The sequence below is a fragment of the Arenimonas oryziterrae DSM 21050 = YC6267 genome (assembly GCF_000420545.1).
Classification (GTDB): domain Bacteria; phylum Pseudomonadota; class Gammaproteobacteria; order Xanthomonadales; family Xanthomonadaceae; genus Arenimonas; species Arenimonas oryziterrae.
Window position 1 is genome coordinate 453,740 of the sequence record NZ_ATVD01000003.1, and the last position, 57,671, is coordinate 511,410.

Here is a 57,671-nt window from a genome sequence, read left to right on the forward strand (position 1 = left end):
TTTTTCTGGGTCGTCGCGCTGCGCCGCGTCGTGCCGGTCAACGAAGTGCATATCGTGCAGAGCCGGAAAACTACGATCTCCTACGGCAAGGGATTCGAAAGCAATACCTATTACGAGTGGCCCTCGTGGATTCCACTGATCGGCCTGACCAAGATCATGCTGCCGGTGTCGAACTTCGCGATCGACCTGCCCGACTACGCCGCCTACGACAAGGAGCGCGTGCCTTTCCTCGTGCACGTGATGGCGTTCTTCCGCATCAGCGATTCCAACACCGCCGCGCAGCGCGTGGCGTCCTTCGACGAACTCCAGCACCAGCTGACCTCGATCGTGCAAGGCGCCGTGCGTACCGTGCTGGCTGGCCACGAGATCGACCAGATCATGCTCGACCGCAGCCGCTTCGGCGAAGCCTTCACCAAGGAAGTGCAGCCGCAGCTCGGCAGCTGGGGCGTGGAAGCGATCAAGAACATCGAGCTGATGGACATCCGCGACTCGAAAGAGAGCGAGGTCATCCACAACATCATGGCCAAGCGCACGTCCGGCATCGAGCGCGAATCGCGCCTGGTCGTCGCCGACAACACCCGCCAGGCCGAGATGGCGGAAATCGCCGCCAAGCGTGAAATCGAAATGGCGCGCCAGCTCGCGGCCGAGCAGGTCGGTCTGCGCACCGCGGAAAAGGACAAGAACGTCGGTGTCGCCAACGAACAGGCCTCGCAGCAGGTGAAAGTGCAGCAGCGCGAGACTGCGGCCAAGGAAATGGACGTGGTGCAGGTCAAGAACGTGCGCGGCGCGGAAATCAGCAAGGAGGTCGCGGTCATCGCGGCCGGCCAGGCGAAGGAAGTCGCGATCGTCGACGCCGAAGCGACCAAGCAGGTCGCGATCGTCGAGGCCGAGGGCAACAAGCAGCAGACCGTGCTGACCGCCGAAGGCAAGCTCGAAGCGGCCAAGCGCAATGCCGAGGGCATCGCGGTCGAAGGTACGGCGCGCGGTTCGGCGGAAACGGCGATCCTGATGGCGCCGGTCGATGCGCAGATCAAGCTCGCGGAAAAGATCGGCAGCGACAAGGGCTACCAGGATTACCTGCTGGGCATCCGCAACATCGAGGCGACGCAGGCCGTCGGCCAGGCGCAGGCGGAAGCGTTGAAGACCGCGCAGGTCAAAGTCATCGCGAACGCAGGCACGCCCGGCAAGGGCCTGGCCAATGTCATGGACCTGTTCTCGGCCGGCGGCGGGACTGCCGTCGCGAGCATGCTCGAAGGCCTCGCCCAGTCCGAAGAAGGCCGCCGCCTGCTCGACAAATTCACCAACAAACCCGACAACACCCCGTAGGAGCCAGCTTGCTGGCGACCCGTCCCCGCCCTGCCATGGTGCCCCCCGAAAAACGGGAGTAATCTCCGGCCCAGTCTCTCCCTAGGAGGCGGCCATGAAGACCCCGGAACCGGGTTGGCGTGTCAGGGCGGTGATCGGCGCGATGCTGATCCTCACCGGCGGATTCGCCGGGGCCGCGCAAGCACAGAATTTCGACTACACCGCGCAACTGCGCGGTACGTCGCGGGTGCAGGGCGCGGTCGTCGCCTCCGGAATCACCTGGCAATGCAGCGGTGCGCAATGCCGCACCCGCGGTCCCTGGCCGATACCTGGCCTGGGTGCGTGCAAGGCCCTCGCCGCGAAAGTCGGCGCCGTCACCAGTTACGGCCATCCCGGCGCGGGGCTCGCGCCGAAAATGATCGAGCAATGCAATGTCGGCGTGGCCGGCAGTCTGACCGCGGCCCCTGGCGCGTCGGTCATGAAGCCCGCCGTCGTGCCGATGCGTCCGGTCGTTCCCGTGACCACGCCCGCGCTCGATTCCGCGCGCCTGCGCACGCGGATTTCCCTGTTCGACAACCTGCAACGCGAGCGCGACCAGGCCGGCAAGACCGCGCAGGCCGCCTTGCCGCCCGCCATCGGCGCACTGGCGACCCAGCGCCCCGGCACCGCCGGCCTGCGCCTGCGCACGCCGCAGCGCGTGGTCGCCTCGCGCGGTGACGACTGCGACGATCGCGAGGCCACCGCGCATCCGGACGCCGCGGAAATCTGCGACAACCGCGACAACAATTGCGACGGCCGCGTCGACGAAGGTCAGACGCTGCGCTTCTATCTCGATGCCGACGGCGACGGTCACGGCGATCCGGGTCGCATCGTCGATGCCTGCCCGGCCGACCAGCGCAGTTATGCCGACAGCGGCCAGTGGCTGGTGCTGACCGGCAACGACTGCAACGACGCCAATCCCGACCAGTGGCACGACTGCCCCTAGTCGCGCGAGCGATCCCGTGAGGAGGATTTCGCCATGACCCGTGTCCATCACCCCCGCTGGCTGCTCGCGCTGTTGGTGCTGGTGCTCATCGTGCTGTTCCCGGCGAACTCGCGCGCGCAGGTGTGCACCTCGGACGTGCAATGCCAGGACGCGTCGTTCTGCAACGGCCACGAGACCTGCGATCCGCGCAATCGCGCGGCGGATGCGCGCGGCTGCCTGGCCGCGTACAGCACGGCCTGCGCGGTGGAAGAGGGGTTTGTCTGCGATGAAGCGTCCCGTAGTTGTTCGGGCGGTCCGGTCGATGCCGACCACGACGGCGAAGCCAGCATCGGCACCGGCGGCCTGGACTGCGACGACAACGATCCGCAACGCGCGCCCGGTCACCCGGAAATCTGCGACGCGGACGGCGTCGACGAAGACTGCAACACCGAAACGCCCGGCCATCGCGACGCCGACGGCGACGGCCACGACGACGTGGCCTGCGTGAACTACATCGAGCGCTGACCGCCGGCGCTAGTGCCAGGTCCCGTCGGGGTAGACGAGGATTTCCCGTTCGCGGCCGGCCACGGGTTCGCGGTCCGGGCCGTTATTGGCGCAGTTCTCGCGCTGGACACGCGCCATCTCGCGCGCGAGCTCCAGCGCATTGGCCTGGGTGTCGCGGTCCTTGTCGCCCGTGTCGGCCGCGAGCGCCAGTTGGATCGTGCCGCAGGCACCGTAATTGTCCACGCGCATCTGCGGCACCAGGCGGGTCACGGCGGCGTCGACCTGGGCGTTGAAGTCCTCCGCGTCCATCGCCGCGACGGGCACCGACGCGCGCACCTTGATCAGGAACAGCTGGCTGTAGAACACGTACGCCAGCGATCGCGCCGGCACCGTCTTGCGCGTGAGGCTGAGCAGGCATCGGCGACCGTCCAGGGTCGGCGAAACCGTGGTCAGGCGGATCAGTTCGTTGTCGAAGTCGCTGCCGGGCGGCGCCTCGTGCGGGTCGTCGAGCCGACTGCCGATGGGCGCAGGCACGCTGAACGAGGTGATGTCGCCGAACTGCACGCCGGCATACTCGCCGCTCTTCTCGAAATGTCGGATCGCCTGTTCGACCTCGTTCATCGCCGCCGACAGCGCGTCGGCCGCGGGACTGCGGCCTTTCGGATACACATAGATATTGAACTGCAGGGCCGCCGGTGCCTGGGCCAGTGCGTAGTCCAGCGAGACGCCGTTTTCCCATTGCGCCGGATCGTAGTGCGCCTCGCGCAGGCGATGTCCGGCGTGCTCTTCGGGAAAACTCACCACGCTGCGGTCGATGAACTGCCGGCCCTGGTCGGCGGCGGCAGGTTTTTCGGCGCAGGCCAAGGGCGACAGCACCAGCAGCATCAGCGCAACAAGAGAACGCATGCGACCTCCGGGGTCTTTCGACTCCGGAATACTACGCGCCGATCCGTGCGTCCTGCACGATCGGCGAAGAAAGTGTGACGACGTTATCGGGCATGCTGCCTTGCCCCGTGAGCCGCGGTAGACATTGCTGAACCGCATCCGCAAAAACGGGCCGCAGACCCTGCTTTTTGCGTTGGATATGGAGGATATTCCGAGCACCCCCCGAGCGGACATCGGTATTTTGGACGCTGGCTTCCTCACTGCCGTGCTGCAGCATTCCACGCGTCGTGCGCTGATCGCGTTCGACCGGGACGGCGAGCTCATGGCCTGCAACGACCGTGCGACGGAATTGTGGACGCCGACCCTGCGCGCCTTGTTGCAACCGACGCTGCAAAGTTCTTTTGCGCAGTTGCGCGAGCATCCCGAGCGCAGCATCACTTGCGCACACGAGGATCTGGAGTTCCGCCTGCTGCCCGTGGTCCATGCCGGGCGGACCGAGGGCTTTATTCTCAGCCTGCTGCCGGTGCAGGAGATCGAGCCGGCCGACGACACCTCCGAGCGCGTGCGCTGGCGCTACGCGCTGGAGAACGCCGAGGATGGCCTGTGGGACTGGAGCGCCGACGACACCAGCGCCGAAGGCGGTCGCGTGTACCGCTCGCCGCGCTGCCTGACGATGTTCGGCTATCCGCCCGACTACCTGCACGACACCGTCCACGCCTGGAGCGAGCTCGTGCATCCGGCCGATCTGGAGATGCAGAAGAACGCGATCGGCCAGCATCTGGCCGGCAACCGTTCGACCTACAAGGTCGAATACCGCATCCGCGATTTCCATGGGCAATGGCGCTGGGTGCTCGATCGCGGCAAGGTCATCGAATGGGCGACCGACGGCCGACCCAAGCGCGTGGTCGGCACGCATACCGACATCACCGACTACAAGGATCTGGAGCTGCGCCTGCGCGAGCGCGAGCTGCTGCTCGACGAGGCGCAGCGCATCGGCAAGATCGGCAGCTGGGTGTGGGATGCGGCGAGCGACATCTTCACCTGGTCCGACGAGCTTTACCGCATCTGCGGCTGGCCGATGGATCAGCGTCCGCCGCGCTGGGCCGAACACGCCGCGCTGTTTACGCCCGAGTCGTACACGCGCCTGACCACGATGGTCGAGGCCGCGATCAAGAGCAACGGCTCGTATCAGCTGGACCTGGATCTCGTGCGGCCAAACGGCGACCGTCGGCATGTGGAAATCGCTGGCGAAGTCATGCCGCGGGTCGATGGCCACGGCCTGCGCCTGATCGGCGTGGTGCGCGATGTCACTGAAGAGCGCCGGGCGACGGAAACCGCACGCTGGCGCAGCAAGCTGCTCAACCGTATCGCGGCGATGGGCCGCATCGGCGGTTTCGATCTGGCTCTCGCCACGCGCGAATTCCAGTGGACCGACGAGAACTACCGCATCCACGGCATCGAACCGGGCACGCCGGTCACCCTGGATACGCAGTTCGAGCATTACGACGACGAGTCGCGCGAACGTCTGCGCCTCGCGCTCAAGCGCATGGTCGCCGGTGAGAGCACCGACGAAACGGCCGAAGTCAATTTCATCACGCCCGACCAGCAGCGCCTGACCCTACGCCTGACCGCGAGCGTGGAAATGCACGAGGGCCGGCCCTACCGCATCACGGGTCTGACCCAGGACATCACGCGCGAACGCGAAGCGGGCCAGCGCATCGAACAGCTCGCGCACTTCGACACGCTGACCGGCCTGCCGAACCGCTTCCTGTTCCGCCAGCGCGCGGACGAGGCGATCTCGGTGGCCAAACGCGCCAACCTGTCGCTGGCCCTGCTGTTCGTCGACCTCGACCGCTTCAAGGATGTCAACGACACGCACGGCCATGCCGCCGGCGATCAGTTGCTGCAGGAGATTTCCGGACGCATCAAGGCCTGCGTGCGCGGCAGCGATGTGGTCGGCCGTCTGGGCGGCGACGAATTCGTCGTGATGCTGTGCGAGGTGCGCAAACCCGAAGACGCCGCCCTGGTCGCGGACAAGATCATCGCCGCAGTCAACGAGCCGGTTGCCCTGCCCGATGGCGAGGTGACCGTCGGCGCGAGCATCGGCATCGCCCTGCTCAACGAGGGCACGGTCGATCTCGAGGCGCTGATGCGCGCCTCGGATGCGGCGATGTATGCGGCCAAGCAGTCGGGCCGCAACGGCTACCAGTACTACAACGACGCGTTCTACGAGCGCATCCAGCGGCGCGTGCAGCTGGACAAGGAACTGCGCCTGGCACTGACGCGCGACCAATTGTTCCTCGTCTACCAGCCGACCGTGGCGCTCGGCAGCGGCACCATCCAAAGCTTCGAGGCGCTGCTGCGCTGGCGGCGCGGCAATGGCGATCTGTGTTCGCCGGTGGAATTCATTCCGGTCGCCGAAGAAAGCGGCGAGATCGTGCCGATCGGCCGCTGGGTGCTACGTGAGGCCTGTCGCCAGGCGGTGGTCTGGCGGCATACCGGACTGCCGTTCGAGCGCATCGCGGTCAATGTCTCGGCCGTGCAACTGCGCGATCCCGAATACGCCACGCAGGTGCTCGCGATCTGCCAGGAAACCGGTTGGGCGCCCGAACACCTCGTGCTCGAACTCACCGAGTCGGCGCTGATGCGCGACAACGAGGCGCTGCGTCGCACCTTCACCCTGCTCGAAAGCTATGGCGTGCGCCTGGCGGTCGACGACTTCGGCACCGGCTTCTCGAACCTGCACTACCTGCACCGCTTCCCGGTGCAGCATCTGAAGATCGATCGCAGTTTCGTCAGCCAGATGCTCGGCGACCTGCAGGTCACGGTGCTCACGCAGGCAATCATCCATCTGGGTCACGCGCTGGGGCTGACGGTCGTCGCCGAAGGCGTGGAGACCGATCAGGCCCTGCAGGCCCTGCGCGCACAGGGCTGCGACGAAGTGCAGGGCTATCTGCTCACGCCGCCGCTGCCGCCACCGGAACTCGAGGCCTGGGTGCGCGCACGCGCGGGCGGCGACGGGTTGCAAGGCGCCGCGTAGGCGCCCCACACCTCAACGCAAGCGCGCGGCGAGGCCGCTCCAGCGCTGCGCGCGGCGCTGCAGGCCTTCGCGCAGGGCCGGTTCGCTCGCCCACAGCGTGACGTGTTCGCGGCAGCGGGTCAGTCCGGTGTAGAGCAGTTCGCGCGACAGCACGCGTGCGCTGCGTTCGGGCAGGGCCAGGAACACGCGCTCGAATTCCGAGCCCTGCGATTTGTGCACGGTCAGCGCGAACGCTGATTCGTGCGCGGGCAAGGCCGCCGGCAACCACGCGCGCGGTCCGCCGTCGGCATCGAACCACACGCGCAATGACGGCTCGCCGGATGCGTCGTCGTGCTCCTGCCATGCGATGCCGATGTCGCCGTTGAAAAGACCATGGCGATAGCTGTTCTCGGTGATGAGCACAAGGCGGCCGTGGAAAAAGCCGCTGCCGCGTCGCGCCGGATCCAGCGCAGCGGCGATCTGCCCATTCAGGGTCTGGCTGCCGGCGGCGCCTTCGCGCACGGCGGTAAGCACGCGGAACTGCCGCGCTTCGGCCAGCGCGCTGGCGACATCGGGCGCGTCGGCGACCCGCCGGAATGCCGGCACGGCGGCCGCAAGCACGGCATCGGCGACGGCGCGATCACTGCCGTTGCGCCAGCTCACGCCGCGAAACGCATCATTCGCCAAGCCGCTCATGACCGCCTCGACCTCGCCGTCGCGCACGCGCGCGGCGAGTGTTGCGACGTCCACGTCCGCGCGCTGCCGATGCGTCTGCGTCAGATGCACGCGGGTTGGTCGCCTCGCGGGTGGGAGATCTGCGATCTCCGAGGCATCGCAGAGCGCAGCAAGCACATCGCCGGTCTCCACCGACGGCAACTGGTCGCGATCGCCGATCAACAGCAAGGTCGCGGTCGGCGCGACGGCTTCCACGAGTTTGCACATCAGCGGCAGGTCGATCATCGAGGCTTCGTCGACGATGACCAGGTCCGCCGGCAGCGGATGCGCGGCATCGTGGCGAAAATCCGTGCTGTCCGGACGCCAGCCCAGCAGGCGATGCAGGGTTCGTGCCTCCGGCGCGAGTTGTCGCGCCGCGTCTTCGCTCACGCGACCCTCGGCGACCAGGCGCGCCAAGGACTCGCGCACCGACTCCGCGAGTCGCGCCGCCGCTTTACCGGTTGGCGCCGCCAACGCGATCGTGGGAGCGGCGCCCGGGAAATTCTCGGCGAACACGACCAGGGCGCGCGCGACCGTCGTGGTTTTGCCTGTGCCGGGACCCCCGGTCAGCAACAGGAAATGCTCGCCAAGCAAGGCACGCGCGGTTCGCGCCTGCGCCCCGGCGACGTCTTCGGGAAACAGTTGCGCGAGTCGCGCATCGACGGCCGCTGCCACCGGTGTCGCCGTCGTCGTCAGGCGATGCGCGATCGCCTCGGCCAGGCGCACTTCGTAGCGCCAATACCGCCGCAGCGACAGCGCCTCGTCTTCGAGTACCAGTGGCGTGACTGGACTGGCGCAGACGCCCGCGACAGCCAGGGACACCCACGGCGAGCCATGCAGCACCGCCAGCCATTCGTCGTGCGGCGGCAGCTCGGGCAATGCGCGCTCGGCGCCGATATCGAGCAGAAGTTCCGGCACCAGGGCCAGCGGCAACTGACTATGCCCCTGGGCGATCGCACGGCTGCACAATGCCGCGGCGGCGAGCACGAGGTCGGGCGTGTCCGGGCGCAGACGGCGCAGGCTCTCGCCGAGCGCATGATCGACCGTGCGCAACCAGCCGCCGCGATACAGCGCGAGCAAGAGGCTCATGCTTCGATCTCCGCGCGCTGCGAGAACAGGCGATCGAGTGCCTCGATCAGGGCCGCCGGCAGGTCCACCGCATGGATGCCGGGCGAGTCGGCGGCGAGCGCGTCGAGTCCGCGACAGAAGAGGTATCGCACGCCGCCCAGATGTCGCTCCGGCGCATAGTCCGTGCCTAGGCGGAACCGCAGCCAGCGATGCAGGGCCAGCGTGTAGATCACGTACTGCAGGTCGTACTCGCTGTCGCGCACGGCCTGGGCCAGCGTGGCCGGCGCGTAATCGCGCAACTGGTTCGATTTGTAGTCGAGCACGTGGTAGCGCCCGTCGAATTCATAGATCAGGTCGATGAAACCGGTCAGCAGACCTTCGAGCTTGCGGCGCGCGCCGAAGGTCTGACGCTCCGACACCAGCCCGTGGGCATGCAGCCGCGCGAGGAACGCAGGAATCGCGGTCGGGGCAAGCGCGAGATGAAATTCCATTTCCGCGCGCCGCGCACCGGCCGGCAGCCGCGCCAGGCGCGCGCCTTCGGGCAGGCGCACATTGAGGGTGTTCGCCACCAGGGACGTCAGCAGCGGCACGCCTTCGGCGAGATCGTTCTCGCCAGTGTAGCCCTGTTCGCGCAAGGCGCCTGCCAGCAGCTCGAACTGGCCTTCGGGCGGCAACGGCGCCTGCCAGTCGCGCCAGGCCACGACGTCCGCCAGCTCCAGGGCCGTATGCAAGGCATTGCCGAAACGCGCGCCGGCGAAACGCGAAGACGCGGGTAGCGCCGGCGCCTCGCTCTCGTCGCTCGCGCCGCGTTCTTCGGCGCCGCTGTCTTCGCGCGTGAGCTGCGAAAAGCTGTAGATCCACCAGTCGCGATCGAGCGTACGCCGGGCGATCGCGGCCGCGGGCACCGGCGCGCTCGGCCCGACTGGCGGCGCGACCGGCGATCGCGTCGCCGGTGCGGGTGCGATCGCGACGTGCAGCGCGTTCACATTGAGCGCCTCGGCGCGCGCGTGCCACGCCGCCAGACGCAGCGCGATGTTGTTGTCATCGATCTTGCCGACGGTCTCCGCGTCCGGCGCGCGATGCAGCAACCAGGCGAGCGCCGTCTTCTCCGCGTCTTTCGCCGGTCCCCAGGCGATCCAGGTCGCCAGGCGTGCGCGCGTCAAGCCGACGTAGAGCAGGCGCAGATCCTCGGCGCGCTCTTCCTCGGCATCGCGACGCAGCGCGTCGCCGCCCTTGTCCGGATACAGGAGGCTGATCCGTCGCGTGTCATCGTGGTAGCTGGCCATCGCGGGAGTGCGCGTGCGCCGGCTGTTGCCGCCCGTGGCGAGGAACGGCAGGAAGACGAGATCGAATTCCAGGCCTTTGCTCTTGTGCAGCGTGAGGATCTTCACGCGCTCGGCGTCGGACTCCAGGCGCAGCAGTTCGCCTTCATTCTCCGCATCGGCCTCGCGCAGGCGACGATCGAGCGCGTCGGCGAGACCAGCCAGCCCCAGCGCCGCCGCGTCGGCCTCCTGCAGGGCTTCGGCCAGCTGCAGATAGTTGGTGAGGCGACGCTCGCCATCGCGCAGGCCCAGCAGGCGCGGCGCGTTTTCCGCGCACAGATCGTTGATCAGGGCGAGCGGACCGTGCCGCTCGGTGCGCTCACGCCAGTGTTGCAACCGGTCCTGCCAACGCCGGTGCGCGGCTTCGTCGGTATCGAGCGCGGCGATCGCGAGTGCATCGAGTCCGAACAGCGGCGCGGCGAGCGCGGCCCGCAGGCGCGCCTCGTCGCCGGGTTCGTTCAAGGCCGCAAGCAGCCAGCGCAGATGCCGCGCCTCCTCGGTCTGGTACAGGCTGAGCTTGCCGGCCGCGACGCTGGGGATGCCCGCTGCCGCGAGCGCGCGGCGCATGCGCGCCGCATCGTCATGACGCTCGACGAGGATGGCGATGTCGCCGGGCCGCACGCCCTGGGTCGTGCCGTGTTTGCCGGTGCGCAGCAGGCGACCGGCGGCGCCGTCGACGAGCAGATCGCGGATCGTCGCGACGCAGGCCTGCGCGGCCGCCTCGCGCGCACCATCGATGCCGGAGCCGGTCGGCTCGAAGCGCAGCGCCGTGAGCGCGGGCACGATCGCGCCGTCGTGCAGGAGATGGCGGTCGTCGGCCTGGTCGCCGGCGAGCACCGGTTGGAAGCCGATGCCCGCCTGCGCGAACGCGCGCGGACCGGCGAGATCGAACAGCGCCTGCACCGCCGCGAGCATCGCCGGCCGCGAGCGATAGTTGTGCACAAGCGAATGTCGTTGTGCGGGTGTCGCTGCGCGCGCCGCCGCGAGATAGGTGAACACGTCGCCGCCGCGGAAGCGGTAGATCGCCTGCTTAGGATCGCCGATGAGGAACAGCGCGCGCATGCTGTCGTCGTCCGCATAGGGCGGAGCGAACAGACGCCGGAAAATCGCCCACTGGCGCGGATCGGTGTCCTGGAACTCGTCGAGCAGGGCGACGCGGTATTGCGTCTGCAGGCGGGCGGCGAAACCTGCGCCCTGTGGTCCGTCCAACGCGTCAGCGACACCGCGGATCATGTCGTCGAAACCAAGCAGGCCGCGCTGCTGCTTGAGCGTGTCCAGACGCGCGCGCGCGAAGGTCACGGCCTCATGCACCAGGGCGATGCGGCGATCGCGTTCGACTTCCTCGACGAAATCGCGCGCATCCGACCAGCGCTCGATCGCAACGAACACCGGCGACTCGGGCGTGACCTGCTTCTTGTTCGTGGCGTCGGCCAGTTTGCTCTGGCCAAACTTGCCGAGTTTGTCCGGATCGACAGGCGGATCGTCTTCGGACTCGGTCTGCGCCCAGGCCCGCAGGCTGCGCCAGACGGCTTCGAAGGTCGGTGCCTTGATCTTGACGCCGCTGAGTACACCGCTGGCGATCGCGTCACGCAGCCTGTCGCCGGCCTGCTCGCCCTCGCTGATCGCAGCGCGTTGCAAGGCCCGTCGCGCCAGCGCGAGCGCCTGTTCGGCGCCGTCATCGCGCGGCGTCGGTTCGGGCAGGAGCACGTCCACGGCCAGCAGGCCGCGCAGGCTGTCGGCCAGTGCCGCCGGCGCTTTCCAGATCGCACGCAGACGCCGTGCCGTCGCTTCCTCGCGTGAGCGCAGGCGCCAGAAGTCGGTCGCGACTTCCTCGCGCAGCGCGGCTTCATTTTCGATGAGCACGCGTTCGATCAGCGGCTGTCCGGCTTCGAGCGCATGGTCGGCGAGCGCGCGCCGGCAGAAGCCGTGGATCGTGTGGATCGGCGCGAGGTCCATGGCCGCGGCCGCGGTGCGCAAGCGCTGGCGCAGCGGCTCGCGGCCTTCGCGACCGATCGCCGCGTCGAGCAGCCATTGCGTCGACGCATGCGCCGGATCCGCGGCGGCTGCTTGGCCGTCGAGCAGGGCGAGCGCGAGCAGCAGGCGTGCACGCAGGCGTTCGCGCAATTCCTTGGTCGCAGCCTCGGTGAAGGTGACGGCGAGAATTTCCGAAACCGGCAGGCGCTGCTCGATGATCAGGCGCGCATGGATCGTCGCGAGTGTGAAGGTCTTGCCCGTGCCGGCGCTGGCTTCGATGAGCTGCAGGCCCTGCAGCGGCACCTGCAGGCCGAGGTCGGTCGCGACGGCGCTCATGGCGGCGCTCCCGGGTCGCCGGCCAGCGCGGCGAACACCTCGAGCGCAGCGCGGCGAAACGCCTCGGCCGCGGCGCCGGACGGATCGTCGAGCGCATCGTCAAAGGGATCGCGGCCGCGCAGGGCCAGGCGCACGGCATCGCTCTCGCCTTCGCCGTAGCCCTGACGAGAGAGCCACTGCTCTTTCGCCTGCGACCAGCCGTCGCGGCCCGCGCGCGCGGCTTCGTACAGCACATGCGCGGTGCGCGGCATGAACGGCAACACCTGCGTTTGCGCCAGTCTATGCAGGGCGACCAGTGCGCGCAGTCCGGCGATCGCAGCGGCCGCCGGCACCGGCGAAAGTTCTTCCGGTTCGCCGCCGCGCATCATCCGATGGATCGGTCGCGTTTCGCCGAGCGCGGCCCAGACGAGCGCATCAAATTGCAGGCCGAGCAGAGAATGGCCTTGCGCACGGCTGGCACTGAATTGCAGCAGGCCGGTGTCGTGGATGTCGGCGAGTTCACCGCGAAGGATCGTGTCGCCCAGATCGAGGGCATACGTGCGTACGCGTCCAGGCCCTTGTGCCCAGCCGCGCCAAGCGGCAGCGGCGGGCGCGAGTTCGGCGAGGATCTGTTTCAGTTCGACCTCGCCATCGGCGCCCGGCGCGAGCCGGCCTTCGGCGAGCAGGCGCGCGCGCAGACGATCGGCGTCGGGCGCGGCGTCGCGCGCGAGCTCGGTGAAGACGCGCTGCGCGAGCGCCTGCGTGCGTCGACCGTCGTCCTCGCCCAGCGGCTCGGCGTCGGGCAGAGCCTCTTCGGAAGCGTCCAAGCGTAGGCCCAGACCCTGGCGCAGATACGCGCGCGGCGGGTGTTTGAGCGTGCGCACGATGTCGTCGCGCGTGAGCTCGGTCGTCGTCGCTGCGAGCGCGGGCAAGGGCGCAGCGAATGCGGGCAGGTCGGTGAGCGTCGCGGTCGTCGCGTCCACCGACGGCCGCCAGTTCGCGCGGTAGCTCAGGCGGCGCGCATCGCCCTGGCCGAATGCGGCCGGCGAAAACGGCTGCAAGGGATGGTCGACGATCAGCTCCCGGCGCGCGTTCGCGGCATCGGCGAAATACTCCGAGGCCGCATCGGCGAGTTCGGCGACCACGACCGAGGGCGGCAGGGCTTCGCCGCTGCGCGGATCCTGGCCGAGATAGCTGACGTAGAACACGTCGCCGGCAGCCGCGAACAATTGCAGGAACAGGCTGCGGTCGTCGTCGCGGATCGAGCGGTCGCCGTGCTGACGCTGCGCGGTGCCAAGCACGGCAGCGAGCCGGTTGAGACTGCCGGCGGGATCGCGACGCGGGAATTCGCCGTCGTTCATGCCCAGCAGACAGATCACCCGGAACGGAATCAGGCGCATCGGCACCATCTTGCCGAAGGTGACGCCGCCGCTGAGCCAGGGCTGGCGCGTATCGTCGGCGGCCAGCGCCGACTGGAACCACGCGCGCATCACCGGCGCGGGAATTGGCGCGTCAAGCTGCGCCGCCTGCACTTGCGCCGCGAACGTCGAGATCAACCCGCGCAGCCACTCCAGCGTGCGCTGGTCGGCCGGCGCTGCCGGGCGTTCGGGGAAAATATCGAGCAGCATCTGCGACAGCCGCGTCTGCCAATCGCCGGCGCGGTGATCGCCCTGCAACTGCCGCTGCCAGCGCGCGAACGCGCGCAGACCTTGCAGCAGAGAATCGAGCGTCGCGACGGCGCCGCCTTCGAGCACGGGCAAGGGCGCGACGCCCGCGACGGTGTCCGCCTCGCCGACAGCGTGACCGAGCAGCAGACGATCGATCGCCCAGGCCCAGGTGTAGGCCGCGTCCTCGGGCGCATCGAGCGCGAGGCGATGCGCGGCATTCAGTCCCCAACGCGCGCCGGCCGCGTGCAGCCAATCGCGCAAGCGGTCGAAATCCGCGCCGTCCAGTCCGAAGCGCTGCGCGATCGCTGGTACCGCCAGCCACTCGAGGATCTCGGTGGCGGTGAAGCGTGCGTCGGGCAAGGCCAGCAGTGTCGCGAAGGCTTCCGCGAGTGCCTGCGTGGCGAGCACGCTGCGGTCGCCGATCGCGTACGGAATCGCTAGTGTGCCCTCAGCGCCGCCGAACACCGCGGCGATCGCTGGCGCGTACGCATCGATATCCGGCGTGAGCACCGCGATATCGCGCGGTTGCAGGCCGGGGTCCGCGTCCAGCAGCGCGCGCAGTTGGTCGTGCAGCACCTGCACTTCGCGCAGACGCGTGTGGCAGTTGTGAAACTGCAGGCTGCGCTGACCGGCCGCGAGCGGATCGAACACCGGACGCTGCACGTCGCCGCGTCGCGTCGGGGTCGGTCGGCGCGCGAGCAGATCGCGCTGCAGTTCGTGCAGCAGGCCGGGCCGGTCGCTGGCATCGGGCGGCACATAGATCGCCTGCTCCCAGCTCGGATGCGCGGCTTCGTAGGAAAACAGCAGCTGCACGAAATCGCGGCTGGCGGCACCGTTCGCGCGCAGCAGCGGGTTTTCGCGATCGGCAAAAACCGCATCGGCATCGTCGCGCAGGCGCTCGCGCGCACCGCGCAGATCGCCCCACCAGCCGGCGACCGGCGAGACGAAGAAAAAATGCAGGCTGCCCGCGCGCGCCGTCGACGCGATCACGCGCAATACGTCCGGCGACACGTTCTGGCAGGCGAACGCGAAAACGCGCGGCGGCAGACCGGCCGGCGCCGGCGAATCCTCGTCGCCGAAACGCGCGAGATAGGCCTGCAGACGCGCGGCGCGGTGACCGAGCCCGCGCGTCGCCCGCCGCCACAGTTCGGCCTGCCAGTCGTCGCGATCCGCGCCCGCATCCCAGCGCATCAACCACGCCCGTCGCCAGGCCTGGTATTTCTCGAACACGCCGGCGAGTTCGCCCGCGAGCGTCCACGCGGTCAGCCGGCGATCGCCGCCGGCCAGAACGGCCCGCAGCGGCGCGAACACCGGCGCGGCCATCGCGCTGGCATCGTCGAGCACGGCCCACAGCCGCCAACGCAGGGTCGCGGCATCGGCCACGGCCAGATCGTCGGTCTGCGGCAGATTGGCGTCGAGCGCGCGCGCGACCAGTTCGCCGGGCGTGAGGAATTCCAGGTTCGCGGCGATGCCGTGCCGTTCGGCGAGGGTCTTCTGCAGCCAGCGGCGCATCGCCGGCTGCGGAATCACGATCGTGTCGGGATCGAGCAGGGCGCGTCCGGGCACGGGCCGGGCGAGCTCGGCGGCGAGAATGCCGGCGAGCACGTCGAGATCGTTGCCGTGATACAGGCGAAAGTCGGAAGGGGCCGAAGGCATGCGCCCATGATGCCGGATGCCGGTCGCAACCGACGAGACGGCTGCGCCTAGGCCGTGCCGACCGGTTCTTCCTCGAACCGCACCAGATGCCGCACACCCGGCGACAGCGCTTCGACGACATAGCTGCCGCGTTGCGCGAGCACGCGGTCAGAAATCGCCGGCAGCGGATTGGCCTCGATCGGGAATTCGACGAAGGGCGAGGATTCGATCTCGATCAGCACTTCGACCTGCAGCCGGTGGATCTGCCCGGGCATCACATCGAGCTTGATGAACACGCGGTGCACCGACTCCATGCGCGTGGCCTCGCTGACCGCCGCCTGGCAGATACGGTAGACGGCGGTCTGGGCATCGTCATTGAGCGCTTCGAGGCGACCGTAGAACGCGCTCTCGAAATCGATGCCGGCATCCTCGAGCATTTCCCGCAGCGGGCCGGCACCGATCGCTTCGCGCAGGCCGTGCGTGTCCAGTGCCTGCGGACGCAGCTGGCGCAGCACGCGGCGCAGGCTGTCCTGCATTTCCCGTACCTGCTCGCGCACCGACTCGAGCAGGCGCAGGGTCTGTTCGTCGCGCACATCGCGGAACGCCAGGCTGATGCGCGTGCCGAGCGCGTGGATGGCCTGGCCCAGTTCGTAGTCCAGTTCGCCGGCGAGTTCGCGCTGGCCCTGTTCTTCCAGGCGCACGAGGCGCTGGCTGACGTTGCGCAGTTCGTTGGCGATGCGCCCGAGGTCCTGGTTGGCCTGGCCCAGCTCGCGATGGCGGCGGGCGAGGTGTTCGTGGCTGCGGCGCAGTTCGCTGCTCGCTGCGCCGAGCACCAGACCGCCGGTGCCGACGACGGCGATCGCCAGCTGCAGGGCGGTCATGTCCACGGGCAGGGCGCTCAGCCGCGCGAGCGCTTCGATGCCCAGGCCAGTCAGGGTCACCGCGATCGCCGCGCCCGCCCAGCCTTGCCGGAATGCGACGAAGAAGATCGGTGCGAAGCCGAGCATGAGCAGGTACGGCGCCAGGTCGCTGCGCTGCTGCAGGATCGCGAACACCGACAGCGAGAACAGGCACTGCAGCACGATGTCGCGCCACAGCGCCCGCCCCATCGGCGGCCGCAGCGCCGGGCGCAGGGCGAGGATCAGGGTGGGCGTGAGCACCAGCTGCCCGGTGAAATCGCCATACAGAAACGCGAAGGTACCGGCGAGCGAGCCGCGCGCCAGGCCCATGCCGCCGGGCAGGTAGTGCGAGAGCAGGGGCGAGACCAGGGCCGCGCAGCCCAGGCCCGTGCCGACCAGCAGCAGCATGCGCGTGGGGTCGTCGATGCGGGTTTCGTCCGGACTGCCGCGCACCATCATCACCAGGGCGGCATAGATCAGGAACGGGAAGATGTTGAGCGCGATGAACACCGGATCGAGCACGGCGTCGCCGCGCATCAGGGTCACCAGGGCCAGGCCGGACCATTCGCCCAGGGCGATCCAGCCCCAGCGCCGCGTCGGGGTCAGCCACAACGCGCCCAGGCGCAGGCCGGCCGGCAGGAACCACAGCACGTGCGAAATCGCCAACAGGAACTGCCAGCTCAGGCCGTAAAGCAGGGCCAGGCCCAGCCAAATCAGGGGCGTGCGCCAATCGCGCCGAGCGACCGCCGTGGCGGCATCGGGGCTCATGGGGCCCGGGGCGTGGCGCGTTCGACTGGCATGCGTCGATTAGCCCGCAACCCGCGATTGCGGTCAATAGCACGAGGGGCCGGACACGCCGCGCTTTTAAAGGCAGGGGCCCGGCCGATATAATCCCGCCCTTACGAATCTACGGGCCCCGGCCCGCACCGGAACCACTGTGCGCAACCACGACCTCGTATTCCTCAAGCATTTCTCGCAGGTGATCGGCGTGCTCGTCGCGATCACGATCGCCCTGATCCTGCTCGGCCGCCACTTCAACGGCTACAAGCCGCCGGAAGTGAACAAGACCGCCGAAGCCGCCACCGTGAACCGCATCAAGCCCGCCGGCGGCGTGTTTGCCGGTGCCACCGGCGCCGCCGCCCAGGCCGCTGCGGCCCAGGCCGCGCTCGACGCCGCCAAGGGCCAGGTCGCCTACGAAGGCACGCTCGACGGCGCCGTCATCTTCGGCAACCTGTGCACCGGCTGCCACACCGCCGGCGTCGCCAAGGCGCCCAAGCTCGTGAAGGCCGAGTGGGCCGCGCGCCTGGCCCAGGGCAAGGACACCCTGCACAAGCACGCGATCGAGGGCTACAACGGTCCCGATGGCGGCGTGATGCCGGCCCGCGGCGGCAACCCCGCCCTGAGCGACGAGCAGGTCATCGCGACCGTCGAATGGATGATCGGCCAGCTGAAGTAAGCTTCAGCCCCCGACCGTCGCAAACGCCGCCTCCGGGCGGCGTTTTTGTCTCTGGAGTTCGTGATGAAGTCTGTCCGCGCCTACACCCTTCCCTTGTTGCTGGCGCTGGCGCCGTTCGCGCAGGCCAGTCCGTCCACGGCACCAGTCGCGATCGGCGCGGTCCAGGGTAGTGGTGCGCAAAGCCCGATGCTCGGCCAGCCGGTGACCGTCGAAGGCGTGGTCGTTGGCGGTTTCGCCCAAGGCTTGGGCGGCATCTTCGTGCAGGACATGAAGGGCGATGGCGACGAGCGCACGTCCGACGGTCTGTTCGTCGCCTTGCCGGCGGACAGTGCCGCGCCGCGTACCGGCAGCCTCGTGCGTATTCGCGGCACTGTGACCGAACTGGGGCAGGGCAAGCAGACCTTGACCGCGCTGACCGACGCGCGCATCCAGATCCGCGCCGCTTCGGTGCGTTGGCAGGCGCAGGCGCTGGCCGCGCCGCCGGCGCATCGCGACGACTGGGAGCGCTTCGAAGGCATGGCCGTCGTCATCGCTGCACCGCTCACCGTCACCGGCAACGAACGTCTGCTTCGCTTCGGCGAAATCGATGCAAGCTTCGGCGGCCGCCTCTACCAAAGCACGGAAGTAGCCGCGCCCGGTCCGCTCGCGAAAACCCTGCGCGACGACAACGCACGGCGCCTGCTGATCATCGACGACGGCCGGACCAGCGAAAATCCGCGCGACCTGTGGTTCCTGCCCTCGGGTCTGGACGATGCGCACGCCTTGCGCGCCGGCAGCATTCTGCGCGGCGCTACTGGCGTGATCGACCAGCGTCCCGGCGATTATCGTCTGCAGTTGTCCGCGCCGCTCGACGCCATCGAATACAGCGCGCGTCCGGCCGCGCCAGAGGTGGCCGGTAATCTGCGCATCGCCAGCCTCAATGTCTTGAACCTGTTCAACGGCGATGGCAAGGGCGGTGGTTTTCCGACCGCGCGCGGTGCCGAGACCTTCGCGCAATATCAGATGCAGCAGCGCAAACTCGTCGCGTCGGTGCAGGCGCTCAAACCCGATGTCGCGGCCCTGATGGAAATCGAGAACGACGGCACCGGCCCCGAGTCGGCGCTGGCGCAATTCGTCGCCGCGCTCAACGCCGCCGGACCGAGCACCGACTACCGCTTCGTTGACTCGGGCAAAGGTCCGGGCACAAATCCCATCCGCGTGGCGCTGATCTATCGCAGCTCGCGCGTCACGCCGGTCGGCAAGCCGGCCGTGCTCGAAGGCGGGCCGTTCGCCGAACGCTCGCGTGTACCGCTGGCCCAGGCCTTCCGAGCCGGTCGCGGCAAACCGTTCGTGATCGTCGCCAATCACCTCAAATCCAAGGGCTGCGGTCGCGATGCCGACGCCGCGACCGGCGCCGATGCCGATCTGCACGATGGTCAGTCGTGCTGGAACGCGCTGCGTGTCGAATCGGCCCGTCGCGTGGACGCCTGGCTGCAGACGCACCCGACCGGCGTGCGTACCGATTTGCAGCTGCTCGTCGGCGACTTCAACGCCTATGCGCAAGAAGATCCGATCCGGACGCTGGAGCGTGCCGGCTGGCAGGACGCGTTCGTGCTCGCGAAAACCGTGCGACCGTACTCGTTCGTGTTCGACGGCAACTCGGGCCGTCTGGACCATGCGCTACTGAGCCCGGGACTTGCCACGCTTCTGCGTGGCGCGGCCGAGTGGCATAACAACGCCGACGAGAGCGACCGCTTCGACTATCACGACGATGTCGACGGCGATCCCTACCGTGCCTCGGATCACGATCCCTTCGTGCTGGGCTTCGATCTGTCGCGTTAATCGCTATGATCCGGCCATGACCACGACCCCGCCTCCCGCTCCCGCCTTCCCTGACGTGCTCGGCACCGTGCTGCTGCACGGGCCGGCCGGTGCGCTGGAAGTCGCGGTCGACTATCCCGAGCCGGCGGATGCGCGCCGCGGCGTCGCGATCGTCTGCCATCCCAATCCGCCCGACGGCGGCACGATGCACAACAAGGTCGTGACGATGACCGCGCGCGCGCTCAACGAGCTCGGCCTGGTCACGGTGCGTTTCAACTTCCGCGGGGTCGGGCAGTCGGAAGGCGAGTTCGACAATGGTCGCGGCGAAGTGCTCGACCTCATGGCGGTCGCCGACTGGGTGCGCAAGGCCCGGCCGGACGATGCGCTGTGGCTGGCGGGATTTTCCTTCGGCTCCTGGGTCGCGCTCATGGGCGCGCGGCAGTTGCCGGTGCAGCAGATGATTTCGATCGCGCCGCCGGTCGGCCTGCGTGATTTCGCCGGCGTGCTGCCGCCGACCTGTCCGTGGCTGGTTGTGCAGGGCGAAGCCGACGAGATCGTGTCGGCGCAGCAAGTTTTTGACTGGATGGCGCGCCAGCAACCGGCGCCGACGGTCGTGCGCATGCCCGAGACCGGGCACTTCTTCCACCGCCGCCTGCTCGATCTGCGCGGTGCGATCAAGAACGGCGTGCGCAAGAATCTTCCGCCGCCGCTGGCGTCGTAAGGCGCCGGTGATTTCGGCGCCCTGCAAAAACTCTCGCGACTTCCTTCTCCCCGCTTGCGGGGAGAAGGTGGCCGCAAGCCGGATGAGGGGAGCTTCTAGCTGCCGCAGCGACTGGACACGCCCCTCACCCTGGCCCTCTCCCCGGTGCGGAGAGGGAAATCGATGAGCATCGCGAACGAAACCCCCTCGCAGCGTTATGCCGCTGGCATCGCCGCCGGCCACTGGACCGCCGATCCCGCGCAGCAGGCCGCGCTGGTCGAACTCGACCGCATCCACGACGCGTTGCTTGCGGCGCAACCGGACGGTGTGCTGGAAAAGCTCGCCGCGCGTTTTCGCGATCCGGTCGCGGTGCCGGGGCTGTATCTGTGGGGAGGTGTTGGCCGCGGCAAGACCTTTCTGACCGATTTGCTGTTCGATTCGTTGCCGGATTTCCCGCGACGTCGCTGGCATTTCCACCGTTTCATGGGCGAGGTGCACGCCCGCCTGCGCGCGCTGCCCGATACCGCCGACACGCTCGCGGTGGTCGCGAAGGATCTGGCCGAAGACATGCGCCTGCTCGTGCTCGACGAGTTTTTCGTCGGCGACATCGGCGACGCGATGATCCTCGGGCGCCTGCTCGACCAGCTCATCGCACGCGGCGTGACCCTGGTGACGACCTCCAACACCGTGCCCGGCGAGCTGTACCGCGACGGCCTGCAGCGCACAAGTTTCCTGCCCGCGATCGCGCTGATCGAGGCGCATTGCGTCGTGCTCAAGCTCGAAAGCCAGCAGGACTACCGACTGCGCCATCTGCGCCACGCGGCGACGTATCACACGCCCGCCGATGCCGACAGCGAGGCCGCGCTCGCCGCGCAGTTCGAGCGCTTGGTCGCGCATTCGCCGCGCGAAGCCGGGCCCTTGCGCATCAACGACCGCGACATCCCGGTCAAGGCGCTCGCCGACGGCGTGGTCTGGTTCGAGTTCGCCGCGCTGTGCGACGGTCCGCGCTCGGCCGCCGACTACATCGAGATCGCGCGCGATTTCCATACCGTGTTCGTTTCGCACGTGCCGCGTTTCGACCGCGGCAATGAAGACCCCGCGCGTCGCTTTGTCTATTTCATCGACGAGATCTACGACCGCCATGTGAACCTGCTGCTGTCTGCCGCGGCCGATCCGCTCTCGCTGTACCAGGGCGAACGCGTGGAGCGCGAGTTCGAACGCACGTCCTCGCGCCTGATCGAAATGCAGAGCGCCGACTACCTCGCGCTGGAGCACCGGCCGTGAAGCGGCTCGCCGCGCTCGCGCCCTGGGGGGCGGCGCTGTGCGGCATCGTGTTCACCTTGATGGTTTTTTCGCCCGGCTACCTGAGCTGGGATTCGGCCTATCAATGGTGGCAGGCGCGGCACGGCCAGTTCGACGGCACGCATCCGCCGCTGCTGGCGATGATCTGGCGCGCGGTCGAAGTTGTCTGGCCCGGACCGGGCGGGATGTTCGCGTTGCAGATCGTGCTGATCTGGAGTGCGCTCGCCGCGTTTGCCGCGGCACTGCCGTGGCCGGCATGGGCGCGCATCGGCCTGGTGCTCGTGTTCGGATTCTGGCCGCCGCTGTTCGGCCTGTCGCTGCATGTGTGGAAGGATCTGTGGACCTTGCTCGCGTTCGCCTGGGCGCTGGTGTTCCTGACCCGCGAACTGCGTCGTCCTTCGCGCGCGCTGCGCCTGGGCGCGTGGTTCGCACTCGTCGCGGCCTGTGCCTTCCGCCACAACGCGATCACCGGCGCCTTGCCCTTGTTGTTGTGGCTCGCATGGCGCGAAGGCCTGGCCTTCCATGGCGCCCGCGTGGGCCGGGGCTGGGTGCTGACCGTCGCCGGTGTGCTCACGGTCGCGGCCGTGTTTGCCGCCAAACTTCCGACCCTGGATGCGCGCGTGCGTCCGGTCGACAGCGTCTGGTCGGCCGTGACCCTGTGGGACGCTGCCGCCGTGTCGCTCGCGGAAAACCGTCTGCTCATTCCCGCGCCGCTGCGCGCGCCGACGTTGACGCTGGCCGATGTACGCGCGCATTACACCGACTACAGCAATACGACCGTCTACGAATCGGGGCAGATCTTCCACAGCCTCGATGGGCCCTACACCGACGAACAGACCGCCGCGTTGCGCGATCTCGCCTGGCGTTTGCCCGTCGAGCATCCGCGCGCGTATTTCGCGCATCGCCTGCGCCTGGCCGTGCTGCTGTTCGGCGGGGATCGCGCCGGCCTGCCCGATGACCAGGTGTTCTCGCCGGGCCGCACGGTTTATGAGGACAATCCCACGCCGCCGCTCGTGCGTTCGCCGCTGCATGCGCGCGTGCTAGCGTCGCTTATGCGCCTGATCGACACGCCTTTATTCGCGGGTTGGATTTATTTGTGCCTCGCGGCGCTGGCGATGCTCGTCGGCTTCGCACGTCTGCACCGCGCGCCGGCTGCGGGTCTCGCCGCCGCGACGGCGGCGTCCTGTCTGGCTTATGCCCTGCCTTTGGCGCTGGTTTCTGGCAGCGCGGAATTCCGCTACCTCGCCTGGCCCCTGCTCGCGACGGGCATGGCCTGGGCGCTGCTGCTCCCGCGCAAGGAAAAGACACGCACGTTGTAGCGGCCAGCGTTCTTCCAATTCGCGAGCATGTAACATCGGCCCCGACCCCGAGGATTCCGCCATGCGTCTTGCCCTGCTCGCTCCGTTCCTGCTCATCGCCGCCTTGCCCGCCTTGGCGGAACAAACGCCGGATCGTGCGGCCGTCCTGTCGCAGGCCGTGAACGCGAAAGTCATCGCCTGGCGCCATGACTTCCACCAGAACCCTGAGCTCGGCAACCGCGAATTCCGCACCTCGAAACTCGTCGCCGAACACCTGCGCTCGCTCGGCCTCGAGGTGCGCACCGGTGTCGCGCATACCGGCGTCGTCGCGATTCTCAAAGGCGGCAAGCCCGGTCCGCGCATCGCCCTGCGCGCCGACATGGACGCGTTGCCGGTGACCGAACAGACCGGCCTGCCGTTCGCCTCCAAGGCCACCAGCACCTATCGCGGCGAAACCGTCGGCGTCATGCATGCCTGCGGTCACGATGCGCATACCGCGATGCTCATGGGCGTCGCCGAAGCCCTCGTCTCGATGAAGGCGGATCTGCCCGGCGAAGTCATGTTCATTTTCCAGCCCGCTGAGGAAGGTGCGCCCGATGCCGAAACCGGCGGCGCGCCGCAAATGCTCGCCGAAGGCCTGTTCCGCGATTTCAAACCCGAGGCGGTGTTCGGCCTGCACGTGATGAGTTCGCTCAACGCCGGCCAGATTGGCATTCGTCCGGGACCGACGATGGCCGCATCCGATCGTTTCCGCATCGTCGTCAAAGGCCGGCAAACGCACGGTTCGCGTCCGTGGAATGGCGTCGACCCGATCGTGACCGCCGCCGATCTCATCGGCAGCGCGCAGACCATCGTCAGCCGGCGCACCGACATTTCACGCCTGCCGGTCGTCGTGACCTTCGGGGCGATCAAGGGCGGTATCCGCTATAACATCATTCCCGACGAGGTCGAACTCATCGGCACCATCCGCACCTTCGACGAAGGCATGCGTCAGCGTACCTTCGCCGATCTGAAAAACGTGTCCGAACACATCGCCGCCGCGAACGGTGCGACCGTGCTCACGCAGATTCCCGACCAGCTCGGCAACCCGGTGCTCGTGAACAATCCCGGGCTCACCGCGCGCATGCGTCCGAGCCTGGAGCGCGCAGCGGGCGCAGACCATGTCATCGACGTGCCGCTGACGATGGGTGCCGAAGATTTTGCGTACTACGCCAAGGAAGTCCCGGCGATGTTCTTTTTCGTCGGCGCGACGCCGGCCGGCCAGGATGCGAGCCAGGCGGCCTCGAACCATTCGCCGAAATTCTTCCTCGACGAATCGGCGATGGGCCTGGGCACGCGCGCGATGCTGCAGGTGAGCCTGGACTATCTGAGCGCGCCGCGACCGTAAGTCAGCGCCGGCACGATCTCAGACCGACAATCCGGTATCACCTTCGACGACGGTCTGGCGCATCTGCGGCGGTTCGCCCGGCCGCCACAGCGGCACTTCGTGGCGAACGCGATACCGCAGTGGGCCGCCGTCCGGCGTGGCACTGCGCGTGATCGGCCGCGGGATGCAGACGAACTCGGTGACCATCGTGTTGGCGTCAACGCGCACCGTCGCGTAGCCGTGGCCGCCGTTGTCGACGAAGGTCAGGTGCGGGGCCAGCTCGGGATTGCGCACCGCGAGCGCCTTCTGTAGATCCTTGCTGCTGGCGTACTCCAGCGCCGAGCGCACGCCGTGGCGCAGCGTCAGGTTCTCGGTGCATTGGGGCTTTCCGTCTTTGTCCTCGGCGATGTACAAGCCGCGCGTCGGATTGTTTTCCTTCTTCTGGTTGTACTCGTTGGCCTCGGCGCTGCCGACGGAAATCATCGACCCCCCCACGAAGCTGACGCCCACCGGCTCGAAGGCGGCGGGCGGCAAGGCCTTGGCCGCGTAGCCCGCCCAGAAGCTGTGGCGGTCGCCGGCGACGATCGCGAATCCGGTGATGCCGGCATCGCGCACGGTGTCGTAGATCTCCGCGCGCTCGGAGAACATGCTGCCCCAGTCGTACACGGACATGAGGCCGTAGCCCTTGCCCTTCCACATGCCGATTCCGGGCGGCAGGTTCTGCGGGTCGACGCGCGTTTCCAGCGTGCCCAGTGAGTTGCCCCAGACCTTCCAGGTGGCCTGCGCATTGCGCAGCTTGTCGAGGAACCAGGCCTTCTGCTTGGCACCGAGCATCGTCTGCGGCGCCGCCTTGGCCACGTAGTTGTCCACGCTCTTGTCGCCGATGCTGAGCTTCGCGGGTGGATTGCCACCGTTGTACTCGCGACCGCCGTCGAGCTGCGCCCACAGTTCCTCGGGCACGAAGCCCAGCGTGTCGCCCTCGAACAGCGGATTGATCTCGTCGTGGTTGCCAGGATCGCGCGAGCGGAAGCTGCGGTTGTCGGTGAGCAGCAAGTCGATGTGCCGGCCCCAGCGCAAGGCGCGATAGATGATCAGGCTGTTGATGGCGGCGAGGTTGTTGGGCTCGGTGCCCAGGCCCGTGTCGTCGAAGTCAGTGACTTTCAACGGCACGTCCTGGACGGTCGGCGCGCTGAAGGTGTCGAGCTTGGAGCCCGGGGGCAACACGCGCGCCGGCTGGAATTCGAACCAGGCCTGGTTACCCGCGACCTTCAGCGTCTGCGCGGGCACCCAGCCCTCGGTGCCGGCGAATTCCTGGATGGACTGCCAGCCGTTCCAGGAGATCTCGTGGTTGTCCCAGATGCACACGAACGGCCAACGCGCGCGCGCATCCTGCAGATCCGGATCCTGCAGGTAAGCCTTGTAGGCGACGCGATAATCCTCCAGCGAGTCCGGCACCCAGAAGCGGTTCTTGGCGACGGTCTTGCCCTTCGGGTACTTGATCGGGAAAGTGAGCTGGCGGTCGTAGCGGCCGTTCTTGACCTGGTCGGGGTACTGCACCACTTCGTAGATGAAGTCGCCCAGGTGCAGCACGAAGCCGAGGCGCTCCTCGGGTTGGGCTTTTTCGTCCTCGTAGATCATCCGCCGATAGCCGTTGCCGTAGCCTTCGGGGAGGCACTGGCAGCTGACGAAGGCGAACTTCGTCGGGCGGTTGTCGTCGGGGCTGGGCGCGGTGAGCGTGCGTCCGATGCGGCTGCCGTTGCCTTCCTCGTCCACGAAGCGGTACCAGTATTCGCCGGCCGGCGGCAGGTGGCCGACCAGCACGCGGCACGTCCAGTCGGACTCGGCTTGCACCTTCGCTGCCGTGGTCGCTATCACCTGCGTGAACGCCGGATCGTCGGCAATTTCGACCAACAGCGTGGCGCTCGCGCGCCCGTCCGCATACGGGCGTCGCGTCCAGAGCAGGACGCTGTTGTCGTCGGGATCGCCCGAGGCGACGCCCTGCGGATACAGGTCGCGACGCTCGCGCCAGCCGCTCTTCGATCGGCGCCCGGACGCGGAGCCCCAGGCCAGGGTCGCGCCCAGCGCGGCGGCGAGTTTCAGGAAATGGCGGCGATCGATGGTCGGCATGTCGTCTCCTCCGCGCCAGCGGATCGCGATGATCGCTGCGTGGCCACGCTAGACCCGATCACGTCACCGGGAGCGTGCCGGAAGTAACGCGGGAGGAGAGCGCGACTATTCGTCGGGAGGCGTCTTCGCAGGCGCTGCGTCCACTCGGGTGAAGGTGTCGTCGCTCCAGCGCAGCGACCCGACATCGTCGGCATAGCGAAAGACCTCGGGCGCATCCAGGGCAGACTCGCTGATGCCGAACAGACCGGCGCTGGCCGGCGTCAAGCTCAGGCGCATCGCACCCAGTCGGGCTTCCAAGCCCGCAGCGCCCTGCAGGACAACGAGCGTGCCGAGACGATCGCTATGAAATGTTCCAACGTAGCGTTTCGTCTCCCTGCGGGACGGCGACCACGTCCAGCCACCCCACGCATCCTCGCTGCGGGCCTTTTGCACGGCCTCCCGTCGGCCGGCAACGAGACGTTCCAGGCGGCCGGGATAGTCGGCGACCGCCTTGCGCAGACGTTCGGTCTCGCTGCCTTGTCCCGTGGCCGTGCCAATGAAGGCCTTGATCAGTTCAAGCCCCAGGCCTTCGATGGCGCTATCGCTGTTGACCACCAGCGAAAAGCCCGACTCCGTCGCCGGCAGCAGGACAGTGAAAGACACCACACCCCGATAGCTGCCCGGATGCATGAGCACGGGCTGGTGCTTGTACGCGCATGAATACCAGCCGAGGCTGTAGCCGTCGCAGACGAACTCGCCGTCCGACAGGTTCGCCTTTGCCAGTGGGCGTTGCGCAAGCTCGAAGCTTTGTGCCGAAGGCAGGCCCGTGGGCGAGCGCCGACGCAGGTTGACTCGCATCCAAGCCGCCATGTCATTTGAAGATGCCAGCAAACCACCGGCCGCGTGCATGAGTTCGTCCGGCTTGGGCGGATACGCGATCCACGCTTGGCCATCCCAGCGGTGATTCCATGTCAGCCGGTGCGCGGGCACGGCCGAGGAATGGCTGTAGACCTCGTCGAGCCGCAAGGGCTGCAGCACTTCCTGTTGCAGCCACGCCTGCCACGGTCGGCCAGTCCGGGTCTCCAGCGCGGCGCCGTAGATCAGATCGCCAAGGTTGGAGTACCGAAAGCCCGCGCTGCGTCCTTCGGTATAGCGCGCGAGCAAGTCAGGATAGTCGGCGGCGGGCACGGCGCGCACGTACGCGGTCAGAAAATTAAGCGTGTCTGTCCGCAAGGATTCCTGGTGCGACAGCAAGTCCACCATCGTGATCCTGGTCGGATCCGCAGGCGCGGGCAGGATGAGTTGCGGCCAGATCTGCGCCAGCGTCGTATCGAGCGGCAGCACGCCGCTTTCATCGAGGCGGGCAGCGAGCAGCGCGACAAAAGATTTCGTCTGCGAGGCGATATAGAACTGCGAGGTGCGATCGACCCGGTCCGGCTGGCCCGCGTGGGCCAGTCCGTGGACGAACATCAGGGGTGTGTCGTCACCCTGCACGATCACCGCCGATACGGCGGGGAAAGACCCGGGGATCTTTTGTATGTCACTTAGCGCCACGCGGATTTCGTTGGCCGCGGTCTGCACCTGTTGCCTGGCGAGATCGCGTGCGCTTGCACCGGGTTCATCCGCGGCCGCCGCTGACGTCATGGCCGCTGCCAGCACGGTTCCACCGAGGCAATTCCGAACAGCGAACAGCCAAAACCTCCGAGAAATTCCTGTCCCCATGTCGATGCTCCCTGCGCATTGGTGAGGCTTCATGCGGCGCGTGAAGACAGTCACAGGGTTTTGGATACCGCGATGGTCGTCGCGGTTGCACGTCCACATGACACACTGCCGGCATGCGCACTCGCCCCGCCCCCATCGAAGGACTCGCGGCCAGCACGCTGCAATTGCCGCCGGGGCCCTGGTCTACCGTGCTGGAAGGCTTGTGCGCGCGCTTTCCCGCCGTGTCGCGCGAGCAATGGCAGGAGCGCATGGCACGCGGACGCGTCGTCGACGGCGATGGGCGAGGTCTGACGCCGGAAACACCGTATCGGGTCGGACTCGAGGTGCATTACTACCGCGAAGTGGCAGACGAAGCGCCGATTCCGTTCGAGGAAGTCGTGCTGCATGTCGATGGCGATCTGCTGGTCGCGGACAAACCGCACTACTTGCCGGTCACGCCGGCGGGCGCGCATGTCCATGAAACCCTGCTCGGCCGCTTGATCCGCCAAACCGGCAATCCGGCGCTCGTGCCCCTGCACCGGATCGATCGCGAGACGGCAGGCCTGGTGTTGTTCTCGACCAATCCGGACAGTCGCGCTCACTATCAGGCGCTGTTTCGCGAGCGACGCATCGAAAAAAACTACGAGGCGATCGCGCCGGCGCTGCCGGAGTTGGAATTTCCTTGCACCCGCATAAGCCGCATCGTCGCCGGCGATCCGTTCTTCCGCATGCAGGAGATCGACGGGCCGGCCAACAGCGAAACCCGGATCGACGTGATCGCGCGCGGCGAAGACTTCTGGCATTACGCCCTGGCACCCGTCACTGGTCGCAAGCATCAGTTGCGCGTGCACCTGTCCGCGCTGGGGGCGCCGATCTGCAATGACGGGATGTATCCGGTGCTGCGCCCGCGCGCCGCCGGCGATTTTTCGGCGCCCTTGCAGCTGCTGGCCCGGCAGCTGGCGTTCGTCGATCCGCTCACCGGCGTCGCGCGCCGGTTCACCAGCGGTTTCTCGCTGGAGGCGGCGCCGATGCACATCCCGACCCCAACATCCAGTATTGACCCACCGGGTTAGCCCCGATAACTTGTGTCTGTCGGTCCCGGCCTCACGGTCGGGTTAATAGGGAAGCCGGTGTGATTCCGGCGCTGCCCCGCAGCGGTATGTGGAAACGAACGCCGTCAAAACGCACTGGGGCAACGGTCCCCGGGAAGCGACGGTCACTAGGTCAGGCGCCTGCCTGGAGTCCACGAGTCCGAAGACCTGCCGACAGCCGCGCGATGCACACCGCGCGGTGACCGGCCCAGGAATCTCCGGGGGGAGATGGCCGGTGTCGCACCGCGCTTTCTCGGGCCCTGCGACACCCTGTCTCCATCCTCCTGATTCCGCACGCCCGCGGGGGTGTGGCCGCACCGACGTTCAGCGTCGCTGCGTTCCGTCTCCGTGCCGCCGCCTCCGAGGGAGAGGTCGCGATGTGCGTCACGCACGGGAGCCACACCATGAGCCACAGCAGCACCCCCACCGACACCTTGGTCGACCGCATCGCCGACGACACGAGCACGCAACACATCCCGCAATTCAATCTCACGCCGCCGCCGCATGCCGGCGTCATGGGCGTGACCAAGCGCAATGGCCGCAAGGAACCGGTCGACCTGAACAAGATCGTGCGCGCGGTGACGCGCAGCGCCGAGGGTCTGTACGCGATCGATCCGATGCGCGTGGCCACGCGCACCATTTCCGGCCTGTACGACGGCGCGACCACGCGCGAACTCGACGAGCTGTCGATCCGCACCGCCGCGCTGCTGACCGCCGAAGAACCCGAATACGGCCGTCTCGGTGCGCGCCTGCTCGCGCAGTTCATCGAGAAGGAAGTCACCGGCCAGGAAATCCACGCGTTCTCGCAGTCGATCGCGCGCGGCCACGAGGTCGGCCTGATCAATGACCGTCTGCTCGCGTTCGTGCAGGCCAATGCCCGCAAGCTCAACGATTCGCTCGATGCCAGCTACGACCTGCGCTTCGACTATTTCGGCCTGCGCACGCTGTACGACCGCTACCTGCTGCGCCATCCGACCGCGCGCACCGTCATCGAAACACCGCAGCAGTTCTTCCTGCGCATCGCCTGCGCGCTCAGCGAGGACGTGCCCGAGGCGCTGGCGCTGTACCGGCGAATGGCGCGCCTGGACTACCTGCCGAGTTCGCCGACCTTGTTCAACGCCGGCACCACGCACGAGCAGCTGTCGAGCTGCTTCCTGCTCGATTCGCCGGACGATTCGCTGGAATCGATCTATGCGCGCTACGGCGATGTGGCGATGCTGTCGAAATTCTCCGGCGGCATCGGCCTGTCGTATTCGCGCATCCGCTCGCGCGGCTCGCTGATCCGCTCGACGAATGGTCTGTCCAACGGCATCGTGCCCTGGCTCAAGACGCTCGACGCGTCCGTCGCCGCGGTCAACCAGGGCGGCAAGCGCAAGGGCGCGGCCTGCGTGTATCTCGAACCCTGGCATGCCGATGTCGAGGAGTTCCTCGAACTGCGCGACAACACTGGCGACGAGGCGCGGCGCACGCACAACCTCAATCTGGCCAACTGGATCCCGGACCTGTTCATGAAGCGCGTCGAGAGCGACGGCACCTGGTCGCTGTTCGATCCGCGCGTGGTGCCGCATTTCGTCGACCTGTGGGGCGCGGACTTCGAGCGCGCGTACGAGACCGCGGAAGTGTCGGGCCTGGCCGCCAAGCAGGTGAAGGCGCGCGAGCTGTACGCGAAGATGATGCGCACGCTCGCCCAGACCGGCAACGGCTGGATGACCTTCAAGGACAAGTGCAATCGTGCGAGCAACCAGACGGCGCACCCCAAGAACGTCATCCACCTGTCGAACCTGTGCACGGAAATCCTCGAAGTCACGACCTACGAGGAAACCGCCGTCTGCAACCTCGGCTCGATCAATCTCGGCCAGCATCTGAACGAGCACGCCGAGTTCGATTTCGACAAGCTCAGCGAAACCGTGCGCCTGGCCGTGCGTCAGCTCGACCGCGTGATCGACCTGAATTTCTATCCGATCGAATCCGCGCGCCGCGGCAATCTGCGCTGGCGCCCGGTCGGCCTGGGCGTGATGGGCCTGCAGGACGTGTTCTTCCAGCAGCGCCTGCCTTTCGACAGCGAGGCGGCGCGCGCGTTGTCGGCGAAGATCGCCGAAGAGATCTATTTCAATGCCCTCTCGGCGTCGGTGGAGCTGGCGCAGGAACGCGGCGTACATCCGGCCTTCAACGAGACGCGCGCAGCCAACGGTGAACTGCAGTTCGACGCCTGGGACGTGGTGCCGTCGAACGGCGAGCGTTGGGATGCGCTGCGTGCGCGCATTCGCGAGCACGGTCTGCGCAATTCCCTGCTCATCGCGATCGCCCCGACGGCGACGATCGCCTCGATCGCCGGCTGCTACGAATGCGTCGAACCGCAGGTCTCGAACCTGTTCAAGCGCGAAACCCTGTCGGGCGACTTCCTGCAGGTCAACCGCTATCTGGTCGAAGAGCTCAAGAAGCTCGGGCACTGGACGCCGGAAATGCGCGATCGCATCAAGCTCGCCGAAGGCTCGGTGCAGGGCATCGCCGAGATTCCCGAGTCGCTGCGGCAGATCTACCGCACCGTCTGGGAAGTGCCGATGCGCTCCCTGATCGACATGGCTGCCGACCGCGGCGCATTCATCGACCAGTCCGCGTCGCTGAACCTGTTCATGGAAAGTCCGAACATCGGCGCGCTCAGTTCGATGTACATGTACGCGTGGAAGCGCGGCATCAAGACCACGTATTACCTGCGCTCGCGTCCAGCCACGCGCATCGCCAAGACCACGGTGACCACGACCGAACAGGCGACCGATGCGGTGATCTGTTCGCTGGAAAATCCCGAAAGTTGCGAGGCCTGCCAGTAAGGCCAGAACTCCCTCTCCCGCTCGCGGGAGAGGGCCGGGGTGAGGGCGGCAAGTTGCGACGATCCTGCCCTGTTTTTGCTGCCCTCATCCGCCCCTTTGGGGCACCTTCTCCCGGGGGGAGAAGGGAGTCCATAAGAGAATCCAATGACCACGTCCCGCTTGCTCGACCCCGGCTTCAACCTCACGCTGCGTCCGATGCGCTACCCGCAGTTCTACGAGAAGTACCGCGACGCCGTGCGCAATACCTGGACGGTCGAAGAAGTTGACTTCGCGCCCGACATCAACGACCTGCGCAACAAGTTCGGGCCGGCCGAGCGGCATCTGATCGAGCGTCTGGTCGCGTTTTTCGCGACCGGCGACGCAATCGTGTCCAACAATCTCGTACTCAACCTGTACAAGCACATCAACGCGCCGGAAGCGCGCCTGTACTTGTCGCGCCAGCTGTACGAGGAAGCGCTGCATGTGCAGTTTTACCTGACCTTGCTCGACACCTACCTGCCCGAGCCCGAACAGCGTGCCAAGGCCTTCGACGCGATCGAGACCGTGCCGGCGATCCGGCACAAGGCCGAGTTCTGTTTCCGCTGGATGGATTCGATCAATACGCTCGACCGGTTGGAAACCCGCGAACAGCGTCGGCAGTTCCTGCTGAACCTGATCTGCTTCGCGACCTGCATCGAAGGCTTGTTCTTCTTCGGCGCGTTCGCCTACGTGTACTACCTGCGTTCGCGCGGTCTGCTGCACGGCCTGGCCTCGGGCACGAACTGGGTATTCCGCGACGAGAGCGGGCATATGGCCTTCGCCTTCGAGGTCATCCGTGTCGCGCGCGAAGAAGAGCCGGAGTTGTTCGACGAACAGATGAAGGCCGATGTCGCGATGATGCTGCGCGAGGCGGTCGACTGCGAGCTGCAGTTCGCCGAGGACGTGCTGTCCGGCGGCGTGGCCGGATTGTCGATCCGCGACATGCGCCAGTATCTGGAATACGTCGCCGACCAGCGCCTGGCGCAGTTGGGCCTGCCCAAGCAGTTCGGCGCGAGCAATCCGTTCCCGTTCATGGATCTGCAGGACGTGCAGGAGCTGACCAATTTCTTTGAGCGTCGCGTATCGGCGTATCAGGTCGGCGTGCAAGGTGAGGTCGCGTTCGACGCGGCGTTCTGATCCGGCGGCCGGACCCCGCCCCGGTAGGAGCCGGCTTGCCGGCGACCCGGGTGTTCGCCAGCAAGCCGGCTCCTGCTTGGTCTGCGGGAGCGAGGTAACATAGGGGCATGGACCCGCTCGACCAATCCAGCCTCGGCAAGCCCGTCGTTTACGCCGGCAGCTACGACCCCGGTCTGCTGTTTCCGATTGCGCGCGCCGACAAGCGTGCCGAACTCGGCATCGGCGCCGACCTGCCGTTCATCGGCATCGACATCTGGAATGCCTTCGAACTGAGCTGGCTTGATGCGCGCGGCAAACCGCGCGTGGCGATCGCCGAGTTCCGCGTGCCGGCCGAATCGCCGAACATCGTCGAGTCCAAGAGCTTCAAGCTCTATCTCAACAGCTACATGCAAACGCGCGTGCCCGACACCGACACGCTGCGCGCTCAACTGGCGCGCGATCTCGGCGCCGCCGCCGGTGCGCCGGTGTCGGTCGTGCTGACCACGCCGACCGCGAAACAGGCGGCCCCGGTTGGGCCGCTCGAGGGCGAGGTCATCGACGACCTGCCGATCGAGGTCACGCATTACGGCCCGCCGCGGCCGGATCTGCTGTACGTCAATCCCGAAGCGATGGTCGAGGAAACCCTGGTCTCGCACCTGCTCAAATCCAATTGCCCGGTGACCGGCCAGCCCGACTGGGCCAGCCTGCAGATCCACTACACCGGTGCGCGTCTGGGTCGCGACGGCCTGTTGCGCTACCTGGTGAGCTTTCGCGAACACAACGATTTCCACGAGCAATGCGTCGAACGCGTGTTCATGGATATCCTGCGCGAATGCGCGCCGAGCCGGCTGTCGGTGTATGCGCGCTACACACGACGCGGCGGCCTGGACATCAATCCGTTCCGTTGCACGCCCGGCTGGCTCATGCCGGAAAACATCCGCACTTCGCGCCAGTGAGAGGAATGCCCATGCCGCGTCTGAGTCTGATCGTCCTTGCCGTGCTCGCCCTGTCGCCGCTGGTGGCCTGCAAGAAGGCGGCTGCACCGATTCCGGCCACGACGCCCGCGGCCGCCACCGCACCGGCGCCTGCGCCGGAGAAGAAAGAAGGTGGTCTGTTCGGTTTTCTCGCCAGCGAAGAAAAGCCCGCGCCGGCCGCGCTCGATCTGGGCGAATTCGAGATCGTCTCGGTGCGCCTGGGCAGTGCCGTCGATGCCGAGAACAATGTCGATGTCGGCAAGGACGTGCTCGGCACCAAGGATGCGATCTACGCCGCCGTGCTCAGCCAGGGCAAGCATCAGGGCCTGAAGATGTCGGCCAAATGGACCACGGCCGACGGTCAGCTCATCGCCGATACCGAGCAGGTGCTGGTGCCGACCTCGGCGACGGTCACGACCTTCAGCGTGCGCAATCCCGAAGGCTGGCCGGTCGGCAAATACCGCGTGCAGATTTCCGTCGATGGCCAGCCGATGCAGACGCGCAATTTCGAAGTGCGCTGAATCCGCTCAGGGCGTGGCAGCGGGGCGGCGATACAGACCGTCGAAGCTGACGATCCAGGTCTTGCCATCGTCGTTGGAGGTTTCCCACAGCTGTCGCACGGTGCCGTCGGCATTCGGCGTCCAGGTGATGCGTTCGTGCTGGGTCAGTCCGGTCTTGGCATTGGGCTTGTCCTGGCGTCCGGAGAGCACCATTTTGCCCTCGGCCCAGCCACCGACCAGATGCAGACGGCTGCCGGTGGTGTCGACCCAGAACTGCTCCCAGTGACCGGTGTCGCGGTTGTAGAGATTGAAACTCTTGCCCGAGTAACCGCTACCGCCGCTCCAGTTTTCGAGGATCACGCAGCCCTCGAGGATCGATTCGATGCGGCTGTGGCCCATCGGCTGATTGCCTGGCGCGGGCACTTCCCACTCTCCCAGCCAGAAGTCGAACTGGCGATGCTCGGGTGCGCGGCAGTCGGGTGGCGGCGGCGAACTCTGCGCATCGGCCGCACCGGCGGCGGCAAGCAGGGGCAATACGGCGAGGCGGCGCAGGAACGGATGCATGGCGATCTCCCGATGAGAACCCGAGCCTAGGCGCATCGATCCGAACCGACAACACGCCAGAGGTCATGGCCTGGCCGATAATGCGCTTTACCCCTCGGCCGGGATTCCGCGTGACCCAGCGCTCCGCCATCGCCCATCCCTGTTTGAGCTGCGGCGCCTGCTGCGCGGCGTTTCGCGTCGCCTTCCACTGGAGCGAATCGGCGCCGGCCGATCCCGGCGGCGTGCCCGAAGCCCTGACCGCGCCGGTGCGTCCGCATGTGCTGGCGATGCGCGGCACCGATGCGCGCGATCCGCACTGCATCGCGCTCGAGGGCGTGGTCGGGCAGGCGGTGCATTGCCGCATCTATGCCGCGCGGCCGTCGCCGTGTCGCGAGCTCCAGGCCAGTTACGAAGACGGCACGCACAGTGCGCAATGCGATCGTGCGCGGGCGCGCTACGGCCTCGCGCCGCTCACGCCGGCCACGTGGACCCAACCCATGTAGGAGCGACCCAGGCCGATCCTACGTCAGTGTGGCGTCGACGCGTTGCATCAAGGCCTGCTCCGAGGCGCGCCAGGCGATGACGTCGTCGGTGAGCGGGCGCGCGAGCATGCGCGACAGTTCGTCGCGCACCGCTGCCGGAAACGTGTCCAGATAGCTCGCCGTCGGCCGCAGGCCTTCGCCGCTGACCGCGCCGCCTTTCATGATGCCGCTCGCATGCAGCTTGCCGTGGCGCACGAATTCGAAACCCATGTAGTTCCAGCGTTCGTCCGAACACAGCCAGCGGAAGCGCAGCTCATAGCGCTGAAAGGGATTGAGTCCGCGCCGGTAGCTGATCAGCACGCCGCCGGCCATCGGTCGCCAGCCCTGCGCGACAAGGGCCTTGAGGAAACCGGTGCGACTGAAGAACTCCACCAGGGCCAGGTCGACCATCGTCAGGTAGCGACCGTTGTTCATGTGGATATTGATGTCCAGGTCATTGGGCAGGACGCGCCAACGCTGGCTCAGGGTGTCGGTGAAGGCCAGCGGGCGCATGAAATGCGCGCGCAGCAGGGTCCAGAGCAGGCGCAGGTAGAGGTTCATGCCGGCATTCTCCGCCGCCCTGGCGGACCTCGCCAGAGCCGTTCCAGACGCGCTGGCGCTTTCGCCACGGCCGGCAAACCGCGACAATGCGCGTCCAGCGCCCGACGAGGCGTCGAAGCATTCCACGGGAGGAGTCATGGCAGAACCCATCATTACCGCGCCGGCCGGCGGCGCGAAGATCACCATCGCGGGCGGCAAGCTCACGGTGCCGAACAATCCGATCATTCCCTTCATCGAAGGCGACGGCACCGGTCCCGACATCTGGCGTGCCTCGGTGCGCGTGCTCGATGCGGCCGTGGCCAAGGCCTACGGTGGTACGCGCCAGATCCACTGGCTGGAAGTATTCGCCGGCGAAAAGTCGAACAACCAGTTCGGCACCTGGCTGCCCGATTCCACCGTGCAGGCCTGCCGCGACTATCTCGTCTCGATCAAGGGTCCGCTGACGACGCCGGTCGGCGGTGGTATTCGTTCGTTGAACGTCGCGCTGCGTCAGATGCTGGATCTTTACGTCTGCTTGAGGCCAGTACGATGGTTCAAAGGCGTGCCGAGCCCGGTGAAAGCGCCCGAGAAGGTCAACATGACGATCTTCCGCGAGAACACCGAGGACATCTACGCCGGCATCGAGTGGGCCGGCGGCAGCGCGGACGCGCAGAAAGTGTTGGACTTCGTGGCGAAGGAATTCCCGCAGATGTTCGGCAAGATCCGCTTCGGTACGAGCGAGAAGAATGCCGAGTGGCAGAAGGCGCTCGAAGGCGTCGGCGGTCCCAAGCGCGACCTGCCCGTGCAGGTCGGCATCGGTCTCAAGCCGGTGAGCTACCTGGGCACCGAGCGTCTGGTGCACAGCGCGATCCAGTACGCGATCGCGCACAAGTCCAAGTCGGTGACCCTGGTGCACAAGGGCAACATCATGAAGTTCAGCGAAGGCGGCTTCCGTGACTGGGGCTACCAGGTCGCCAAGGACTTCTACGGTGCGGTCGAGCTCGACGGCGGTCCGTGGATGGTGATCCCGGAAGGCAAGCCGGGTGCGGGCCTGATCATCAAGGACGCGATTGCCGATGCGTTCCTGCAGCAGATCCTGCTGCGTCCGGCCGAATACGACGTCGTCGCCACGCTCAATCTCAACGGCGATTATCTGTCGGACGCCTTGGCTGCGCAGGTCGGCGGTATCGGCATCGCGCCGGGTGCGAACATCAACTACGTGACCGGTCACGCGGTGTTCGAAGCCACGCACGGCACCGCGCCCAAGTACGCGGATCTGGACAAGGTGAACCCGGGCTCGGTGATCCTCTCGGGCGAGATGATGCTGCGTTACATGGGCTGGAACGAAGCGGCCGACGCGATCATCAAGGCGATGGACGCGGCGATCGCCGGCAAGCGCGTCACTTACGATTTCGCCCGCCTGATGGACGGCGCGACCGAGGTGAAGTGCTCGGAGTTCGCCGACGAGCTCATCAAGCATCTGTAAGAAAATGTAGGAGCCGGCTTGCCGGCGACCTGGTCGGGTCGCCAGCGAGCTGGCTCCTACAAGAACAAAAAAGGCGCCGCGAGGCGCCTTTTTCTTTGTGCGAGGGATCAGCGGTTCGCCGTGACCAGCTCCGCATGCGCCTGCGGCTGCGCACCGACGCGCGCGAGTTCGACCGAGGCCAGGACCTGCGTCGCTTCCTGCGCGGCCTTCTCGTAGCGCAGCCGGTCCGGGCACAGCACCTGCATGTAGTCGGCGTCGAAATTCAGGCGTTCGACCAGGAAATCGACGAACGCGCGCACTTTCGGCGACTGCACCTGCCCGCGTGGATAGACCGCGTTGAACTCCATTTCCGGGCCGGTCCAGCCAGCGAGCACACGCCGCACATGGCCAAGCTCGGCGAAGGCTTTGACGGTGACATCGCTGGCGAGCATCAGGCCTTCGCCGCAGAGCAGCGCGCCGCGCAACGCGGCGGGATCGTTGGCGACCAGCACCGGGTCGACGGCGTAGTCGGACAGACGCGTGCCGTCGCTCAGCTGCCAGATGTAGCCGTTGTTGCGCCGCGACTTGGTCATCGCCAGCGCGCGATGGTGCATGAGGTCGTCCGGATGCAGGGGCTCGCCGTGGCGCTCGAGGTACAGCGGACTGGCATAGACCTGCGTGCGGAACACCGACAGGCGACGCGCGACGAGATTGGAATCGGGCAGGCTGCCGATGCGCAGCGCGACATCGATTTCCTTGTCGATGATGTCCAGCGACTCGTTGGTCAGGATCATTTCCACGCGCACTTCCGGATGGCGTGCGTGGAATTCGCCGAGCAGGGGCGCGATCCAGGTGATGCCGACCGAATACGGCGCAGTGAAACGCAGCCAGCCGCGCGGACCGCCTTGCAACTGACCGACGGCGCTTTCGGCTTCATCGAGTTCGCGCGCGATGCGCTGGCAATGTTCGAAATACACATTGCCCGCTTCGGTCAGGCCGAGCTTGCGCGTCGTTCGATGCAACAGCTGCGCACCGAGTCGCGTTTCCAGATCCTGCACCTTGCGGCTGACCGTGGTCTTGGGCAGGCGCAGGGCTTTGGCGGCGGCGATGAAGCTGCCGGCTTCGACCACCTTGACGAAGATGATCGTGTCGTTGAGATCGCGGGTCATGGCCGGGCTCCGTAATGGGCAAATCTGGATTGGACCGATTTCGGGACAATTATTCCCTGAATTGCCGGCTAATCAAGGGCCAATCGGAGGACTAGAGTGCGTCCACTCTCCCACCGGACCCTCGCCATGTCGGTACTTCGACTCGCCGGACCCATCTTCCTGACCCTGCTGCTGGCGTCCCTGTCGGCGCTCGCGCCGGGCGCCAGCGCCCCGCAGGAAACCGCGTCACAGCGCGCTCTCCCGGCCCTTCCGGCCGTGCCGGTGCAGGCCGCGCCGAGCCGCGACCCAATGCACGAAAGCAATCTGATCGCCGCAGCCAGCCCGGCCTCGGGCCTTTCCCGCTGGGACATTATCGTCCCGAATGCGGGAGAAAATATCCCGGATATGGGACAGTGAAAGGCCCGGTCCTGGTTCTCGACGCCCTGAACGGTATCGGCCGCGGCCTGGTGCAGGCCGTCATCGACGACGGTCGCCCGGTCATCGCCGTGTCGCGCGACCGCGCCGGCCTGGCCGTGCTGCAGGCCGAGTACATCGATGCCGACTTTACCGCCGTGCGCGGCTCGGTCGACACCGAACGCGACAGCGCCGCGCTCGCCGAAACCCTGCGTGCGCTGCATCGTCCGATCGCCGGCATGATCATCAGCCGCTGCCGCGAACAGGCGCGCGGCCGCATGCTCGATCTGCCGGGCGAGGCGCTCAAGGAAAAACTCGACAGCGATCTCTTGCCGCAACTCGCGGCTGCGCGGCAACTGCTGCCGCTGCTCGCCGCGTCGGGACGCAATGGCAGCTACGTCGTCGTTGGCGGCCCGGGCAGCGAAAATCCCTGGGCCGGTTACGGTCACCACTCGGTCTGTTCGGCCGCGCTGAGCATGCTCGTGCGCGTGCTGCACGACGAAGCACGTGCGTTGTCGGTGCGCGTGCAGCTGCTCGCCGTCGACACGCCCGCGCGCACCGTCGAAAACGAGGCCTGCGCCTGCGAGCAATGGCCCAGCGCCGTCGCGATCGGCAAGCAGGCGCTCGCGCTGATCGACCAGACCGACCCCGGTCAGCCCGTGCAGGCAATCGTGCGCTACGCGACGCCGACGACGCGCACGCGCCGCAGCCCCGCGACCGCCAACCTGTCCGCGCGTGCGCTCACACAACAGGCGACGTCCGCCTATCTGTCGCCCACGCATGCCGAACCGCTGATCGACGATCCGACCAGCAAGGATCCGCAGCGCTATCTCGACGATACCTGGGCGTTGCTCAAGCCGCTGTTGTCGGCCTCGGCCGGCAAATGAGCAACGCCATCGCGAACCCTGAGACATCGAGGCTTGACCTTCCCCCCAGGGCAAGCCCGAGCCTGCCATCCCCAGTCCACCGAATCCGAGTCGCCCTTCACGAGGTCAACGCCATGAACCACGCATCCATCACCGCCAAGAATCCGCCCGCCCTGCGCCTGCTCGCGCTGGCCGGCACCATCGCGTTTGCCCTCGTGCTCGCCGGTTGCGGCAGCCAGGCCGCCGAGCCGGTGGGTGGTCCGCCGCCCGCCGAGGTCAGCATCGCCACGGTGCTGTCCAAGAACGTGCGTCAGTGGGACGACTTCACCGGCCGCGTGGCCGCCGTGGAAACCGTCGACCTGCGTCCGCGCGTGAGCGGTTACATCGAACGCGTCGCTTACCAGGAAGGCCAGGAAGTGCGCAAAGGCGATCTGCTGTTCGTGATCGACCAGCGTCCCTACCAGGCCGAACTCGCCCAGGCGCAGGCGCAGCTCGAACGCGCCCGCAGCGACGCGGCCCTGGCGAAAACCCAGGACGCGCGCGCGCAGACCCTGATCGCGGCGAAAGTGATTTCCCGCGAGGAGTTCGAAACCCGTCACGCCGCGACCGCCGAACGCAATGCCGCCGTGCGCGGCGCCGAAGCAGCCGTCGCCACGGCGCGCCTGAATCTGCAGTTCACCGAAGTGCGTTCGCCGATTTCCGGCCGCGCCGGCCGTGCGCTGGTGACCACGGGCAATCTCGCGCAGGCCGATGCCACCTTGCTGACGACCCTGGTCTCGCTCGATCCCGTGCACGTGTATTTCGAAGGCGACGAGCAGAGCTACCTGCGCTACAACCAGCTCGCGCGCGAAGGCCGTCGCGACGCCTCGCACAATCCGGTGCGCGTGGGCCTGGCCAATGAAGTCGGCTTCCCGCACACCGGCACGGTCGATTTCATCGACAACCAGGTCGATGCGCGCACCGGCACGATCCGCGCGCGCGCCGTGCTCGCCAATCCCGACCACATCTTCACGCCCGGCCTGTTCGCGCGCGTGCAGATCGAGGGCAGTGGCGAGTTCAAGGCCCTGCTGATCGACGACAAGGCCGTGCTCACCGACCAGGACCGCAAGTACGTCTATGTCGTCGGGCCGGAGAACACCGCGCAGCGCAAGGACGTGCAGCTCGGTCGCCTGGTCGATGGCCTGCGCGTGGTGCAAACCGGCCTGGTGGCTGGCGATCGCGTGGTCGTGGACGGCGTGCAGAAGATCTTCTTCCCCGGCATGCCGGTGAAGGCGACGGTGGTGGCGATGGGAAAACCTGCCGGCGGCGTTGCCGCGACGACGGCGGTCGCCAGCAAGTAAGCGCAAGCGAAAGAACGCGCGGTCGGCAACGACCGCGGCAACACGAAATCATCCGGGCGGCCGTCCTGACGGCCGCCGATACCCGCGGCTTCGCGTCGCCCAAGGATTCGTCATGGATTTCTCCAGATTCTTCATCGACCGGCCGATCTTCGCCGCGGTGTTGTCGATCGTCATTTTCGCCGCCGGCCTGATTGCGATTCCGCAATTGCCGATCAGCGAATACCCCGATGTGGTGCCGCCGACCGTGCAGGTGCGCGCGATCTATCCGGGTGCGAACCCGAAGGTCATCGCCGAAACCGTGGCTACGCCGCTGGAAGAAGCGATCAACGGCGTCGAGGACATGATGTACATGAAGTCGGTCGCTGGCTCCGACGGCGTGCTCGTGATCACCGTGACCTTCCGTCCCGGCACCGATCCCGACCAGGCCCAGGTGCAGGTGCAGAACCGCGTCAGCCAGGCGCAGGCGCGTCTGCCCGAAGACGTGCGCCGCCAGGGCGTGACCACGCAGAAGCAATCGCCGACGCTGACCATGGTCGTGCACCTGCTCTCGCCGAGCGGCAAGTACGACTCGCTGTACCTGCGCAACTACGCCACGCTCAAGATCAAGGACGAACTTGCGCGCCTGCCCGGCGTCGGCCAGGCCGCGCTGTTCGGCTCGGGCGACTATGCGATGCGTCTGTGGCTGGATCCGAACAAGGTCGCGGCCCGCGGTCTCACGGCCGGCGATGTCGTGCGCGCGGTGCGCGAACAGAACGTACAGGTCTCGGCCGGCCAGCTCGGCGCCGAACCCACGCCCAACGGCAGCGACTTCCTCGTCCAGATCAATGCCCAGGGTCGTCTGCAGTCGGAAGAGGAATTCGGTCGCATCGTCATCAAGGCCGGCACGGACGGTGAAATCGTCCGCCTGTCCGATGTCGCGCGCATCGAACTCGGCGCCGGCAATTACACCCTGCGCTCGCAGCTCGACAACAAGGACGCGGTCGCGATTCCGATCTTCCAGTCGCCGGGCGCGAACGCAATCGAGCTGTCCGATGCCGTGCGTGCGCGCATGGCCGAACTGTCCACGCGTTTCCCCGAAGGCATGAGTTACGAGGTCGTGTACGACCCGACCGTGTTCGTGCGCGATTCGATCAAGGCCGTCGTCACGACCTTGCTCGAAGCCGTGCTGCTGGTCGTACTGGTGGTGATCCTGTTCCTGCAGACCTGGCGCGCGTCGATCATTCCGCTGCTCGCCGTGCCGGTATCGGTCGTGGGCACGTTCGCGGCCTTGTACCTGCTCGGTTTCTCGATCAATACGCTGACCCTGTTCGGCCTGGTGCTGGCGATCGGCATCGTCGTCGACGATGCGATCGTCGTCGTGGAAAACGTCGAGCGCAACATCGAGCAGGGCATGAGCCCGCTCGCGGCGGCGCACCAGGCGATGAAGGAAGTGTCCGGCCCGATCATCGCCATCGCCCTGGTGCTGTGCGCGGTGTTCGTGCCGATGGCCTTCCTCAACGGCGTCACCGGCCAGTTCTACAAGCAGTTCGCCGTGACGATCGCGATCTCGACGGTGATTTCGGCGATCAATTCCCTGACCTTGTCGCCGGCGTTGGCCGCGGCCCTGCTCAAGCCGCACGGTGCCGAGAAGGACGCGCCGTCGCGTCTGATCGACCGGCTGTTCGGTTGGGTGTTCCGTCCGTTCAACCGCTTCTTCGGTCGCAGCTCGGAGCGTTACCAGGGCGCCGTTGCACGTGCGCTCGGCAAGCGCGGTGCGGTGTTCGCCGTTTATGCCGCTTTGCTGATCGGCACGGGCGTGATGTTCCAGGCCGTGCCGGGTGGTTTCATCCCGACCCAGGACAAGCTCTATCTCATCGGCGGCGTGAAATTGCCTGAAGGCGCCTCGCTCGAGCGCACCGACGCGGTCATCCGCAAGATGAGCCAGATCGCGATGGAGACCGACGGCGTGCAGAACGCGGTCGCGTTCCCGGGCCTGAATGCGCTGCAGTTCACCAACACGCCCAATACCGGCACGGTGTTCTTCCCGCTCAAGCCTTTCCATGAACGCCACGGCCGCAGCGCCGAGCAGATCAATGCCGAGATCAACGCCAAGATCGCTGGCATCCAGGAGGGTTTCGCGTTCTCGATCATGCCGCCGCCGATCCTCGGCCTCGGTCAGGGCTCGGGCTACTCGTTGTTCGTGCAGGATCGCGCGGGCTTGGGCTATGGCCAGCTGCAGAATGCGGTGAATGGTTTCTCGGGTGCGATCTCGCAAACCCCGGGCATGCATTTCCCGATCAGCACCTACCAGGCCAACGTGCCGCAGCTCGACGCGCAAGTCGACCGCGACAAGGCCAAGGCGCAGGGCGTGCCGCTGACCGAGCTGTTCGACACCCTGCAGACCTATCTGGGTTCGCAGTACGTCAACGACTTCAACCGCTTCGGTCGCACGTATCAGGTCATCGCCCAGGCCGATGCGCCGTACCGCGATGGCGCGGAAGATATCGCCAACCTGCGTACGCGCAATGCCAACGGCGAGATGGTGCCGATCGGCAGCATGGTCACCCTGACCCAGACCTATGGTCCGGATCCGGTGATCCGCTACAACGGCTACCCGGCCGCCGACCTCATCGGCGATGCCGATCCGCGTCTGCTGTCCTCGACCGAGGCGATGGCCAAGCTCAAGGAAATGGCACCGCACGTGTTGCCCAATGGCATGAGCATCGAGTGGACCGACCTGAGCTTCCAGCAGGCCACGCAGGGCAATGCCGCGCTGCTGATCTTCCCGCTGTCGGTGCTGCTGGCCTTCCTCGTGCTCGCGGCGCTGTATGAAAGCTGGACGCTGCCGCTGGCGGTGATCCTGATCGTGCCGATGACCCTGCTGTCGGCCCTGGTCGGCGTGTGGCTGACCGGCGGCGACAACAATGTGTTCGTGCAGGTCGGCCTGGTCGTGCTCATGGGCCTGGCTTGCAAGAACGCGATCCTCATCGTGGAGTTCGCGCGTGAACTGGAGATGCAGGGCATGGGCGTGGTCGAAGCCGCGCTGGAAGCCTGCCGTCTGCGTCTGCGTCCGATCGTGATGACGTCCATCGCCTTCATCGCCGGCACCGTGCCGTTGGTGCTGGGCAGTGGCGCCGGCAGCGAAGTGCGCTCGGTGACCGGCATCACGGTGTTCGCCGGCATGCTCGGCGTGACCCTGTTCGGCCTGTTCCTTACCCCGGTGTTCTACGTGGCGCTGCGCAAGCTCATCGCGCGGCCGCTCGTGGTGCACGCCCCGACTGCGGCCCAGGAGGCTGTCCATGCGTAATGTCCCGAATAAAACCGCGCTCGCCGCGGCGGTGTTCGCCTTCGTGCTGTCGGCCTGCGCGATCGGCCCCGACCACGTCCGTCCTTCGTCGCTGGCGGTGCCGGAGAAATTCGTCGAAGCCGGTGCGATCGAGCCGCTGATGGCCACCAGCGCCGAGCGCAACGACCAAAGCGACTTCTGGCGCCGTCTGGGTGATGCGCAACTGACCGCGCTCGTCGAGCAGGCCCTGCTCGCGAACCACGATCTGCGCATCGCGCTGGCCAATGCCGAACGCGCACAGGCCCTGCAACGCGGCACGCGTCTGGATCTGTTGCCGACGGTGACCGGCGATGCCCAGGGCAGCGATGTGCGCGCCAGCGCCGATCAGCAGCCGGGGGTTGCCCGTGCCGATCGCGATGGCCGGCAGTACGACGCCGGTATTCGCGCGGCTTGGGAACTGGATCTGTTCGGGCGGGTGCGTCGCCAGGTCGAGGCCGGCCGGGCCGGCACCGACGCAGCGAATGCGGATTTCCGCGCGTTGCAGGTGGCGATCGTGGCGGAAGTCGCGCGCGACTACATCGAACTGCGCGGTCTGCAGGAACAGCTGCGCGTCGCCCAGGAAAGCGCGGAATCGCAGGCGGAAACCCTGCGCTTGGTCGAAATGGGTTTCCAGGCGGGACGCGGCACCGAATTCGATACCGCGCGTGCGCGCGCCTTGCTCGCCGGCACGCAGTCGCGCGCGCCGGCCCTGGAAGCGCGCATCGCGATCACGCTGCACCATCTGGCCGTGCTGATCGGCCAGCCGCCGGGCGCGGTCACCGAGGCGCTGAAATGGCGCGAACCGTTGCCGGCATTGCCGGGTGTTGTCGATCCGGGCACGCCGGGCGATCTGCTGCGCCGGCGTCCGGATGTCGCCGCTGCGGAATACCGTCTGCATGCCGCCACCGCGCGAATCGGCGTGGCCAAGGCCGATTTCTTTCCACGCTTCACGCTCGGCGGATTGATCGGCAGCCAGGCGGTGGATCGCGACGCGCTGTTCGGCCGTGACAGCGAAACGCGCCTGGTCGCGCTCGGCGTCGACTGGTCCTTCCTCGATATCGGTCGGGTGCGCGCCCGCGTCGCGGCGGCGGATGCCGACGCGGCCGCGGAACTCGCCCGGTACGAACAGACCGTGCTGCACGCCTTGGCCGACACCGAAGATGCGCTGGTGCGCTACGGCAATGCCCGCGTCGAAGACGAACATCTCGCGCGCGCCGCCGGCGACAGCGCCCGGGCCGCGCAACTGGCGCGCATCCGCTACGAAAACGGCGCGACGGACCTGTTCGAAGTGCTCGATGCCGAGCGCAGCAACCTGCAGGCGCAGGACGCGCTCGCGCAAAGCCGCACGCGCAGCCTCACCGGCTGGGTGGCCTTGTATCAGGCGCTGGCGGGCGGCTGGCCCGACACCCGTCCCACGCACACCGGCGTCGCCGCGCGCAGCCCCTAGGTCCGTCCGGGGCAGGCGCGGCGGCGCATAATCGGTCCGGAAGCTTCGACAGCCGACAGGTGAGCGCATGAACCAGGCCCAGACCCACGATCCGTCCGGCGATGCCGACTCGCGCCTGCTGCGCGACCAGAGCGTCGCCAAGAATCTGCTGTTCGGACAGATCCTCGAAGAGAACCTGTTCCCGTATCCGGCGCTGCGCGATCGCGATCGCGAGATGCTCGGCCAGATGGTCGATGCGATCGACAGCTTCCTCGCCGACAAGCGCGCCGACTTCGCACGCTGGGACCGCGAGGCGCACCAGCCCGCCGAGTTCATCCAGGCCCTGCGCGACATGGGTCTGTTCGGCCTGATCATCCCCGAACAGTTCGGCGGCCTGGAACTGTCCAACGCCGCGTATGCACGCGTGCTCGCGCAGACCAGCCGGCACGACAGTTCGGTCTCGCTGACGATCGGTGCGCACAGCTCGATCGGCATGAAGGGTCTGCTGCTGTTCGGCACCGACGAGCAGAAGGCGCGCTATCTGCCGCGTCTGGCGAGTGGCGAGATGATCGCCGCGTTCTGCCTGACCGAATCCGGCGCCGGCTCCGACGCGGCGTCCATCCGCACGACCGCCAAGGCCAATGCCGATGGCAGTTGGACGCTGAGCGGCGAGAAGATCTGGATCACCAATGGCGGCATCGCCGATCTGTACACGGTGTTCGCGCGCACCGACGGTGCCGAAGGCAAGATCAGCGCCTTCGTCGTCGAAGCCGCCTGGCCGGGCGTGAGTCATGGCGCACACGAGGACAAGATGGGCATCCGCGCCTCGTCGACGACGACCGTCGCCTTCAGCGATGTGCGCGTGCCCGCCGAAAACGTCCTGGGCGAGATCGGCAAGGGTTTCAAGGTCGCGATGGGCATCCTCAACAACGGACGCACCGGCCTGGGCGGCGGTGCCGTCGGCGGCATGAAGGCGCTGATCAAGCTGTCGGTGCAGCAGGCGCAGGAGCGGCGTCAGTTCGACCGGCCGATCGCCGAGTTCGGCTTGGTGCGGGAAAAGATCGCGCAGATGACCGTGGATTGTTTCGCGGCCGAAAGCGCCGTGTGGATGGTGGCGCACTATATCGACAGCGGCTGCCAGGATTATTCGGTCGAAGCGGCGATCAGCAAGGTGTTCGCCAGCGAGGCGATGCAGCGCGCGGCCTACGAGGCCTTGCAGATCGCCGGCGGCAGCGGCTACATGCGCGAGTTCCCGTACGAGCAGGTCACGCGCGATGCGCGCATCCTGCCGATTTTCGAAGGCACCAACGAAATCCTGCGCCTGTACATCGCCCTGTCCGGACTCAAGGATGTGGGCGCTTCCTTGTCCGAGCTCAAGTCGGCGGTCAACGCGATCTTCAACGATCCGATCAAGGGCTTCGGCGTGCTTTCGGGCTATGCCGAGCGCCGCTTCACCCAGGCCACGGGCTTCGGCGGCGATCGCATCCTCAGCCAGCTGGAGCCGCCGTTGCGGCCGCTGGCGGCGGTGTTCGAAAAGTACGCGACCGAACTCGCGCGCGTCGCCGATGAGTCCCTGCGCAAGTATGGCAAGGGCATCGCCGAGCACCAGCACGTGCAAAAGCGCATCGCCGACCTGACCATCGACCTGTTCGTCGGCCTGTGCGTGCTCTCGCGCGCCGATTCCCTGGCCAAGGCCGAGCCGGCGGAGGCCGCGCGGGTGATCGCGATCGCCAAGACCTTCACGCGCCAGGCGCGCCGGCGCATGAACCGCAACGTCCGTGATCTCGCGCGCAACGAGGACGAGACGCTGGATGCAATCGCCGCTGACGTGATCGGTCGCGGCGGCTATGGCTGGGACGTGATCTGAACCCTTGCACCAAAGGCAGGCCGGCCCGCTAGACTGGGCCATGCCTGCCGATGCCGTCCGCGCCGACACCCGCCCCGAATTCGCCGCGACCTGCGCGGCGGCGATCCGCGATGCCTTCAGCGACTACGACGCCCGCTTCGACGCGATCACCCGGCGCGCGCGCCATCGTTTCGAGACCCGCGACTGGGGTGCGGCGCGCGAGGATGCGCTCGAGCGCATCGAGTTGTACGACCGGTGCGTGGCCGAGATTTCCCTGGAGCTCGAACAGCGCCTCGGCGACCACGCGCAGGACCGGCCGCTGTGGTCGGCGGTCCGCGACCACTACGCGGCCCTCATTGCCGACCTGCTCGATCAGGAACTGTACAAGACCTTCTTCAACACGCTGACGCGGCGCTTCTTCAAGACCCGTGGTGTCGCCGCCGACATCGAATTCGTCGCGCTCGACATCGAGCCCACCGACCGCATCACCCATCCTGTGGCGCGGCACAGCTATGCGGTGTCGGGCGATCTCGCCGCGACCGTGGAGCGCGTGCTCGCCGGCTATCCGTTCGCGGTCGCGCACGCCGATGCACGCGGCGATGCCGCACGCGTCGCGCAGACGCTGACGGCGCGGCTGGCCGACTGGGGCGAGGCCGGCATCGTCGCGATCGAACTGCTCGACACCGTCTTCTACCGCGAACGCCGTGCGTATCTCGTCGGCCGCGTGTTCGGCCGCGAGCACTACGCACCCTGCGTGATCGCCCTGGTCAACGACGGCGCCGGCCTGCGCGTGGACGCCGTGCTCAGCGCGCGCCAGCATGTCGCGGTGCTGTTCGGCTATACGCACAGCTATTTCCACGCCGATCTCGCCACGGTCGGCGATGCGGTGGTGTTCCTGCGCACCTTGCTGCCGGGCAAGCCGGTCGACGAGATCTACACCGTGCTCGGCCGCGCCAAGCAGGGCAAGACCGAACGCTACCGGCATTTTTTCGGCTATCTGAGTGCACATCCCGACCAGAAGCTCATCCAGGCCGACGGCGAACGCGGCATGGTCATGGCGGTGTTCACGCTGCCGGGCAATCCGCTGGTGTTCAAGCTCATCCGCGACAAGTTCGCCTATCCCAAGAACATCGCGCGCGAGCAGGTGCAGGAAAAATACCGCCTCGTATTCCGCCACGACCGCGTCGGCCGTTTGATCGACGCGCAGGAATACCGGTTCCTGAGATTCCCGCGCGCGCAGTTCGCCCAGGTCCTGCTCGACGAGCTGCGCCGCGAGTGCCGCGAGTCGGTCAGCGAGGACGGCGAGGATATCGTCGTGCACCACTGCTACGTCGAACGCCGCCTGCGTCCGTTGAATCTTTATGTGAAGGAAGTCGGCGAAGACGCCGCGCTGGCGGCCGTGCTCGACTACGGCCAGGCGATCAAGGATCTCGCCCGCAGCAATATCTTCCCGGGCGACCTGCTGCTGAAGAATTTCGGCGTTACCCGCAACGGTCGCGCGATCTTCTACGACTACGACGAATTGTGCCTGGTCACCGAGTGCCGGTTCCGTCCGCTGCCCGAGCCGAAAAACGACGAAGAGGAAATGCATCACGGCGCCTGGTATTACGTCGCCGACAACGATGTTTTCCCCGAACAGTTCCCGCGCTTCCTCGGCCTGACCCCGCCCCAGCGCGACGCCCTGCTGCAAGTGCACGGCGAAATCTTCGACGTGCACTGGTGGCAGGACCTGCAGAAAAACCTGCACGCCGGCGGCTTCACCGACGTCCCGCCGTACCCGGAAAGCCTGAGGCTATAACCATCGCTCTCGCCGGGATTTTCCTCAGCAGATGAAGCGCGCTGGCCCTCGCATTTCAACCAAGCCGGTAACGTGCGGCGACTTGAAATGCGAGGGCCAGCGCGCCACTGGCGACACCGCCCACCGGTGCCGCCTTTTTCGCAAAAATCAAGCCAGATCGAACCGATCCAGATTCATCACCTTGCCAAACGCCTTCGCAAAATCCTGCGCAAACTTCTGCTGCGCATCGCTCGTGGCATAGGCTTCGGCCAACGAGCGCAATTGCGCATTCGAGCCGAACACCAGATCCACGATCGTGCCAGTCCACTTCACCTGGCCCGTCTTGCGATCCCGGCCTTCCAGCACGTCCTCGCTACCGGCCGCCTTCTGCCATTTCGTGCCCATATCGAGCAGATTCACGAAGAAGTCGTTGCTCAGCGTTTCCGGACGCTGCGTGAACACGCCGTGCTTGCTCTGGCCGACATTGGCATTGAGCACGCGCAGGCCACCGACGAGCACCGTCATTTCCGGCGCGCTGAGATTGAGCAACTGCGCCTTGTCCACCAGCAGCTCCGCGAGCTTGCTCTCCACGCCCTTGCGTGCGTAGTTGCGGAAGCCGTCCGCGATCGGCTCCAGCGGTGCGAACGAATCCACGTCCGTCTGGTCCTGACGCGCGTCCATGCGACCGGGCGAGAACGGCACCGTGACGTCGACGCCGCCTTTTTTCGCTGCGGCTTCGACCGCCGCGCAACCACCGAGCACGATCAGATCGGCCAGCGAGACTTTTTTGCCGCCTGTGGCCGAGGCATTGAACGCGCTCTGGATCGCTTCGAGCTTGGGCAGCACCTGCGCCAGTTGCGCCGGCTGATTGGCTGTCCAATCCTTCTGCGGCGCCAGACGGATTCGCGCGCCATTGGCGCCACCGCGCTTGTCGCTGCCGCGGAAGCTCGCGGCCGACGCCCAGGCCGTCGACACCAATTGCGAGATCGACAGACCGGAGGCGAGCAGTTTCGCCTTCAGCGCCGCGATGTCCTGCGCATCAATCAACGCGTGATCCACGGCCGGGATCGGGTCCTGCCAGATCAGCACTTCCGACGGCACCAGCTTGCCCAGATAGCGCGCGCGCGGACCCATGTCGCGATGCGTGAGCTTGAACCAGGCGCGCGCGAAGGCATCGGCGAATTCGGCCGGGTTGGCCATGAAGTGACGCGAGATCTTCTCGTAGGCCGGATCCATGCGCAGGGCCAGATCGGCCGTGGTCATCATCGGCGCGTGGCGGATCGCGGGATCGTGCGCATCGGGTACCGTTGTCGCGGCCGCCGGATCCTTGGGCTTCCACTGGTGCGCGCCGGCCGGGCTCTTGGTCAGTTCCCACTCGTAGCCGAACAGGGTTTCCCAATAGCTGTTGTCCCACTTCGTCGGCGTCGGTGTCCACGCGCCTTCGATGCCGCTGGTGATCGTGTGTCCGGCCATGCCGCTGGCATAACTGCTGATCCAGCCCAGGCCCTGATGCTCGAGATCGGAACCCTCGGGTTCGCGACCGACATGGGAGGCAGGACCGGCGCCGTGCGCCTTGCCGAAGGTGTGACCGCCCGCGACCAGGGCGACGGTCTCGTAGTCGTTCATCGCCATGCGCGCGAAGGTGTCGCGGATGTCACGCGCGGATGCGACCGGATCGGGCTTGCCGTTCGGGCCTTCCGGATTCACGTAGATCAGGCCCATCTGCACCGCGCCGAGCGGATTGGCCAGCTCGCGGTCGCCGCTGTAGCGCTGATCGCCGAGCCAGGTGGTTTCCGGGCCCCAATAGATTTCGTCTTCCGGCTCCCAGATGTCCGCGCGGCCGCCGCCGAAGCCGAAGGTCTTGAAGCCCATCGAATCCATCGCGACGTTGCCGGTGAGGATCAGCAGATCGGCCCAGGACAGTTTGCGACCGTACTTCTGCTTGATCGGCCACAGAAGGCGGCGTGCCTTGTCGAGATTGCCGTTGTCGGGCCAGCTGTTGAGCGGTGCGAATCGCTGTGCACCGGTGCCGCCGCCGCCGCGACCGTCGGCGATGCGATAGGTGCCGGCGGCATGCCAGGTCATGCGCACGAAGAACGGACCGTAGTGGCCGTAGTCCGCCGGCCACCAGTCCTGCGAATCGGTCATCAGTGCGGTGAGATCCTTGACCACGGCGTCGAGGTCGAGCGTCTTGAACTCCTCGGCGTACTTGAACTGGCTGCCCATCGGATTGCAGCGGTCGGACTGGCCGTGCAGGACCTTGAGGTTGAGCTGGTTGGGCCACCACGTGGTGTTGGACGGCGCGCCGGACACGGTGTGGCTGCCGGCGCCGCCCGAAAACGGGCACTTCGATTCGTTGGACATGGTTCTCTCCTTGGGTCGGGTGCACCGGAGTGCTCGGACCAGCTTGGAACACCCACGCTGATAGATGAAGTTCTTTGTTTCTATGACGGCTATAGCCCACGCATATCAGTTGTGCCGGCCACCGGGGGCGCGTGGCCGCCCGGCAGAGTGTGCGCCTTGCCGACGAAAGTCCTCCATGTTGCAGCGCATCGAGCTGATCGACGCGGCGTCCGTCGCACCGGCCGACGTGCCACACGCGCACTGAGGCCGGGCACCGGCGTCCGGACTATCCGGCGGTCGCCAGGCGCGGCTGGGTCGGCCAGGCGTGGCGGAACAATCGCGCCATCACGCCCGCGTACTGCCGGAGGAAACCGCCGGTGTTGTAGTGCACGCCGTAGCGCGCGCAGATGTCGCGCACCTGCGGCGCGATTTCCGCGTAGCGCGGCGCCGGCAGATCCGGGAACAGATGATGTTCGATCTGATGGCTCAGATGCCCGGTCAGCAGATGGAACAGGCGGCCGCCTTCGAGATTGCTTGAGCCCTGGATCTGGCGCAGGTACCACTGGCCGCGGGTTTCGTTCTCGACTTCGCGGCGCGTGTAGGTCTGCGCGTGTTCGGTCAGATGCCCGCAGAAGATGATCGCGTTCGTCCACAGGTTGCGCAGGCCGTTCGCGACCAGATTGCCCAGCAGCACGCGCGGCCACTGCCAGAACGCAAGCGCCGGAAAGAGCACGTAGTCCTTGAACAGCTGACGCCCCGCTTTGCGCAGGAACGGACGCATGCGCTCGCCGAACTCGGCGCGTTTCATGCGACCTTTGAGGAAGCGGCCGATCTTGATGTCATGCACCGCCACGCCCCACTGGAAATTCAACGCCAGCAGCAGGTACCACAGCGGCTGCAGCAGCGACGCCGGTGACCACTTCTGCTGCTCGCTCATGCGCAGCATGCCGTAGCCGAAGTCGTGGTCCTTGCCGAGGATGTTGGTGTGGTCGTGGTGTTCGACATTGTGCGAATGCCGCCAGTGCTCGCCGTCGCAGACGATGTCCCACTCGTAGGTCTGCGAGCTCAGCGACGGATCGTTCATCCAGTCGTACTGGCCATGCATGACGTTGTGGCCGATCTCCATGTTCTCGAGAATTTTCGCGAGTGCCAGACCGAGCACGCCGGCGATCCAGCTCACGGGTCCGAAGCCGAACATCAGCAGGCCGCGCCCGGCGATCGCCGTGCCCTGGGCGATGCCACGCATGCGTCGGATATGGCGTGCGTCGCGCTCGCCGACGTCGGCGAACGCGGCACGACGCACGGCGTCGAGTTCGGCGGCGAAGCGCGCGTAGGTGTCGGTATCGAATCGGACTTTGTCGGTCATGGTTCTTTTCCTGGACAGTCGACTCCCTCCCCCATCGGGAGAGGGCCGGGGTGAGGGGTCGCGCTACAAGGCCAGTTCCACCGCGCCCAGCGGCGCGGCGATGCACAGTTGAATCAGTTCTTCGCCCGGCCCCGAGGTCTCGCCGGTGAGCAGATTGACCACGCTGCCGCTGCGCTTGCGGCACTGGCAGGTGCGGCAGATGCCGCGCCGGCAACCGAAACGTGGCGCGAGGCCGGCCGCTTCCGCGGCTTCGAGCAGGGATTGACCGGCGCGCGCGGCGAAGCGCGTGCCCGAGGTCGCGAAAGCGATGGCATGTTCCGCGGCCTGCGGATCGATCGGCGCCGCACGCCGGCCGAAACTTTCGCGGTGCAAGCGCGCGCCGCTGCCGGCCTGCGCATGCATCGCCTCGATCCGGCGCATGAAATCGTCGGGGCCGCACAGCAGGGTTTCCCGCGCGGCCCAGTCGGGCACGAGGCGCGCGATCGTCGCGTCATCCAGGCGGCCGTCGGTTTGGCTCAGATGCCAATGCAGGCGCAGCGTGGGCCAGGTCCGGGCCAATGCCTGCAGCTCTGCCGCGAAAATCCGGTCCGCCGGCGCGCGCGCGGCATGCACGAGGACCACGTCGCGCCTGGCGTCTTCCGTGGCGAGCGTTTGTAGCAAGGCCATCATCGGCGTGATGCCGCTGCCGGCCGCGAGCAGCAGAAGCGGGCCGTCGCCCTGCGGCGCAAACGTGCCCTGCGCCGCACCGAGACCGACGATGTCGCCCGGCTGCAAGGCATGCACCGCCACGGACACGGCGCCTGCGGTCTGGCGCTTGATCGTCAGACGCAGCTGGCCGTCGGCGCGCGGGGCCTGCGAAAAACTGAAGCAGCGCGCCTGGCGAACCCCGGCGACGTCGAGTTCCAGCAGGACGTGCTGGCCGGCCCGAAAGCCAGCGAAGCGCGCATTGGGCTGCAACCACAGGCTGAGCACGCCCGGCGCCTCGTCGACGGTGCGAAGTACCCGGGCCCGCGTTTGGGTGAACGACCATACCGGATTGACCGCGCGCGCCAAGCGGCCCCAGGCCTCGGCGTCATTGAGCGGTGCCAGCAAGGGATGACGCCATAGTCCTCGCAGGGCGCGACGGGGCAGGGCAGCAGCGGCGGGCTGGGTCATCACCGGACTCCGGATTTACAGTAAACATATGTTTACCGAAAAATCGTAGAGTTTCCACTCCAGGCCGCCGGCCCGGGTGCCGCCTATACTGGCCCGGGCAGCCAGCGGGCTGCCGTCCCGCTCCGGAGCTGCCTTTTGCCCTCGACGCCTCCCCTGCCCTTGCGCGCCGCCGCGCCCACCCCGGGCACGCGCATCGAACGCAAGGAACGCACGCGCCAGCGCCTGATCGAAGCCGCGCTGGCCCTGCTTGGCGAAGGGCGTGGCTACACCTCGTTGAGCCTGCGCGAGATCACGCGCGCGGCCGGCGTCGTGCCGGCGGCGTTCTACCGGCATTTCCGCGACCTCGACGAACTGGGTCTGGCCCTGGTCGAGATGGGCGGCGTGACGCTGCGCCGGCTGTTGCGCGAAGCCCGTCGTGACGGCATTCCGCCGACCGACATGCTGCGCGGCTCGGTGCTGATCTATAAGCGTTTCGTCGAAGAGCGCCCGTTGGTGTTCCGCTTCATCGCCAGCGAACGCGGCGGCGGCTCGCCGGTGATCCGCGCGGCGATCCGTACCGAAGAAAGCCATTTCGCGTCCGAGATGGCGCAGGATCTGCGCGCGCTCGGCACCCTGCCCGACCTGTCCAGTGCGAGCCTGCAGATGATCTGCGGTCTGGTCGTGGCGACGATGCTCAATGCCGCCTCCGACATCCTCGACCTGCCACCCGGCCAGCCCACGCCCGAGCACGAGCTGGTGGAGAATTTCGTGCGCCAGCTGCGCCTGGTCTTTCTCGGTGCGCGGCACTGGCGCGAGGCCTGAGTCGCGCCGGGAAAGCGTCATCCGATCTTTCCCGACCTGATCCATAATCGAACGACCCCACCCCTGTCCGGAGTTGCGCATGCGAGTGCCTGTCACGATCGTCCTGTCGGCGTTGTTGCTCAGTGCCTGCGGTCAGCGCGGCCAGGAAGCGGCCAGCCCGAAGCCGCCCATGCCGGCCGACGCCGGTAGTCCAGAAGTGCAGGCAGCGCTCGCGCATCCGCTCGATCGCATCCTCGCCGGCGACTGGCGCGACGAGAAGAACAAGGCACGCGACGTCTACCGGCATCCGCGCGAAACGCTGGCGTTTTTCGGTGTCGCGCGCGGCCAGAACGTCATCGAGATCTGGCCCGGCGGCGGCTGGTACGCGGAAATTCTCGCGCCGCTCATGCGCGATGCCGGCGACTACACCGCGATCATTCCCGATCCGAGCAAGCTCGCCGATGCCGAGGCGCAGGCCGCGACCGCCAAACGCAATCAGGCCCTGCGCGAGAAGTTCGGGGCACGTGGCGATATCTTCGATCGCGCACGCCTGATCGAAGTGGATACGAACGCGCCCGTGCTCGGTGCACCGGGTTCGGCCGATGTCGTGCTCACCTTCCGCAACGTGCACAACTGGGTCATGGACGGACAGGAGAAGGCGATGTTTGCGGCGTTCTTCGCCGTGCTCAAGCCGGGCGGCACGCTGGGCGTCGTCGATCATCGCGCGCGTCCCGGCGCCCCGGCCGAAGAAATGAAGACCAGCGGCTATCTGCCCGAGGACTACGTGATCGAGCTGGCGAAGGCGGCGGGCTTCGAGCTGGTCGAAAAGAGCGAGATCAATGCCAATCCCAAGGACACCAAGGACTACCCCGGCGGTGTCTGGACCTTGCCGCCGAGCCTGAAGGAAGGCGATGTCGATCGCGCGAAATATCTGGCGATCGGCGAAAGCGATCGCATGACGCTGCGGTTTGTGAAGCCCAAGCCTTAAAAGCAGCCCCTCATCCGCCCTGCGGGCACCTTCTCCCCGGTGGGGAGAAGGCAACAGCTTCCCCTCATCCGCCCTGCGGGCACCTTCTCCCCGGTGGGGAGAAGGGAGGCTTGCGGCGGCAGGTGACTCCCTCTCCCGCTCGCGGGAGAGGGCCGGGGTGAGGGCGCGCTTCCCGGCTTTCGTCGGCGAAATCCGGGTTCCGTCGCACAGGGCTTGACTTCCCCAATCGGCTGTCTGTACTGTACTAACACACACAGTACAGGCAGGACAGCCAATGGCCCGCACCCAAGCCCTGATGATCGAGATCGCCACCGGCGATCCGCGTCCGATCAGCAAGCAGATCGTCGACGGCGTGCGCATGAAGGTCGCGACCGGCGAACTGCAGCTGGGCATGCAGCTGCCCAGCGTGCGCGGCCTCGCCCAGCAGCTGGCCATCAATCCCAACACCGTCGCCAAGGCCTATGCCGAACTCACCAGCGAAGGCTGGCTGGAGTCCCGCCAGGGCCTGGGCCTGTTCGTCGCGCCGCCGCGCCAGCGGCTAAGTGCGAGCGAACGCGACAAGCGCTTCGACGAGGCGGTGAACCGTTTCGTGCATGAAGTCGTCGCGCTCGACATCGGCGCCGAGCAGGTGCTCGCCCGTCTCGACGCTGAACTGCTCGCCTTCGCGCCAAAAAAAACCGCCTGACCCCCTCTGACCCCGACGCCGGCCCCGATGCCGGCCTGTGAGAACGCCATGTCCGACTTCGTCATCGAAACCCAGGGACTGAGCAAACGCTACGGCGGCAAGCTCGCCCTCAATCATCTCGACCTGCAGATTCCGCGCGGGCGCATCCACGCCATCGTCGGTGCCAACGGCGCCGGCAAGTCCACGCTGTTCCGGATACTGCTGGGCTTTCTCGCACCGACCGCCGGCAGCTCGCGCCTGCTCGGCTGCGATTCGCAGAAGCTCACCACCGCCTTGCGCAGCCGCATCGGCTTCGTCAACGAGGAACACACCTTGCCCGGCTGGATGACGGTCAAGGACGTCGTCGCGATGCAGCGCCGCCACTATCCGCGCTGGAACGAAGACGCGTTCAAGAACATTCTCGGCAACTACCACGTGCTGCCGGAACAGAAAGTCGGCCAGCTCTCGCGCGGCGAACGCGCCGGCCTGAATCTCGCGCTGGCGCTGGCGCAGAGTCCGGAGTTGCTCGTGCTCGATGAGCCCACGCTCGGTCTCGACGTCGTCGCCAAGCGCGCCTTCCTCGAATCGCTGCTGTATTCGAACGCGAGCGAGGAGTGCACGATCATCTACTGTTCGCACCAGATGGAGGAGATCGAGC

The 57,671-nt window shown here is 67.0% G+C and carries 41 protein-coding genes and 1 riboswitch (2 of these 42 running past the window's edge); of the genes, 28 read left to right on the plus strand and 13 right to left on the minus strand.

From position 1 onward, the window contains the following. From G467_RS0110450 to G467_RS16335, 3 genes are all read left to right on the plus strand, one after another. Positions 1-1,326 carry the 3' portion of an SPFH domain-containing protein gene (locus G467_RS0110450; protein ID WP_022969690.1) on the plus strand. It extends 66 nt beyond the left edge of the window, so 1,326 of the gene's 1,392 nt are visible here — the last part of the coding sequence; its start codon lies beyond the left edge, outside the window; the stop codon is at positions 1,324-1,326. 94 nt (positions 1,327-1,420) lie between these two features. Further along, positions 1,421-2,290 (plus strand): putative metal-binding motif-containing protein, encoded by an 870-nt coding sequence (locus tag G467_RS0110455; RefSeq protein WP_022969691.1) that lies wholly within the window; start codon positions 1,421-1,423, stop codon positions 2,288-2,290. Between the two features lie 33 nt (positions 2,291-2,323). Beyond that, the gene (locus G467_RS16335; protein WP_022969692.1) at positions 2,324-2,794 is read left to right on the plus strand and encodes a putative metal-binding motif-containing protein; all 471 of its coding nucleotides are present in this window, start codon (positions 2,324-2,326) and stop codon (positions 2,792-2,794) included. A gap of 9 nt (positions 2,795-2,803) precedes the next feature. Here G467_RS16335 and G467_RS0110465 read toward each other — a convergent pair whose 3' ends face one another. Then, positions 2,804-3,679, minus strand: coding sequence for a hypothetical protein (locus tag G467_RS0110465; RefSeq protein ID WP_155844869.1), 876 nt, complete (start codon positions 3,677-3,679; stop codon positions 2,804-2,806). Between the two features lie 220 nt (positions 3,680-3,899). Between G467_RS0110465 and G467_RS0110470 the strand changes: the two genes are divergently transcribed. Beyond that, positions 3,900-6,698, plus strand: coding sequence for an EAL domain-containing protein (locus tag G467_RS0110470; RefSeq protein WP_026802581.1), 2,799 nt, complete (start codon positions 3,900-3,902; stop codon positions 6,696-6,698). Between the two features lie 12 nt (positions 6,699-6,710). Here the strand turns inward: G467_RS0110470 and recD are convergent, their stop codons facing one another. From recD to G467_RS0110490, 4 genes are read right to left on the minus strand one after another with little or no spacing between them, the layout of a single operon-like run. Next, complete coding sequence (gene recD, locus G467_RS16340; protein WP_022969695.1) at positions 6,711-8,480, minus strand: exodeoxyribonuclease V subunit alpha; 1,770 nt, start codon at positions 8,478-8,480, stop codon at positions 6,711-6,713. Then, a complete protein-coding gene (recB, locus tag G467_RS0110480) occupies positions 8,477-12,091 on the minus strand; it encodes an exodeoxyribonuclease V subunit beta (RefSeq protein WP_022969696.1) in 3,615 nt (1,204 codons plus the stop codon). The genes recD and recB overlap by 4 nt, the downstream gene beginning before the upstream one ends. Then, on the minus strand, positions 12,088-15,393 hold the full coding sequence (gene recC / locus G467_RS0110485; RefSeq protein WP_022969697.1) for an exodeoxyribonuclease V subunit gamma: 3,306 nt from the start codon (positions 15,391-15,393) through the stop codon (positions 12,088-12,090). Before recC ends, recB begins: the two co-directional genes overlap by 4 nt. 47 nt (positions 15,394-15,440) lie before the next feature. Further along, positions 15,441-17,039 (minus strand): MASE1 domain-containing protein, encoded by a 1,599-nt coding sequence (locus G467_RS0110490; protein WP_022969698.1) that lies wholly within the window; start codon positions 17,037-17,039, stop codon positions 15,441-15,443. Between the two features lie 169 nt (positions 17,040-17,208). Here G467_RS0110490 and G467_RS0110495 point away from each other — a divergent pair, with 169 nt between their 5' ends. From G467_RS0110495 to G467_RS0110520, 6 genes are all read left to right on the plus strand, one after another. Further along, on the plus strand, positions 17,209-17,727 hold the full coding sequence (locus G467_RS0110495) for a c-type cytochrome (RefSeq protein ID WP_022969699.1): 519 nt from the start codon (positions 17,209-17,211) through the stop codon (positions 17,725-17,727). A 63-nt stretch (positions 17,728-17,790) separates the two neighbouring features. Beyond that, positions 17,791-19,548: an ExeM/NucH family extracellular endonuclease gene (locus G467_RS0110500; protein ID WP_022969700.1), complete on the plus strand. Its 1,758-nt coding sequence runs from the start codon at positions 17,791-17,793 to the stop codon at positions 19,546-19,548. Between the two features lie 16 nt (positions 19,549-19,564). Beyond that, positions 19,565-20,248, plus strand: coding sequence for an alpha/beta hydrolase (locus G467_RS0110505; protein ID WP_022969701.1), 684 nt, complete (start codon positions 19,565-19,567; stop codon positions 20,246-20,248). 168 nt (positions 20,249-20,416) lie between these two features. Further along, positions 20,417-21,511 (plus strand): cell division protein ZapE, encoded by a 1,095-nt coding sequence (zapE, locus tag G467_RS0110510; protein WP_026802583.1) that lies wholly within the window; start codon positions 20,417-20,419, stop codon positions 21,509-21,511. Further along, on the plus strand, positions 21,508-22,848 hold the full coding sequence (locus G467_RS0110515; RefSeq protein WP_022969703.1) for a hypothetical protein: 1,341 nt from the start codon (positions 21,508-21,510) through the stop codon (positions 22,846-22,848). Before zapE ends, G467_RS0110515 begins: the two co-directional genes overlap by 4 nt. 61 nt (positions 22,849-22,909) lie before the next feature. Beyond that, the gene (locus G467_RS0110520; RefSeq protein WP_022969704.1) at positions 22,910-24,214 is read left to right on the plus strand and encodes an amidohydrolase; all 1,305 of its coding nucleotides are present in this window, start codon (positions 22,910-22,912) and stop codon (positions 24,212-24,214) included. A gap of 18 nt (positions 24,215-24,232) precedes the next feature. Here G467_RS0110520 and G467_RS0110525 read toward each other — a convergent pair whose 3' ends face one another. Continuing rightward, positions 24,233-26,320, minus strand: coding sequence for an alkaline phosphatase D family protein (locus G467_RS0110525; RefSeq protein ID WP_022969705.1), 2,088 nt, complete (start codon positions 26,318-26,320; stop codon positions 24,233-24,235). A 105-nt stretch (positions 26,321-26,425) separates the two neighbouring features. Next, entirely contained in the window at positions 26,426-28,120 is a 1,695-nt protein-coding gene (locus G467_RS0110530) for a serine hydrolase domain-containing protein (RefSeq protein WP_081644640.1), read from the minus strand. 14 nt (positions 28,121-28,134) lie between these two features. Here G467_RS0110530 and G467_RS16345 point away from each other — a divergent pair, with 14 nt between their 5' ends. From G467_RS16345 to G467_RS17560, 5 genes are all read left to right on the plus strand, one after another. Then, positions 28,135-29,073 (plus strand): pseudouridine synthase, encoded by a 939-nt coding sequence (locus G467_RS16345; protein ID WP_022969707.1) that lies wholly within the window; start codon positions 28,135-28,137, stop codon positions 29,071-29,073. Positions 29,074-29,076: 3 nt separating this feature from the next. Beyond that, positions 29,077-29,281, plus strand: a riboswitch (cobalamin riboswitch). A gap of 325 nt (positions 29,282-29,606) precedes the next feature. After that, positions 29,607-31,919: a ribonucleoside-diphosphate reductase subunit alpha gene (locus G467_RS0110540; RefSeq protein WP_245559065.1), complete on the plus strand. Its 2,313-nt coding sequence runs from the start codon at positions 29,607-29,609 to the stop codon at positions 31,917-31,919. A 144-nt stretch (positions 31,920-32,063) separates the two neighbouring features. After that, on the plus strand, positions 32,064-33,074 hold the full coding sequence (locus tag G467_RS0110545) for a ribonucleotide-diphosphate reductase subunit beta (protein ID WP_022969709.1): 1,011 nt from the start codon (positions 32,064-32,066) through the stop codon (positions 33,072-33,074). A 107-nt stretch (positions 33,075-33,181) separates the two neighbouring features. Next, a complete protein-coding gene (queF, locus tag G467_RS0110550; protein ID WP_022969710.1) occupies positions 33,182-34,009 on the plus strand; it encodes an NADPH-dependent 7-cyano-7-deazaguanine reductase QueF in 828 nt (275 codons plus the stop codon). A gap of 11 nt (positions 34,010-34,020) precedes the next feature. Then, a complete protein-coding gene (locus G467_RS17560; RefSeq protein ID WP_022969711.1) occupies positions 34,021-34,548 on the plus strand; it encodes a hypothetical protein in 528 nt (175 codons plus the stop codon). A gap of 6 nt (positions 34,549-34,554) precedes the next feature. Here G467_RS17560 and G467_RS16355 read toward each other — a convergent pair whose 3' ends face one another. Then, on the minus strand, positions 34,555-35,091 hold the full coding sequence (locus G467_RS16355; RefSeq protein ID WP_022969712.1) for a hypothetical protein: 537 nt from the start codon (positions 35,089-35,091) through the stop codon (positions 34,555-34,557). Positions 35,092-35,201: 110 nt separating this feature from the next. Here G467_RS16355 and G467_RS0110565 point away from each other — a divergent pair, with 110 nt between their 5' ends. After that, positions 35,202-35,573, plus strand: a complete 372-nt coding sequence (locus G467_RS0110565; protein WP_022969713.1) for a YkgJ family cysteine cluster protein — start codon at positions 35,202-35,204, stop codon at positions 35,571-35,573. A gap of 18 nt (positions 35,574-35,591) precedes the next feature. Here the strand turns inward: G467_RS0110565 and G467_RS16360 are convergent, their stop codons facing one another. Further along, positions 35,592-36,152, minus strand: coding sequence for a thioesterase family protein (locus tag G467_RS16360; RefSeq protein ID WP_022969714.1), 561 nt, complete (start codon positions 36,150-36,152; stop codon positions 35,592-35,594). A gap of 136 nt (positions 36,153-36,288) precedes the next feature. Between G467_RS16360 and icd the strand changes: the two genes are divergently transcribed. Next, positions 36,289-37,617 (plus strand): isocitrate dehydrogenase (NADP(+)), encoded by a 1,329-nt coding sequence (icd, locus tag G467_RS0110575; protein WP_022969715.1) that lies wholly within the window; start codon positions 36,289-36,291, stop codon positions 37,615-37,617. A gap of 107 nt (positions 37,618-37,724) precedes the next feature. On the opposite strand, the gene G467_RS0110580 is transcribed toward icd, so the two are convergent. Beyond that, positions 37,725-38,765 (minus strand): LysR family transcriptional regulator, encoded by a 1,041-nt coding sequence (locus G467_RS0110580; protein WP_022969716.1) that lies wholly within the window; start codon positions 38,763-38,765, stop codon positions 37,725-37,727. 126 nt (positions 38,766-38,891) lie between these two features. On the opposite strand from G467_RS0110580, the gene G467_RS0110585 reads away from it, so the two are divergent. The 7 genes from G467_RS0110585 to aceK all read left to right on the plus strand — a co-directional run bounded on the left by G467_RS0110585 (position 38,892) and on the right by aceK (position 49,738). Further along, positions 38,892-39,161 carry a hypothetical protein gene (locus G467_RS0110585; RefSeq protein ID WP_022969717.1) on the plus strand — a complete coding sequence of 90 codons (270 nt, stop codon included), beginning with the start codon at positions 38,892-38,894 and terminating at the stop codon, positions 39,159-39,161. Next, on the plus strand, positions 39,158-40,045 hold the full coding sequence (locus tag G467_RS16365) for an SDR family NAD(P)-dependent oxidoreductase (RefSeq protein WP_022969718.1): 888 nt from the start codon (positions 39,158-39,160) through the stop codon (positions 40,043-40,045). The genes G467_RS0110585 and G467_RS16365 overlap by 4 nt, the downstream gene beginning before the upstream one ends. Positions 40,046-40,158: 113 nt before the next feature. Then, positions 40,159-41,364: an efflux RND transporter periplasmic adaptor subunit gene (locus tag G467_RS0110595; RefSeq protein WP_022969719.1), complete on the plus strand. Its 1,206-nt coding sequence runs from the start codon at positions 40,159-40,161 to the stop codon at positions 41,362-41,364. Positions 41,365-41,476: 112 nt separating this feature from the next. Then, entirely contained in the window at positions 41,477-44,650 is a 3,174-nt protein-coding gene (locus tag G467_RS16370) for an efflux RND transporter permease subunit (protein ID WP_022969720.1), read from the plus strand. Next, on the plus strand, positions 44,643-46,115 hold the full coding sequence (locus tag G467_RS0110605; protein WP_022969721.1) for an efflux transporter outer membrane subunit: 1,473 nt from the start codon (positions 44,643-44,645) through the stop codon (positions 46,113-46,115). Before G467_RS16370 ends, G467_RS0110605 begins: the two co-directional genes overlap by 8 nt. A gap of 67 nt (positions 46,116-46,182) precedes the next feature. Next, a complete protein-coding gene (locus tag G467_RS0110610) occupies positions 46,183-47,961 on the plus strand; it encodes an acyl-CoA dehydrogenase family protein (protein ID WP_022969722.1) in 1,779 nt (592 codons plus the stop codon). Between the two features lie 40 nt (positions 47,962-48,001). Beyond that, positions 48,002-49,738 (plus strand): bifunctional isocitrate dehydrogenase kinase/phosphatase, encoded by a 1,737-nt coding sequence (gene aceK, locus G467_RS0110615; RefSeq protein WP_022969723.1) that lies wholly within the window; start codon positions 48,002-48,004, stop codon positions 49,736-49,738. A 147-nt stretch (positions 49,739-49,885) separates the two neighbouring features. Here aceK and katG read toward each other — a convergent pair whose 3' ends face one another. From katG to G467_RS16380, 3 genes are all read right to left on the minus strand, one after another. Further along, positions 49,886-52,081: a catalase/peroxidase HPI gene (gene katG, locus G467_RS0110620; RefSeq protein ID WP_022969724.1), complete on the minus strand. Its 2,196-nt coding sequence runs from the start codon at positions 52,079-52,081 to the stop codon at positions 49,886-49,888. A 265-nt stretch (positions 52,082-52,346) separates the two neighbouring features. Beyond that, positions 52,347-53,426, minus strand: a complete 1,080-nt coding sequence (locus G467_RS16375) for a fatty acid desaturase family protein (protein ID WP_022969725.1) — start codon at positions 53,424-53,426, stop codon at positions 52,347-52,349. Positions 53,427-53,489: 63 nt separating this feature from the next. Beyond that, the gene (locus G467_RS16380) at positions 53,490-54,581 is read right to left on the minus strand and encodes a ferredoxin reductase (protein WP_033397651.1); all 1,092 of its coding nucleotides are present in this window, start codon (positions 54,579-54,581) and stop codon (positions 53,490-53,492) included. Between the two features lie 135 nt (positions 54,582-54,716). Here G467_RS16380 and fabR point away from each other — a divergent pair, with 135 nt between their 5' ends. From fabR to G467_RS0110650, 4 genes are all read left to right on the plus strand, one after another. Further along, positions 54,717-55,382, plus strand: coding sequence for an HTH-type transcriptional repressor FabR (fabR, locus tag G467_RS0110635; protein ID WP_051130454.1), 666 nt, complete (start codon positions 54,717-54,719; stop codon positions 55,380-55,382). Positions 55,383-55,461: 79 nt separating this feature from the next. Further along, a complete protein-coding gene (locus G467_RS0110640) occupies positions 55,462-56,349 on the plus strand; it encodes a class I SAM-dependent methyltransferase (protein WP_022969728.1) in 888 nt (295 codons plus the stop codon). A 274-nt stretch (positions 56,350-56,623) separates the two neighbouring features. Beyond that, positions 56,624-57,034 carry a GntR family transcriptional regulator gene (locus G467_RS0110645; protein ID WP_022969729.1) on the plus strand — a complete coding sequence of 137 codons (411 nt, stop codon included), beginning with the start codon at positions 56,624-56,626 and terminating at the stop codon, positions 57,032-57,034. 48 nt (positions 57,035-57,082) lie between these two features. Further along, on the plus strand, positions 57,083-57,671 hold the 5' portion of the coding sequence (locus G467_RS0110650) for an ABC transporter ATP-binding protein (RefSeq protein WP_033397652.1). The gene runs 317 nt beyond the window's last position; only the first 589 of its 906 coding nucleotides appear in the window; it begins with the start codon at positions 57,083-57,085; its stop codon lies off the right edge, out of view.

Bases quoted from the DNA above. Each gene is read 5' to 3' on its own strand.
- G467_RS0110455 (WP_022969691.1), top strand. From the start codon at position 1,421: ATGAAGACCCCGGAACCGGGTTGGCGTGTCAGGGCGGTGATCGGCGCG.
- G467_RS16335 (WP_022969692.1), top strand. From the start codon at position 2,324: ATGACCCGTGTCCATCACCCCCGCTGGCTGCTCGCGCTGTTGGTGCTG.
- G467_RS0110465 (WP_155844869.1), bottom strand. From the start codon at position 3,679: ATGCGTTCTCTTGTTGCGCTGATGCTGCTGGTGCTGTCGCCCTTGGCC.
- recD (WP_022969695.1), bottom strand. From the start codon at position 8,480: ATGAGCCTCTTGCTCGCGCTGTATCGCGGCGGCTGGTTGCGCACGGTC.
- recB (WP_022969696.1), bottom strand. From the start codon at position 12,091: ATGAGCGCCGTCGCGACCGACCTCGGCCTGCAGGTGCCGCTGCAGGGC.
- recC (WP_022969697.1), bottom strand. From the start codon at position 15,393: ATGCCTTCGGCCCCTTCCGACTTTCGCCTGTATCACGGCAACGATCTC.
- G467_RS0110490 (WP_022969698.1), bottom strand. From the start codon at position 17,039: ATGAGCCCCGATGCCGCCACGGCGGTCGCTCGGCGCGATTGGCGCACG.
- G467_RS0110500 (WP_022969700.1), top strand. From the start codon at position 17,791: ATGAAGTCTGTCCGCGCCTACACCCTTCCCTTGTTGCTGGCGCTGGCG.
- G467_RS0110505 (WP_022969701.1), top strand. From the start codon at position 19,565: ATGACCACGACCCCGCCTCCCGCTCCCGCCTTCCCTGACGTGCTCGGC.
- G467_RS0110520 (WP_022969704.1), top strand. From the start codon at position 22,910: ATGCGTCTTGCCCTGCTCGCTCCGTTCCTGCTCATCGCCGCCTTGCCC.
- G467_RS0110525 (WP_022969705.1), bottom strand. From the start codon at position 26,320: ATGCCGACCATCGATCGCCGCCATTTCCTGAAACTCGCCGCCGCGCTG.
- G467_RS0110530 (WP_081644640.1), bottom strand. From the start codon at position 28,120: ATGTGGACGTGCAACCGCGACGACCATCGCGGTATCCAAAACCCTGTG.
- G467_RS16345 (WP_022969707.1), top strand. From the start codon at position 28,135: ATGCGCACTCGCCCCGCCCCCATCGAAGGACTCGCGGCCAGCACGCTG.
- G467_RS0110540 (WP_245559065.1), top strand. From the start codon at position 29,607: ATGGGCGTGACCAAGCGCAATGGCCGCAAGGAACCGGTCGACCTGAAC.
- G467_RS0110545 (WP_022969709.1), top strand. From the start codon at position 32,064: ATGACCACGTCCCGCTTGCTCGACCCCGGCTTCAACCTCACGCTGCGT.
- queF (WP_022969710.1), top strand. From the start codon at position 33,182: ATGGACCCGCTCGACCAATCCAGCCTCGGCAAGCCCGTCGTTTACGCC.
- G467_RS17560 (WP_022969711.1), top strand. From the start codon at position 34,021: ATGCCGCGTCTGAGTCTGATCGTCCTTGCCGTGCTCGCCCTGTCGCCG.
- G467_RS16355 (WP_022969712.1), bottom strand. From the start codon at position 35,091: ATGCATCCGTTCCTGCGCCGCCTCGCCGTATTGCCCCTGCTTGCCGCC.
- G467_RS16360 (WP_022969714.1), bottom strand. From the start codon at position 36,152: ATGAACCTCTACCTGCGCCTGCTCTGGACCCTGCTGCGCGCGCATTTC.
- icd (WP_022969715.1), top strand. From the start codon at position 36,289: ATGGCAGAACCCATCATTACCGCGCCGGCCGGCGGCGCGAAGATCACC.
- G467_RS0110580 (WP_022969716.1), bottom strand. From the start codon at position 38,765: ATGACCCGCGATCTCAACGACACGATCATCTTCGTCAAGGTGGTCGAA.
- G467_RS0110585 (WP_022969717.1), top strand. From the start codon at position 38,892: ATGTCGGTACTTCGACTCGCCGGACCCATCTTCCTGACCCTGCTGCTG.
- G467_RS0110595 (WP_022969719.1), top strand. From the start codon at position 40,159: ATGAACCACGCATCCATCACCGCCAAGAATCCGCCCGCCCTGCGCCTG.
- G467_RS16370 (WP_022969720.1), top strand. From the start codon at position 41,477: ATGGATTTCTCCAGATTCTTCATCGACCGGCCGATCTTCGCCGCGGTG.
- G467_RS0110605 (WP_022969721.1), top strand. From the start codon at position 44,643: ATGCGTAATGTCCCGAATAAAACCGCGCTCGCCGCGGCGGTGTTCGCC.
- G467_RS0110610 (WP_022969722.1), top strand. From the start codon at position 46,183: ATGAACCAGGCCCAGACCCACGATCCGTCCGGCGATGCCGACTCGCGC.
- aceK (WP_022969723.1), top strand. From the start codon at position 48,002: ATGCCTGCCGATGCCGTCCGCGCCGACACCCGCCCCGAATTCGCCGCG.
- katG (WP_022969724.1), bottom strand. From the start codon at position 52,081: ATGTCCAACGAATCGAAGTGCCCGTTTTCGGGCGGCGCCGGCAGCCAC.
- G467_RS16375 (WP_022969725.1), bottom strand. From the start codon at position 53,426: ATGACCGACAAAGTCCGATTCGATACCGACACCTACGCGCGCTTCGCC.
- G467_RS16380 (WP_033397651.1), bottom strand. From the start codon at position 54,581: ATGACCCAGCCCGCCGCTGCTGCCCTGCCCCGTCGCGCCCTGCGAGGA.
- G467_RS0110640 (WP_022969728.1), top strand. From the start codon at position 55,462: ATGCGAGTGCCTGTCACGATCGTCCTGTCGGCGTTGTTGCTCAGTGCC.
- G467_RS0110645 (WP_022969729.1), top strand. From the start codon at position 56,624: ATGGCCCGCACCCAAGCCCTGATGATCGAGATCGCCACCGGCGATCCG.